Source organism: Massilia sp. CFBP 13721, assembly GCF_014842025.1.
Taxonomy (GTDB): Bacteria; Pseudomonadota; Gammaproteobacteria; order Burkholderiales; family Burkholderiaceae_D; genus Telluria.
Map to the genome: position 1 here is coordinate 1 of NZ_JACYUY010000009.1, position 57,671 is coordinate 57,671.

General features: G+C 67.2%; 37 protein-coding genes and 2 pseudogenes (1 of these 39 running past the window's edge). 20 read left to right on the forward strand and 19 right to left on the reverse strand.

The features are described 5' to 3' along the window. Window positions 1-489: 489 nt before the first annotated feature. On the reverse strand, window positions 490-3,888 hold the full coding sequence (locus IFT60_RS10735) for a DUF4450 domain-containing protein (RefSeq protein WP_229510795.1): 3,399 nt from the start codon (window positions 3,886-3,888) through the stop codon (window positions 490-492). Window positions 3,889-4,074: 186 nt separating this feature from the next. Here IFT60_RS10735 and IFT60_RS10740 point away from each other — a divergent pair, with 186 nt between their 5' ends. After that, window positions 4,075-4,671, forward strand: coding sequence for an RNA polymerase sigma factor (locus IFT60_RS10740; RefSeq protein WP_192051970.1), 597 nt, complete (start codon window positions 4,075-4,077; stop codon window positions 4,669-4,671). Continuing rightward, the gene (locus IFT60_RS10745) at window positions 4,580-5,629 is read left to right on the forward strand and encodes a FecR family protein (protein WP_229510796.1); all 1,050 of its coding nucleotides are present in this window, start codon (window positions 4,580-4,582) and stop codon (window positions 5,627-5,629) included. Before IFT60_RS10740 ends, IFT60_RS10745 begins: the two co-directional genes overlap by 92 nt. A 230-nt stretch (window positions 5,630-5,859) precedes the next feature. Here IFT60_RS10745 and IFT60_RS10750 read toward each other — a convergent pair whose 3' ends face one another. Next, a complete protein-coding gene (locus IFT60_RS10750; protein ID WP_192052085.1) occupies window positions 5,860-6,345 on the reverse strand; it encodes a hypothetical protein in 486 nt (161 codons plus the stop codon). Here IFT60_RS10750 and IFT60_RS10755 point away from each other — a divergent pair. Next, the gene (locus IFT60_RS10755; protein ID WP_374000712.1) at window positions 6,317-9,901 is read left to right on the forward strand and encodes a TonB-dependent receptor; all 3,585 of its coding nucleotides are present in this window, start codon (window positions 6,317-6,319) and stop codon (window positions 9,899-9,901) included. The two genes, IFT60_RS10750 and IFT60_RS10755, sit on opposite strands and share 29 nt — an antisense overlap. 56 nt (window positions 9,902-9,957) lie before the next feature. Then, window positions 9,958-12,060, forward strand: coding sequence for a glycoside hydrolase family 65 protein (locus IFT60_RS10760; RefSeq protein ID WP_229510797.1), 2,103 nt, complete (start codon window positions 9,958-9,960; stop codon window positions 12,058-12,060). 303 nt (window positions 12,061-12,363) lie between these two features. Here the strand turns inward: IFT60_RS10760 and IFT60_RS10765 are convergent, their stop codons facing one another. Further along, on the reverse strand, window positions 12,364-14,661 hold the full coding sequence (locus IFT60_RS10765) for a hypothetical protein (protein WP_197986289.1): 2,298 nt from the start codon (window positions 14,659-14,661) through the stop codon (window positions 12,364-12,366). 254 nt (window positions 14,662-14,915) lie between these two features. On the opposite strand from IFT60_RS10765, the gene pelA reads away from it, so the two are divergent. The 4 genes from pelA to IFT60_RS10785 are packed head-to-tail and all read left to right on the forward strand — an operon-like array spanning window position 14,916 to window position 22,123. Next, window positions 14,916-16,289, forward strand: coding sequence for a pectate lyase (pelA, locus tag IFT60_RS10770; protein ID WP_192051972.1), 1,374 nt, complete (start codon window positions 14,916-14,918; stop codon window positions 16,287-16,289). After that, window positions 16,286-17,716, forward strand: coding sequence for a glycoside hydrolase family 88/105 protein (locus IFT60_RS10775; protein WP_197986290.1), 1,431 nt, complete (start codon window positions 16,286-16,288; stop codon window positions 17,714-17,716). The genes pelA and IFT60_RS10775 overlap by 4 nt, the downstream gene beginning before the upstream one ends. Then, complete coding sequence (locus tag IFT60_RS10780) at window positions 17,713-19,092, forward strand: oligogalacturonate lyase family protein (RefSeq protein ID WP_192051973.1); 1,380 nt, start codon at window positions 17,713-17,715, stop codon at window positions 19,090-19,092. The genes IFT60_RS10775 and IFT60_RS10780 overlap by 4 nt, the downstream gene beginning before the upstream one ends. Before the next feature lie 22 nt (window positions 19,093-19,114). Next, window positions 19,115-22,123: a TonB-dependent receptor gene (locus tag IFT60_RS10785; protein WP_192051974.1), complete on the forward strand. Its 3,009-nt coding sequence runs from the start codon at window positions 19,115-19,117 to the stop codon at window positions 22,121-22,123. Window positions 22,124-22,224: 101 nt separating this feature from the next. Here IFT60_RS10785 and IFT60_RS10790 read toward each other — a convergent pair whose 3' ends face one another. The 4 genes from IFT60_RS10790 to IFT60_RS10805 are packed head-to-tail and all read right to left on the reverse strand — an operon-like array spanning window position 22,225 to window position 27,758. Further along, window positions 22,225-23,643: a hypothetical protein gene (locus IFT60_RS10790; protein WP_192051975.1), complete on the reverse strand. Its 1,419-nt coding sequence runs from the start codon at window positions 23,641-23,643 to the stop codon at window positions 22,225-22,227. After that, window positions 23,640-24,932: a CHAT domain-containing protein gene (locus IFT60_RS10795; protein ID WP_192051976.1), complete on the reverse strand. Its 1,293-nt coding sequence runs from the start codon at window positions 24,930-24,932 to the stop codon at window positions 23,640-23,642. Before IFT60_RS10795 ends, IFT60_RS10790 begins: the two co-directional genes overlap by 4 nt. Window positions 24,933-24,982: 50 nt before the next feature. Continuing rightward, window positions 24,983-26,431 (reverse strand): hypothetical protein, encoded by a 1,449-nt coding sequence (locus tag IFT60_RS10800; protein ID WP_192051977.1) that lies wholly within the window; start codon window positions 26,429-26,431, stop codon window positions 24,983-24,985. Window positions 26,432-26,438: 7 nt separating this feature from the next. Then, window positions 26,439-27,758 (reverse strand): alpha/beta hydrolase, encoded by a 1,320-nt coding sequence (locus tag IFT60_RS10805; RefSeq protein WP_192051978.1) that lies wholly within the window; start codon window positions 27,756-27,758, stop codon window positions 26,439-26,441. Window positions 27,759-28,028: 270 nt separating this feature from the next. Between IFT60_RS10805 and eutB (IFT60_RS27175) the strand changes: the two are divergent. After that, window positions 28,029-28,198 (forward strand): annotated as a pseudogene (eutB, locus tag IFT60_RS27175) (ethanolamine ammonia-lyase subunit EutB); the annotation flags it as partial. An 18-nt stretch (window positions 28,199-28,216) separates the two neighbouring features. Then, window positions 28,217-28,393: pseudogene (eutB, locus tag IFT60_RS27180) on the forward strand (ethanolamine ammonia-lyase subunit EutB); the annotation flags it as partial. A 24-nt stretch (window positions 28,394-28,417) separates the two neighbouring features. Here the strand turns inward: eutB (IFT60_RS27180) and IFT60_RS10815 are convergent. Both IFT60_RS10815 and IFT60_RS10820 read right to left on the reverse strand, forming a co-directional pair. Continuing rightward, window positions 28,418-29,401 carry a Bug family tripartite tricarboxylate transporter substrate binding protein gene (locus tag IFT60_RS10815; protein ID WP_192051979.1) on the reverse strand — a complete coding sequence of 328 codons (984 nt, stop codon included), beginning with the start codon at window positions 29,399-29,401 and terminating at the stop codon, window positions 28,418-28,420. Between the two features lie 38 nt (window positions 29,402-29,439). Then, window positions 29,440-30,498, reverse strand: coding sequence for a porin (locus IFT60_RS10820; RefSeq protein ID WP_192051980.1), 1,059 nt, complete (start codon window positions 30,496-30,498; stop codon window positions 29,440-29,442). 141 nt (window positions 30,499-30,639) lie between these two features. On the opposite strand from IFT60_RS10820, the gene IFT60_RS10825 reads away from it, so the two are divergent. The 3 genes from IFT60_RS10825 to IFT60_RS10835 all read left to right on the forward strand — a co-directional run bounded on the left by IFT60_RS10825 (window position 30,640) and on the right by IFT60_RS10835 (window position 34,661). Next, entirely contained in the window at window positions 30,640-31,335 is a 696-nt protein-coding gene (locus IFT60_RS10825) for a response regulator (protein WP_192051981.1), read from the forward strand. 11 nt (window positions 31,336-31,346) lie between these two features. Continuing rightward, a complete protein-coding gene (locus IFT60_RS10830) occupies window positions 31,347-32,789 on the forward strand; it encodes a sensor histidine kinase (protein WP_192051982.1) in 1,443 nt (480 codons plus the stop codon). A 360-nt stretch (window positions 32,790-33,149) separates the two neighbouring features. Further along, entirely contained in the window at window positions 33,150-34,661 is a 1,512-nt protein-coding gene (locus IFT60_RS10835) for a CitMHS family transporter (RefSeq protein ID WP_229510809.1), read from the forward strand. Between the two features lie 64 nt (window positions 34,662-34,725). Here IFT60_RS10835 and IFT60_RS10840 read toward each other — a convergent pair whose 3' ends face one another. After that, window positions 34,726-36,183: an NAD-dependent succinate-semialdehyde dehydrogenase gene (locus tag IFT60_RS10840; RefSeq protein WP_192051984.1), complete on the reverse strand. Its 1,458-nt coding sequence runs from the start codon at window positions 36,181-36,183 to the stop codon at window positions 34,726-34,728. Between the two features lie 234 nt (window positions 36,184-36,417). Here IFT60_RS10840 and IFT60_RS10845 point away from each other — a divergent pair, with 234 nt between their 5' ends. The 3 genes from IFT60_RS10845 to IFT60_RS10855 all read left to right on the forward strand — a co-directional run bounded on the left by IFT60_RS10845 (window position 36,418) and on the right by IFT60_RS10855 (window position 40,950). Further along, window positions 36,418-37,842, forward strand: a complete 1,425-nt coding sequence (locus tag IFT60_RS10845) for an FAD-dependent oxidoreductase (RefSeq protein ID WP_192051985.1) — start codon at window positions 36,418-36,420, stop codon at window positions 37,840-37,842. Further along, window positions 37,839-39,179, forward strand: coding sequence for an NAD(P)-binding protein (locus IFT60_RS10850; protein WP_192051986.1), 1,341 nt, complete (start codon window positions 37,839-37,841; stop codon window positions 39,177-39,179). The genes IFT60_RS10845 and IFT60_RS10850 overlap by 4 nt, the downstream gene beginning before the upstream one ends. 124 nt (window positions 39,180-39,303) lie before the next feature. Then, complete coding sequence (locus IFT60_RS10855) at window positions 39,304-40,950, forward strand: mechanosensitive ion channel family protein (RefSeq protein ID WP_192051987.1); 1,647 nt, start codon at window positions 39,304-39,306, stop codon at window positions 40,948-40,950. On the opposite strand, the gene IFT60_RS26935 is transcribed toward IFT60_RS10855, so the two are convergent. The 6 genes from IFT60_RS26935 to IFT60_RS10885 form a co-directional block, all read right to left on the reverse strand. Then, on the reverse strand, window positions 40,942-42,249 hold the full coding sequence (locus tag IFT60_RS26935; RefSeq protein ID WP_192051988.1) for a VWA domain-containing protein: 1,308 nt from the start codon (window positions 42,247-42,249) through the stop codon (window positions 40,942-40,944). The genes IFT60_RS10855 and IFT60_RS26935 overlap by 9 nt on opposite strands. Window positions 42,250-42,262: 13 nt before the next feature. Beyond that, on the reverse strand, window positions 42,263-42,943 hold the full coding sequence (locus IFT60_RS10865; RefSeq protein WP_192051989.1) for an SOS response-associated peptidase: 681 nt from the start codon (window positions 42,941-42,943) through the stop codon (window positions 42,263-42,265). 8 nt (window positions 42,944-42,951) lie between these two features. After that, window positions 42,952-43,251: an antibiotic biosynthesis monooxygenase family protein gene (locus IFT60_RS10870; protein ID WP_192051990.1), complete on the reverse strand. Its 300-nt coding sequence runs from the start codon at window positions 43,249-43,251 to the stop codon at window positions 42,952-42,954. Window positions 43,252-43,319: 68 nt separating this feature from the next. Further along, complete coding sequence (locus IFT60_RS10875; protein ID WP_197986291.1) at window positions 43,320-43,847, reverse strand: hypothetical protein; 528 nt, start codon at window positions 43,845-43,847, stop codon at window positions 43,320-43,322. After that, window positions 43,768-44,763 carry a universal stress protein gene (locus IFT60_RS10880; RefSeq protein WP_192051991.1) on the reverse strand — a complete coding sequence of 332 codons (996 nt, stop codon included), beginning with the start codon at window positions 44,761-44,763 and terminating at the stop codon, window positions 43,768-43,770. The genes IFT60_RS10875 and IFT60_RS10880 overlap by 80 nt, the downstream gene beginning before the upstream one ends. A gap of 76 nt (window positions 44,764-44,839) precedes the next feature. Then, on the reverse strand, window positions 44,840-45,220 hold the full coding sequence (locus IFT60_RS10885) for an HPF/RaiA family ribosome-associated protein (protein ID WP_192051992.1): 381 nt from the start codon (window positions 45,218-45,220) through the stop codon (window positions 44,840-44,842). A gap of 169 nt (window positions 45,221-45,389) precedes the next feature. Here IFT60_RS10885 and IFT60_RS10890 point away from each other — a divergent pair, with 169 nt between their 5' ends. Further along, window positions 45,390-46,976 carry an ATP-binding protein gene (locus IFT60_RS10890; RefSeq protein WP_192051993.1) on the forward strand — a complete coding sequence of 529 codons (1,587 nt, stop codon included), beginning with the start codon at window positions 45,390-45,392 and terminating at the stop codon, window positions 46,974-46,976. Further along, a complete protein-coding gene (locus IFT60_RS10895; RefSeq protein ID WP_192051994.1) occupies window positions 46,973-47,584 on the forward strand; it encodes a response regulator transcription factor in 612 nt (203 codons plus the stop codon). The genes IFT60_RS10890 and IFT60_RS10895 overlap by 4 nt, the downstream gene beginning before the upstream one ends. Window positions 47,585-47,589: 5 nt before the next feature. Here the strand turns inward: IFT60_RS10895 and rnk are convergent, their stop codons facing one another. Further along, window positions 47,590-47,997, reverse strand: coding sequence for a nucleoside diphosphate kinase regulator (gene rnk, locus IFT60_RS10900; RefSeq protein WP_192051995.1), 408 nt, complete (start codon window positions 47,995-47,997; stop codon window positions 47,590-47,592). Window positions 47,998-48,016: 19 nt separating this feature from the next. Continuing rightward, on the reverse strand, window positions 48,017-48,220 hold the full coding sequence (locus IFT60_RS10905; protein WP_192051996.1) for a hypothetical protein: 204 nt from the start codon (window positions 48,218-48,220) through the stop codon (window positions 48,017-48,019). Between the two features lie 285 nt (window positions 48,221-48,505). Between IFT60_RS10905 and IFT60_RS10910 the strand changes: the two genes are divergently transcribed. Both IFT60_RS10910 and IFT60_RS26940 read left to right on the forward strand, forming a co-directional pair. Further along, complete coding sequence (locus IFT60_RS10910) at window positions 48,506-48,877, forward strand: cupin domain-containing protein (protein WP_192051997.1); 372 nt, start codon at window positions 48,506-48,508, stop codon at window positions 48,875-48,877. Between the two features lie 863 nt (window positions 48,878-49,740). Further along, entirely contained in the window at window positions 49,741-50,409 is a 669-nt protein-coding gene (locus tag IFT60_RS26940; protein ID WP_307729679.1) for a winged helix-turn-helix domain-containing protein, read from the forward strand. Between the two features lie 173 nt (window positions 50,410-50,582). Here IFT60_RS26940 and IFT60_RS10920 read toward each other — a convergent pair whose 3' ends face one another. Then, window positions 50,583-57,671, reverse strand: the 3' portion of a protein-coding gene (locus IFT60_RS10920; protein ID WP_192051999.1) for a non-ribosomal peptide synthetase. 6,240 nt of this gene lie beyond the right edge of the window; 7,089 of the gene's 13,329 nt are visible here — the last part of the coding sequence; its start codon lies off the right edge, out of view; it ends in the stop codon at window positions 50,583-50,585.

The following is a 57,671-nucleotide window of genomic DNA, read 5'->3' on the forward strand; positions in this document are numbered from 1 at the left end:
GCCAGCGTTCAATCTGAGCCAGGATCAAACTCTTCAGTTTAATCTCTGTTTGTCGAAACCAGATTGCTCCGGTTTCGAACCCCTCCCATTGGTCGGGGTTCGCTCACTCAAGATACTGACCGTCATCTCATTGCTGAGACAACGCTTAATACTTTTGTGAACATTTGATAATTTAAGTAATCAGTGACCGAAGTCACTGGCACCTTCATCAAACGCCCACACTTATCGACTGTTAATTTTTAAAGAACTTTATTCGGTACTGCCTACTGTATTCTGCGAATCGTTTTGTTCGTCAGCAGCAGAGGAAGAAGAGTATGAAGCAATTTCTGATTCTCGTCAACTTCTTTTTTGCTACACCGCAGTACTTTGCAGTGCCTTGCTTTAACTTCAACTACTTGATTTCGTTGTCGTTTTTGCGAGGAGGCGAATTATAGCGAAGGCCGGCCGAGGTCTGCAAGTGCTTTCTTGCGGTGCCCCATCGTGCCCGGCTCAGTCGAGCGTTACCCCCATCAGGCCGATCACGACGTCGTTCGCCAGAGTGCGCAACTCCAGTTGCTTCAACGGCTTGTTGCGGTCGAGCGGCATCTCGAGCACCGTCGCCGCGCCGCCGTCGATCCTTCCCTGCGGTGCCTGCGGCAGCGCCGCCGGCTCAAGCACCCGCACCCGCGCCGTCTTCAAATCGACCCGTACCGGCAACGCTGCGCAATAAGGGAACTGGTAATCGTCGATGAAGTAATCCTGCTCGATCGGCCACCAGTTGTCGGGATTGCGCAAGGCCAGGCGCGCGCGCGTGCCGTCGGCGTAGCTGACGACGACCTCGCCGTTGTCGATGCGGCTCTGCATGGCATTGCTCGAACCGGCCATCAGCAGGTAGAGGCGCCCGGCCTTGCCCTGCAGCGGCACGGTGGCCTGTGTTGGATAATTGTCCCACCGGGAGGTAAACAGGACGTTCGGCACGCCAGCCGCCGCCGGCGTGGCGAAGCTCAGGCCGTTCGGTAGGCGCAGCGTGCCGCCCTGCGCACGCAGGCCCCTATCGTCGATCGCGGCCATGGAGTTTACATGTCCGGCCCAGGCGCCGATTCCCTGCGCGGGCAGCGCCAGCGACACGAACGGCGAACGCGGCGACAGGTACTTGTTGGGCTTGAACAGCTCGGTCACGCGGTCGTTGAACAGCGGCGCCAGGTCGACATGGCGCGGCCACACCGGCGCAGCCCGGGTCCACGATGCCGCCTGCGGTTGGCATGCCGTCTGCGCCGCCTGTGGCGCCGCCGCAGGCTGCCACCAGGCGAAATCGCCCTGGCGGCGCTGCCCGAAACCATCGCGCAGCACCGTGTTGCCGACAGTCGGCGCCCGCGTGTCGATGGGCTGGCCACGCCATTCGATGGCGAGCTCGACTTGGCGCGCGAACGGCAGCACGACACGCAGGCGCGGCGCGAATACTTCGTCCGCGCTCATGCTCCAGCGCACCGGCTTGCCGTTCGCCAGCACCGACTTCACCCGGTCGCTTGGCGCCGGCAATTCGAGCACCAGGCGCGTGAAGGTGGCGGCCGGCTGTTCGACGGTCCAGCGCTCCATCATGCCGGCGCGTCTGAACGCTACCGTCACGCCCGGATGACGCAGGCTGGCGTGCTCCCATTCGCGCGGAAGGCCGGGGCGTACCAGCAGCGTCCTGTCGAGGGCGTCCGGACGCACGCCGAACAGGCCTTCCACCAGGGTGCGCGCCATCACGCCCGTGCCGTCGGCGAAATCGCGCTGGGCTTCGCGCCGGTATACGTCGAGGTAATTCATGCTGCCGATGTTCCCCGGCGAGATGCCCATATAGAGGCTGGCCAGCAGCGCGCCCTTGGCCAGCTCGAAGGCGCTGTCGCTGCGTCCGGCCTGCCAACTCGCCAGCGCGGTGTGCAGCACCTCGCCCATCACCACATTATTGATGGACCACGAATACGGCATCCAGTCGGTGCTCGGCAGCACGCGATAGGGCCGGTCGGCCGGCACGCCCGGCCCTTCGACCGGGATCGCCCTGCGGTTGCGCTCCACGTCCAGCGCCATGCGCGCGCCCTCGAGGCGGTTCGGCACCTGCGAATCGAGCGTGTGATAGTACGTCCACAAGCCATAGCTGGGGTGCAGCAGCCCATTCCCGAGCAGGTCGCGGTACTCGGCGAAGGCGCCGCGCTCCGGCATCCACAGATGGGACCGCATGGCGCGCCCGATGCGTTCCGCTTCGAGCTGGTACGGCTTCGGGTCCTTGCCGAGCAGCGCCGCGATGCGCGCCGCCATATGGTTGTGCCAGGCATTGTAGGCCGAGGCATGGGCCGCACCGCCGCCGTTGTAATACAGGTCGTCGCTGGCCCAGATTGCGGCATAGCCTTCGTACAGCGGCAGTTTGGCGGGACCGGGTTGCTGTCCAAATTCGCGCCGGAACAGGCGCCGCTCCCACGCCAGGTGGCGTTCCAGCACCGGCCACACCGCCCGGGCATAGTCGATATCGCCGGTCCACAGCAGGTGGCGCAGCATCGCGTCGATGAAGCCGACGTTCATGTCGTAATGCGAGCGGCTCATGTCGCCATTGCTGTGCAGGCCGCCCTCGTTGCGCGCCAGGTTGCTCGCGGCGTCGGCCGGCGGCAATCGCGCCGGCACGGGTTCGGTATTCTGGCGCGCCGTCCATTCGTCGAGGTTGCGGCGCGCGCGCCCGTGCCAGCCCAGGGCATCGAGTGCATAGGGCCCGCGCCAGCCCAGCAGCTTGGTGCGCCAGGCGATGGCGCCGTGCATGATCGCGCCCTGCTCTTCGTCCCACACGGCGTCGGCGGCGACGTTGAGCGCGCCCATGGCCGCATTGATGTAGGGGTCGGGCGTGTCGATGCGCACCCGGCCGCGCACTGCTGCGAAGTGGTCGAGGGCGTCGGCGAAGCGCGGCGCCAGTTCACCCGGCGCGAAAGCAGGCGCGCCGGCCAGCGCCGTCGCGGCATCGCTGGTACTGCCCGCCTCGCGGTAGACGGCCAGTTCGCCCGCCTTTTTGCTCCTGGTGACCTGGAAGGCCAGGTCGATCGCTTGTGCGCCCAGCGGCACGCGCCCAAGCGCCACCTGGCCGTCGCTGCCTCCGTCGGCATCCGCCGCGGCGGCCAGCAATTCCGGCAGGTCGTCCCAGCGGGCGGCGGGGGCGCTGATGACCTGCGGCCGGAAGGAAGCAGTAGCCGTGATGTCGGCGCGCTCGTTGGTGACGATGAAACCGTGCTCGCGCAGGCCGACCCTGCTGCCGCGCGCGTGCGCAGGGGCGAACTGGAAGTACTGGCTGATCGGCACGTCCTCGGTGCCGATGTCGCCGCCGCGCCGGCCGCGCGCGCCGTTGCCGGGCCCGAAAGCGAATACCAGTTCGCTCGACGCGGGCAGCGACTCGCCGCGCACCCGCAGCGCCAGGCCCTCGACCGCCGCGTAGGCCACGGCGGACAGCATGATGCGCCCGCCGGCGCCGAGCAGCGGATCGGCGATTTCGTAATGCAGCTCGCCCGGCCGATAGCGCGTGACGATGCTGCGCGCCCCGTGCAGCCAGAGGGTCCCGGCCGGGGTCCTGATGCCGAGGCGGACGTTGCCGCCGCGTCCGGGGAGGTAGAGCGAGAATTCGGGACGGTCGCCGCCATCGACGCGAAAACCCGTATTCCCTCCGTAGAGCGGCCGGTTGAAGAACTCGGCGCCATTTTCGATCACGAAATCCGCGCCGTCAGGCCGGTAGCGCAAGGGACGCGCCACCTGGCCGGCAAGATTCGGGCGGGCGACCGCGACGCCGGGCTTGTAGGCGGCAGCTTCGGCCACGGCCTGGGCATCGACCTCGCCGCCGGCGAGCATCCCGAGTATCAGCAGCGAAACGGCGAGGGGCGCAGGCTTGTTCGTCATCGGTTCATCCTCCGGTCGTGGTATCGGCAAGTAATATAGAGAAGGCGTTGTTATTTGCCCGATCCGGCGGATAAATACTCATCATGTTGAGCGAGTGAATAATCGACGCAAAATAAAAGCAAAACAAGCCGAGGAAAAAGTTATCGTGCTCGTCTTAACTGATAGCAGTGACATAAAGAGCGCGCTATGGATACTCGGGTCGTCGATTGGCTGACAATAAACTTTCTGCCCCACGAGGCGGAATTGCGGCGCATGCTGCGCCGCGTCTGCACCGGCCCGGCGGAAATCGACGACGTGGTGCAGGAAACCTGTTGCCGGATCCTGTCGATGGCAAGCCTCGACTCAATCCGCGATCCGAAGCCGTTCGTATTTCGCGCCGCGAAAAACATCGTCCTCGACCGCATCAAGCGCGATGCGGTCGTCAGGATCGACACCATCGCCAATCTCGACGAACTCGATATTGCGGACACGGCGCCCACGCCGGAGCGCGTCGTATTTGCGCGCTCGGAACTGAGCTGGGTGATCGGGCTGGTCGCCAAGCTGCCGGACCGCTGCAAATCGGTATTCCGCGCGCGCAGGATACAAGGCATGTCGCAGCAGGAAACCGCCGACGCCCTTGGCCTGACCGATGGCGTGGTCGAACACGAAATGATGAAGGGTATGCGGCTGATGTCGGAAATGATTGCCAGGAATGGAATGGAACCCGGAAACGCCGAGACAGCGGCGGATAACGGGGCCGTTCCCAAAAAACGCACAGCTAAAAAAAGCAATGTCAACGATTGATAACGAAGCCTTCGAATGGGTAGCGCGCAACCATGCGCGCGGCCTGAGCGACCTCGAGACTGCGCAATTTGACGCGTGGTACGCCGCCGATACGCGCCATCGTGGCGCCTATGCCCGCGCCATGGCGATTTACAACGCGATCAACCTGGCGACGGTGCCGCAAGCGGTCGCGGCCGAAGTCCCGCCGGCAGCGCAAGGGCGTCCCCGCTCCACGCGTTCATGGATCATGGCTGGGGCAATGGCGGCCTGTCTTGCGCTGGCGTTCGGGACGTTCAATCTTGTCGCCGTACGCGCAGACAAGGTGCTGACCACGGCGAAAGGCGAGTTCCGCAAGGTGCCGCTGCAGGACAAATCGATCGCGACCATCAACGGCAGCAGCCGGATCGAGGTCGACTTCTCGGACAAACAACGCAGAATCAACCTGCGCAAGGGCGAAGCCTGGTTCGAAGTGGCCAAGGACAAATCCAAACCCTTTGTCGTCGAAGCCGGCGATGCGCGCGTCAGGGCGGTCGGCACCGCTTTCTCGGTGCGCCGCTTCGCGAACGGCACCGAGGTGCTGGTCACCGAAGGCACGGTCGAGGTCTGGAGCCGGCAGCACAAGGCGCAGCGGCGCCGGCTGGTTGCCGGAGAACGCGCCTTCCTGGCGCAGGCGGCAAGCGCCATTGCGCCGATTACCATCACCCGCCAGCCTGCCGAAGTGGATCGGAAACTCGCATGGCGCGAAGGTAATGTGGTCCTGAAAAACCAGACCCTGGACGATGCGGTGGCGGACTTCAACCGTTACAGCCCACGCGCGATCGTCATCGTGGACGCCGCCCTGCGCGAAAAGCGCCTGTTCGGCCAATACAAACTCGATGCCCCGGAATTGTTTGCGCGCGACGTCAGCACGGTGCTCGATGTCCCGATCGTGATTACCGCGGACACGATATACATCGGCCAGGCAAAAGACGGTATTTGAATTACGGTATCCGATGCGCCATGCCTGAACATTCAGTGCTTATTCAATCGGTCAATCCGGACGTATCCAGGCGCGTCCGGATTTTTTTATTCATGGCGCATATTCCAATCCTGCCGCCGGATTCGGGCGATATTGCCAAGGAGAGCGCGTCAATACAATCATATTCTTGAGCGTTTAATTGTTTTATCCGCAAGGCTTGAGGAAGAGGCTTTCGTCGGCAGTCTTTGATATTAACGGGGCAGCATAGCCTCGATCAGATTAGAGGAGATGTGCATGTTTTCCATGCACCCAAGCGCTTTTGCGGCGGGGATGATCCTGGCCGTGAGCGCAGTAGCGCATGCGGGCACGCCGAGTGTCCAGGAATCGCCACGGCCATTCAGTATACGCGCCGGTGCGGCGACCGATTCCATTCCGGAATTCGCGCGCCAGGCCGGCATCAATATATTGACGTCGGCCGATATCCTGGAAGGCGTGCGCACCAATGCATTGACGGGAACATTCGTCATCTCCGAGGCAGTCGAGCGGCTGCTGCAGTGCACTAATCTGGTCGGCAGGGTGAGCAGCAGCGGCACCGTGGTGATGTTAAGGCGTACGCCGGGTTCCTCCGGAAACGACACCAACGACTCGATGATATCGGAAGAGACAATGACGAAGAATAAACTCCCCAGCCAGCGCAAAGCGACATGCGTGGCCGTATCGGCCGCCGTGCTGATCATGGGCGCCCAGGCGCCCGCCGCCCAGGCACAGACACAGACACAGGCACAGGCACAGCCACAGACACAGGCTGGCGCGCAGGGCCCGGCAGCGCCGGATGGCACGGTCAGCGAGGAGGGACAGCCGATCCACCAGGTGAAGGTGGTCGCCACGCGCGCATCGCAGCAATCGAGCATCGATCGCAAGAAGAACGCCGCCACCGCGATCGATTCGATCGTCGCCGAAGACGTCGGCTCGCTCCCGGACCGTAATATCGGCGAAGCGATCTCGCGCATCGCCGGCATTTCGCTCGACCGCGGCGAATTCGGCGAAGGCGTCAGCGTCGCCGTGCGCGGCAATGGCCCCGACCTGACCCGGGTCGAGCTCGATGGCCAGGCCGTGCAGTCTCCCGGCGGCAGCGACTTTGGGGAGACCCCCGGCGAAGGGCGCGCGGTCGAGTTCCGCCAATTGTCGGCCGACCTGATCAAGAGCGTCGACGTGGTGAAGGGTTCAACCGCCGACATGACCGAAGGCGCGCTCGGCGGCGGCATTATCATCAAGACCCGCACCGGCCTTGACTTCAAGAAGCCATTCGCCTCGCTGCGCGTGGCCGCCACCCAGGGCAATCTGAACAAGAAGTGGGAGCCGGACGCCAACCTCATTCTCTCGAATAAATTCATGGACGGCCGGCTCGGCGTCCTGGTCAACGCCTCGTCCACCACGTTGCACAACGAAGGCCACGTGGCCCACGTGTCGGGCGCCAGGCAGGGCTATTACCGCATTTACGACTTCGACAACTCGCCCGAGAAGACGTTCACCTTCCAGCCGGGCACGGTCAATATGGACGACCCATCGGTCCACTTGCCCCTGACCCAATCGGCACTGACCGGCGGCGGCTTTTTCAATTCGGCCACGCCGCTCGACCTGATCACCCGCTCGGCGCAGGCCCAGAGCAAGGAAGCCTGCAACACGACCTTTCCCGCCCTCACCACCGCCGAGCTCAATCGGCTCACCAGCGGGGCCCGCACCGGCGCCCAGAACGCACGCAGCGCCGAGCGCAACACCTGCCTGAACCAGTGGAATGACTACACCCCGTCGGGGCCGCGTTACGCGATCAAGCGCGAAATCGACCGCCGCAAGAACCTGGACTTGCGCGCCGACTTCAAGGTCAACAACGAACTGACCGTGTATGCCAAGGGCAGTTACAACAAGCGCCACAACGACCTCAATCAGCTGGCTTTCTCGATGGGGAATTTCTCGATCCCGAACGGCGTGGTCAACGTCGAGCCGGGCTCGGTGGTCGTCGACGCCAACCACCACGTGACGCAGTACACCTTCAATAACACCGCCACCAACGGCGTGGCCAAGACCGACCAGATGCATGGTATCGGCGAGACCAGCTCGCGCTACCTGCAGTTGGGCGGCAGCTTCAAGCGTGGCGGCCTGAGCGCCGAATTCTTCGTCGGGGATGCCCGGTCGGACTTCAAGCGCGGTGTCAAGAACCTGTCCTTCAACGACTATTACGGTTCCGGGACATTGAACCTGCTGCCGAACGGCCTGTGGGGCTACACCTTCCCGGGCTATGACCCGACCGACAATTCCAGCCTCGAGCGCTTCGCCATGCTGTATCCGCGCGGCGCCAGCGCCGCCCAGACCCCGAACCAGTACCTGACGGCGACCGTTCCGGCCTACACCGCTGCGCAGCAAAACGCCGTCACCTCGTCGCCGAATGTGACCTGGGCGCCGCAGATTCGCGAGTCGGGTGAGCGCACCGCCAAGGTGGACCTGGTCTGGAGAACCGACGTGGTCCCGTTCTTCAAGAGCTTCAAGGGCGGCCTCAACCTGCGCGACACGACCTCCAGCAACTGGTCGCTGAACGGCAGCGGCTACGTCCTGCGCGACCCGATCGGCACTTACGGAAAACCTGGCTATGTGGCACCGCTTGTCCTGCCCTCGCCCACGCTGCGCAGCACGCTGTTCGGCTGCGCCGACACGCCCGGTTCGCTCGCGCCTGGCGGCAATGCCTGCCAGTACGGCTGGATCCCGAAACCGGATATCCGCCAATCGTTCGACGGCTCGGCCGTGATGACGATGGCTCAGTTCGCCGACATGCTCAAGCAAACCATGACCATGCAAGCGACGCCAACGCGCTTCTTCAACGGCGCCAGCGACCGCCCCGAGGGCCTGATCGAAAACTGGACCCAGATCGACCTCGAGAAGATCTTCACGATGCTGAATATCCCGAACGCGAATTTCGACTGCGTCAAGCGTTGCACGGCCAACGACGGCAAGGTGTACGACCAGCCATCCCAGCTTCTGAAAGAGCGCACCGAGTCGTTCTACCTGATGGGTAACTTCGGCCTCGATCACATCCCCTTCACCACGACCCAGCTGCCGTTCGGCCTGGAACTGGAAGGCAATCTGGGCGTGCGCTACGTGCGCACCAAGATCCAGGGCTCCGGCCGCATGCAATTCACCTCGATCCACAAGACCGCCGCCTACAATCCGATCACCCGTGACGATGCGGCCGGCATCGTCACGACCAGGGTGCAGCAGTACACCGAAACCAAAGCCACCACGTCCGACGTGCTGCCCAGCCTGAATCTCGCGACCTGGCTGGTGCCGGACAAGCTGGTCGTGCGCTACAGCGCTGCCAAGACCGTTGCGCGGCCACCGGTGTCACGCCTCCTGGCCTCCGGCGCCTGCGTGTATGACGAACGCCTGGAGGATGAGAACGACGAAGACGCCACCCGCTGCACCAGCGTGGTCGGCAATCCGGCGCTCCAGGCGCAGCGCAACCTCAACCAGAACCTGTCGGTCGAGTGGTATCCAAACAGGGACACCAGTATTTCCATCGCCGGCTTCCGCCAGCAGGGGAAGATCGGCGGCGCGACCACGCAAGCCGTGCCCCGCTCCGCCCTGTTTGCGGGGACCAACCTGACCGACCCCGCCACCGGAGCGTCGCTCGCTGACCTGCTGTTCGACTACTCGACCTGGATCAATGGCGCCGTTACGGGCCGCAAGGGTGTCGAGTACAGCACCAGGACCGCGTTCACCTTCCTGCCATGGCGGTTGCGCTACACCGGCTTCGACGCCAACTACAGCAAGATGCATTCGGCCACCACGACGAAGAACATCGTCGACCTGCTGACCGGTACGCCGCTGCCGCCGCAAAACGAGCCGAAGTACACCTACAACGCGGCCGTGTGGTACGACGACGGCAAGCTGTCGGCGCGCGTCGCCTTGCAGGCAGTGGCCATGACCTTCGATTGCATTGCGAACTGTGGCCAGACGTCGAGCATGAACAACTACCCGAACGTCGGTGGCGGGCGAATCGGCGTCCCCTACAATCCGGGCTCGCCGGTCTTCAAGGATGCGACCCGCTACATCGACGCCAAGATCGCGTACAAGTTCAACCCGAACGTCGAGGTATTCGTCGAAGGCCGTAACCTGGGCAATGCAACGACCACCCTCAGCCAGGGGCCGTACACGCCATTCGCCGATGGCACGCCTGTTCTGCTGAACATGGGTTACTCGGGACGTCGCATGATGGTCGGGGTAAACTTCCGCACCATGTAAGGGCGTTGAGCGTAAACGATGCAACGACAATACCACCGATGAAGCACGCATATTTTATGCTCACCCTCCTGCTGGCGGCGGCATCGACAGCCGCGCCGGCGCCAATCGACCGTGCGGCCGTCGTCGCGCGCCACAACCCGCATCTGACTGCGATCGATCCGATGTCGCCGCTCAGCGTCGGCAACGGGCGCTTTGCCTTCACCGCCGACGTGACGGGCCTGCAGACCCTGCCCGACCTGTACCACGGGCAGGGTACGCCGCTTGAAACCCAGGCGCGCTGGTCGTGGCACCAGGATGCGAATCCGAAGGGCTACGCGCTGGCGGACACGCACCGCGACTACACCGCCCACGGACGCACGGTCGGCTACCCGACGAATGCCAGGACGCCGGCCGGGCAGTGGCTGCGCGAGAATCCGCACCTGCAGCCGCTGCCGCAGATCGGCTTCGCGCTGGTGGGCAAGGAGGCACGTCCCCTGAGCGCCGCCGACGTGTCCGACGTCGACCAGCGCCTCGATATGTGGAACGGCCGGCTCGAGAGCCGCCTGCGCCTGCTGGGCCAGCCGCTGAGCGTCACCAGCGCCGCCAGCCCGGACAGCGACACGCTGGCGCTGCGCATCCGCTCGCCGCTGCTGGCCACGCGCAAGCTGGCGGTCCGCATCGCCCTGCCGCTCGGCTACAAGATGGCGGGCCACCATGCGCCGCCGCTGGACTGGTCCAGCCCGGACGCGCACCGCAGCACGGTGCTGGCACAGGGCGCGCGCAAGCTGGTCGTCGAACACGTGCGCGACGGTGCGCGCTATGCCATGACCGTCGCCGCCGGCGCATCGATGACCATCACCCGGCCCGGCGCCCACGTGTTCGAGATCGCCCCGGCTGCCGGCCAGTCGCTCGACCTGACCATCACCTTCGTCCAGGACGGCGCGCCGGCGCCCCAGGACAGCACGCAGGCGTTCGCCGCCAGCGCCGCCCACTGGCGCGGGTACTGGCGCAGCGGCGCCGCCGTCGATTTCAGCGGCAGCACCGACCCGCGCGCGCACGAACTCGAGCGGCGCGTGGTGCTGTCGCAATACCTGGCGGCGCTGCAGCTGGGCGACACGCTGCCTGCGTCGGAAAGCGGACTGACGCACGCGAGCTGGTACGGCAAGCACCACACCGAAATGGTGTGGTGGCACACGGCCCACTTCGCGCTCTGGGGCCGTCCCGCCTACACCGCGCGCACGCTCGGCTGGTACCAGCGCACGCTGCCGGCCGCGCGGCGCGTGGCCGCGGAGCGCGGCTTGCACGGCGCTCGCTGGATGAAGATGACCGGTCCGGAGGGGCGCGAAAGCCCCGGCGGCAATCCGCTGATCATCTGGAACCAGCCACACCCGATCCACCTGGCCGAACTGCTGTACCGCGCTGACCCGTCGCCCGCCACGCTGGCCACCTACCGCGAACTCGTGTTCGAGACCGCGCAGGGCATGGCCTCGATGCTGCACTGGGACGACAAGGGCAAGCGCTACGTCCTCGGGCCGCCGCTGTGGATCGCGCAGGAGATCTACGACCAGGCCACCAGCATGAACCCGACCTACGAGCTCAGTTACTGGGCGCGCGGCCTCGAAATCGCGCAGCAGTGGCGCGAGCGCCTCGGCCTGGGGCGCGACCCCGGCTGGGAGCAGCGCCGCACCAGCCTGTCGGCCCTGCCCCAGAAGGATGGCAAGTACGTGGCGCTGGAATCGCACCCGGACACCTGGGACAATGCCGACAGCCGCCACGACCACCCGTCCTTCCTGATGGCCTTCGGCCAGCTGCCCGGGGACGGCGTCGACCGCGCCGTCATGCGGCGCACGCTCGACGCCGTGCTCGCGAAATGGGACTGGGCCACCAAGATCTGGGGCTGGGACTATCCGATGATCGCCATGACGGCGGCGCGGCTGGAGGCGCCCGGGCTGGCGGTAAATGTGCTGCTGAAATCCGACGGGCCGAACAACGGCTACACGCGCGCCGGCCACAATCCGAACAAGAAGTTGCCGGTCTACCTGCCGGGTAACGGCGCCCTGCTGGCCGCGGTCGCGATGATGGCCGGCGGCTGGGATGGGGCGCCCGCGCGCAATGCGCCGGGTTTTCCGGCCGACGGCAGCTGGGTGGTGCGCGCGGAAGGATTCCAGAAGCTGCCGTGAGAATGCGCAGACCCGTAGAGTTTGTGAAAAAATCGTCAGGGCAAGGCGCATCGTCGAAGACAGTACGAGGGTACGGCGAGACGATGCAACGCCGCCATGGCGTTTTTTTCACACACTCGTAGGGTGGACGGCTCGACCTCGAGCCCTGAGACCACGGATCGCTTGCGCCGTCCACGCGTTCAACCAGCGGGCGATTCGTCGCGAGGTTTCAGAAGGCGGTTGAACGCGTGGACGGCATTGAGGCAACGGGCAGGCATGTGCCCGGGTACAGCCGTCCACCCTACAAGTATGTGCCTCGTTCTTTCAAAGCGACGGCAAGATCCCTTCGCTCCTGACCTTCCACCCCTTTTTCGGAAAGCCCGGATTGGCGCCCGCCTGTCCATCCCAGCCGCCCGCCATCAAGGCGACCGCCAGCAGCAGCCCGCCATTCGACGGAAAATAGGTCTCGGCGGCGCGCTGGTAGCCCGGGCCGTCGGTCCCGGCGTCCGCCCCTGCGCCGGCCCCGGTGGCGGTCGGCACGAAGGCGGCGGCGTGGGCGTCGAGGTGCACGCGCGGCGTCATGCCGCTGGTGCCGAACTTGTTGTTGCGGGCGTCGAAGAACAGCCAGCCGATCGCTTCGTCGGGCGCGTCCAGGCGCGTGGCGGTCATCGCCATCATCGGGTAATCCCAGCCCCAGGTCTGGCGCAGGTCCCAGTCGCGCCGCATGCGGTCGAACGTGCGGCGCATGGTCGCCTTGTCGACGCCGCGGCCCGGCAGCCAGCCAAGCGGCATCAGGAAGGACATGTGGTCGCGGTTCCGGCAGGTTTCGTCGACCGCGTTCGACTTGCAGGCGCCGGCCGCCTTGTCCCAGAAGCCGGGTTCGGAGCGCACCGGCAGGTACAGGCCGTCCTTCTGCGGCAGCTCCGGCCACTTGGCCAGCACCGCGTCCCAGTCGGCGCGGCGGCCCTTGCCGGCGCGTTCGCGCCAGGCCTGGGCCGTCTCGATCCCCCAGCGGAAATAGGCCAGTTCGAAGGCCGGGTCGAAAGTGCTCAGCGGCGCGAAGTTTTCCTGCACCGGGATGATCGGTGCGCCGAGGCGCATCTTGCCGCTGGCCTCGTCCAGGTGCGCGAACGAGGCCAGCAAGTCCGCGCTCGCCTCGACCAGCCCGGCATAGGCGTTCAATACCCGCTTGCCGTCCTTGTCCTTGCCTGCCCGGTACAGCAGCTCGCTCATGTAGATCGGATGCGGCTGCTGCCACATGATGAAGGGCGAGACCTTGGACGGGCTGTCGGCGCCATCCGGGCCGATCATCTTCGGCCACCAGGCGCCAGTCAGGCCCTGCTCCGCCGCGCGTGCCTGCGCCTGCGGCAGGAAGCCTACATACCAGCCCAGGCTGCGCTCGAGCAGCTGCGGCCGGCCCCACAGCGCGAAGTGCGCCGCGTGCCAGGGGTGCATCTCCAGGTGCGACTTGCCGTTCCAGCTATTCGAGAACAGGCCCTCTTCCTGCGGCGCGAAGCTGCCGGCGGCATTCACCGCCATCAGGTATTGCGACAGGATGACGCGGCGCTCGAGTTCATGGGCGCGCGCATCGAGCGAGCCGGAAAAGTCGACCATGCCGCCGTTCGTCCAGTAATCGACCCAGTGCCGGCGTGTGGCCCGCGCCGCCAGCGCCGGACTCGGGAACGGCTGGCCTGCTCCCGGCGAGAATTGCGCCATGACGCTGAGGGTCTTGTTTTTCGTCGTGGCGCGCCAGGCATGCGCGCCCGTCTGTTCGATCGTTGCGCCGGGCGCCGCAATCGCCGCGTGATAAATCGTGCTGTCGATACGGCGCTGCAGGCGCACTTCACCGGCCTCCCGCGACAGCGCGGTCGTCGTGTGCGCCGCGGGGTTGTTCCAGTCGGACGGATCGGGATTCAGGTTTTTCGACACGCCCGGAAAGCGCACGGCCACGCCGAGGCGTCCCTGCGCCACCAGGTTTGAACGCACCTCGGCCATGATCGTATCCTGGCCCGGCAGCACGCGGGTGACGACCGTGACCGCTTCGCCGTCGTAGACGAAGCGGCTGGTAAGCGTGCCGGTCCACAGGTCGAGCGTCTGGCGCGCGGCGCCGATGTCGGCGAAGCGCGCAGGCGTACCGTCCCGCGCGCGCAGGTCGAGCGCCACCCGGCCGAGCGAAAAGCGGTGCGGGTTTTCGCGGATCCAGGCCACCGCCGGGTTGTGCGCCGCCTCGGCCCAGTCCTTCATGTAGCCGTAGCGGCGCTTTTGCCCGCGCACCTCGATCTCGACCTGGGTGGCGCGCACCGTATGGCCGTTCGGATTCGGGAAGCTGTGCCAGGCCCACTGCGCCTCGACCAGCAGCGGCGCGATGTTCGTATAGGGCTCGGTGAAGGTCTGCAGGCCGGTGATATCCGCCGTGAAGCCGATGTTGCCGTTGCCGAGCATGAGCGGCGCCGACGGATCGACGCGGGTCAGGACTGGATTGTGGCGCGTCACCAGCGCCTTGCGGTCGATGCGCGGGGAAGAAGGGGACGCTGGCTGGGCAGCGCCCGGCAACACCGCAGCCGCGCCGGCGGCAGCGGCACCGAGCATCAAGCGGCGGCGGGAAAAGAGCATCGTACCCATGTCGGCAAGCCTTCCTTGGCGTAGAAATCGGGGGACATCGCGGGGGACATCGCGGGGGAAATCATCGGGATTTCGGCTGGCAATTCAACCATACGGACCAGTGCGAAGTGAAGGTTTGTCTGCCGGCGGATCCGATTTAATCATCTGTTTGCGCGTTTGCGAATTTCACCGCTTTTGATTGAGGAAATCGCGCCGTCGTCAGTCTTAATGGGAAGGGGACAGGCTTGTCCCGACAATAACGACACGGAGACAGCATGAAACTATCCAAAGGGGCCGCCCTGGTCGGCGCCATGTTCGTCGCGCTCGCCGCACCGCTGGCGCCGGCCTGCGCCACGGTCATCGGCACCAATACCCCGGCGCTCGACGTGAACGCGGCGCGCCTGGCCGAGCTGCCCGCGGCCCAGCGCACGGCCTGGGCGCAGTACATCGCACGCTCGTACAAGCAGCACCAGTTCGACCGCGCCAGCCTGGCCGCCGAACTCAAGCCAGGCGAGACGGCGCCGGCCGCCCCCAAGGCCGGCAGCAGCAAGATGCCGCTCGAAAAAGACGCCGCCTGGTACGGCTCGCCAGAAGCACGCGCCATCGCCGACAACATCGTCAGCTACCAGACGCCGTCGGGCGGCTGGAGCAAGAACCAGGACCGCACCGCGCCGCCGCGCCTGCCGGGCCAGCGCTTCAACAACGATGCCGAGACCATGGAGGTCAACACCACCAATTTCGATGCGCCGCGCGACCGCTTCTGGACCTATGTCGGCACCCTCGACAATGGCGCGACCACGACCGAGATGCGCTTCCTCGGCCGCGTGCAGGCGCAGGTGCCCGGCAAGGATGGCGACGCTTACCGCGCCAGCATCGCCAAGGGCGTCAACTACCTGTTGATGGCGCAGTACCCGAATGGCGGCTGGCCGCAGATCTACCCGCTGCAAGGCGGCTACCACGACGGCATCACTTTCAACGACAACGCAGTGGCCGAAGCGGCGATGATCCTCGAGGACATCGCCGAAGGCCACGCCGACTTCGCCTTCCTGCCGAAAGCCGTGCGCGAACAGGCCGGCGCCGCGAGCGAGCGCGCGGTCAGGCCGATCCTGGACGCCCAGGTCGTCGTCGACGGCAAGAAGACGGTCTGGCCGCAGCAGGCCGACGCCATCACGCTCAAGCCGATCTCGGCGCGAAATTATGAGATGCGTTCGCTGGCCAGCGCCGAAAGCGCCGAGGTGCTGATGTTCCTGATGCGCCAGCCGAAGCAGACGCCGGAACTGCGCGCCGCCGTCGACGCCGGCATCGCCTGGCTCAAGGCGCACGCCATCTACGACAAGGCATTCACCAAGGTGAACGAGGAAGAAGGCCGCAAGCTGGTCGACAAGCCGGGCGCCGGCCCGATCTGGTCGCGCAACTACGATATCGTGACCGGTCAACCGATCTTCGGCGACCGCGACAAGTCGATCCACGACGACGTCAACTACATCTCCAAGGGCCGCCGCAACGGCTATTCCTGGTATAACGCGGCGCCACAAAAAGCGCTCGACGCCCATGCGCAGTGGATACAAAAGACTGGCACCACGGCCGCCGGCGCCCAGGCCGCTCCGCACGGCATCGCCGCAGTCAAGCCGCCGGAAAAACGGCAATGAGCGTGCGCCAGACCCGCCTTTCATTCGCGCTGGCCGGCGTGCTGGCGGCATTCTCGGCATCCGCTGCCCCGGAGAATGCCGGCCAGCCCGCGCCGGTGGCCGGCATCGAGGCTGGCTGGCTCACCCCGCCGCCGCGGCCGCAGCTGGAAAGCGCCTTCGCACCCGACCGGCTGCCCGCGCGCGCCGCGGTGCTGCCGGTGCTGGAATACGTCGCCGCCGCCCAGATCGCCGACATGAGCCGCCACCCGATCCAGCTGTCGACCGGATCGAACCTGGCCGAGATCTCGTCCAACTGGGTGGCCGCCACCTTTTACGTGGGCGCGGCGCGCCTGGCGCGCATCTCGGCCAGGCCCGACACGCTGCGCTTCCTCACCGCCACCGCCGAGCACTACAACTATGCCATGCGCGGCGCGCGCGCCGAGCGCCTGCTCCTGAATGCCGACGAACTGGCCATCGGCGACCTGTACCAGGAACTGTATGCGCGGCGCGGCCAGCAAGGTGTGCTCATGCCGCTGCGGCAGCGCCTCGACTTCATGCTGCCGCACCTGAACCGCCCGCAGGAAACGCCGGCCCTGATCTGGTGGTGGTGCGACGCCCTGTTCATGGCGCCGCCGGTGCTGGCGCGCCAGTCGCAACTGACGGGCGACCCGGCCTACCTGCGCGCAATGGACCGCGAATGGCGCCGCACCGCCGCGCGCCTGTGGGTCGAGCGCGACCGCCTGTTCCTGCGCGACGAGCGCTTCAAGGAGCGCGACCACCTGGGCGCCGGCGGCAAGCCGGTGTATTGGGCGCGCGGCAACGGCTGGGTGATGGGCGGGCTGGCGCGCACGCTGGAAAGCATGCCGGCCGGTTTCGAGGGCCGCGCCTTCTATACAAACATCTTCACGAAGATGGCCAGCCGCGTGATCGAACTGCAGCAGCCCGATGGCCTCTGGCGCAGCGACCTGAACGACCCGCAGAGTTTTCCGGAACCCGAGACCTCGGGCTCGGGCTTCTTTGTCTACGCGCTGGCCTGGGGCATCAACCACGGCTTGCTGGACCGCGCGACTTATCTCCCCGCCGCGACGAAAGGCTGGGCGGCGCTGAACCGCCATGTGCTGCCGAATGGCCTGGTCGGCGCGGCGCAGAAGACCGGCGACCGCCCGGTGCCGACGCGGCTTGAGGACGTCGGCCCCTACGCCACCGGCGCCTACCTGCTGGCCGGCCTCGAAGTGATGGACCTGCATGGCCCGGTGCAGGCACTGCCGCAACCGCTGCCTGCACGCGACGACGAAGCCACCATCCTGGCCACCACGCCGCAGCCGATCGCACCGAAGACCGTCGTCGGCGACGCCGAGAAAGCCCGCCGCGAGCAGGAAATGCGCGCGACCCGGGCGCTGGCCTATGACCCGGCCACGTTGAATACGCCTGCAAGGAAAAGCGAATGACGCAAACCAGCCGCCGCACCGTATTGAAACGTGTATTGGGCGCGTCCGCCCTGCTCCCGCTGGCGATGTCGTCCGCGCGGTCACAGGCGCAGCCCCCGGCTGCACCGGCCACCCATACGGGACCGGCGCCGAAAGACTGGATCGACCCCAAGACCGGCCGCCGCATCGTCCGCATCTCGGAAGAAGCCGGCTCCGGCGTGCTCTACTTCTACCGCCATGCCTGCACATCCGAAGGCGACGTCATGGTGATCAAGTCGCCCTCCGGCATTGCCGCCGTGCGCCTGAGGGACTGGAAAACGACCGTGCTGGTGCCGGGCCGGCAGAACGACCTGCTGTTCATGCTGCGCACGACGCGCGAGGCGGTGTATTCGGTGACCGAACCCGGCCCCGGCGAAGCACCGGACCGCCCGAAGACCATCTATGCCGTCCATGTCGACACCAAAAAGGTGCGCACGCTGGCGCGCATCGCGGCGGGCGGCATCACCGCCTCGAATGCCGACGACACCCTGCTGCTGGGCCAGGTCGCGTATGGCGCCAAGCCGCTGCAGCCGAAGGATGCGGCCAGCATCGCCACTTTCGGAACCACCGAATACGCGGCCCTCGGCCCGGACGGCAAGCCGCTCAACTTCGCCAAGGCCAAGGGCGTGCGCATGCTCGAACGCTGGGCCGCGCGCGTGCCGGCCGAGCTGTTTACCATCGCGTTGAAAACCGGCGCGCGCAAGGTGCTGTACAAGACCGAGGAATGGATCGGCCACGCGCAGTTTTCCCCAACCGACCCGAACCTGATCCGCTTCTGCATGGAAGGACCGTGGCACCGGGTCGACCGCATCAAGTTGATCCGCGCCGACGGCAGCGGCCTGCAAAGCGTCCATACCCGCACCATGAACTTCGAGATCTGGGGCCACGAATTCTTCAGCCACGACGGCAAATGGCTATGGTACGACCTGCAAACCCCGCGCGGCCAGGTGTTCTGGGTCGCGGGCCTGGAGCTGGCCACCGGCAAGCGCGTGTGGAAGCGCCTGGAAGCGAATGAATGGGGCGTCCATTTCAACATCGGGCCTGACAACACCACCTTCGCCAGCGACGGCGGCGACGCCGACATGGTGGCGCACGCGCCCGACGGCAAGTGGATCTCGCTGCTGCAAGGCGAAACCATCGTCGACGCCGACCTCGCGTCCTACGACGACAAGCTGGTCACCATCGAAAAATTCAAGTCGACCCGCCTGGTCGACATGGCGGCGCACGACTACCGCCTCGAGCCGAACCTGCGCTTCACGCCGGACGGCAAGTGGCTGGTGTTCGCCTCGAACATGCACGGCGCGAACCACGTGTATGCGGTCGAGGCGCACGCGCCGGCCGGCAAAGCCACACCGTAATCCATAAAAACAAGGAGACAGAATGCACACAACGAGACACGCCAGGGCAGTCCTTCCGGCGGCCAGGCTACGGCACATCGCACTGGGCGCGATGGCGCTGGTCGCGGCGACCCAGGCCCATGCCCAGACTCAGGCCCAGGCCCAGCCGCAAGCGGAAAGCACCGAGGCCGCCGCCGACAACGTGGTGGTCGTCAAGGGCTTCCGCGAGAGCCTGAACAACGCGCTCAACATCAAGAAGAACTCGGACGGCATCATCGACATCATCAAGGCGGAGGACGTGTCCAAGTTCCCGGATGCGAACCTGGCCGAATCGATGCAGCGCGTGCCGGGCGTGTCGGTGGCCCAGGGCGATGGCGGCGAAGGCAAGCAGATCACCGTGCGCGGGCTGAACGCCGGCTTTACCCGCGTGCGCATCAACGGCATCGAGGGCACCACCGCCACCGGCGCGTCGGACATCAACGGCAGCACCAACCGCGGCCGCGCCTTCGACTTCAGCGTCTTCTCGGCCGAATTGTTCAACAGCCTGGCCGTGCGCAAGACCTCCGAGGCGGGCGTGGAAGAAGGTTCGCTCGGCGCCACCGTCGACCTGCGCACCGCCCGTCCCTTCGACTTCAAGGGCCGCACCGCCAGCATCGGCGCCCAGGGACTGTACAACACGATCTCGAAGAAAACCGAGCCGCGCCTGACCGCCCTGTATTCGAACCGCTGGGATACGCCGATCGGCAAGGTCGGCGCGCTGGTGTCGCTGGCCTATGCCAAGCGCAACGCCATCGAAGAAGGCTACGAAGCGGTGGACATCGTCGCCGCCTCGGTCAACGGCGGCTTTTGCTCGCCGCTCGGCGCCGCCACCCAATACCCGCTGAACAACGCCGTCAAGGGCATCGATGCCCGCAACTGCGGCTTCGGCGTGCCGCGCTCGGGCGACCTGGCCGCGTATAGCGCCGTGATGGGCCGCCGCGACGATTTCGGCGGCACGGTCGCCAGCCCGGCCGCGGGTTCCGGCTCCTTCCATCCGCGCATTCCGCGCTACCGCCGCTCGCAGACCGAATACGAGCGTGCCGGCATCACCAGCACCCTGCAATGGCGCCCCGACCGCGCCACCGAATTGAACCTGGACGTGATGGGCGGGCGCTACAGCAACAAGCGCTACGACAACTACATCCAGGCGATCTCGTTCGGGCGCGACATGGTCGAAAATGGCAAGGGACAAACCTCGATCGTCGATGCGCGCTTCGACGACAATGGCCGCTGGACCTACGGTAAATTCAACGGCGTCGATATCCGCAGCGAGGCCCTGGTCGACGTCTACACGACCCTGTTCCGGCAGGGCGTGCTGTCGGCGCGGCGCGACATCACCGAGCGCCTGGCCGTCGACCTGATGCTGGGCGTGTCCGATTCGCGCCTCAACAACCCGCAGCGCACCACGGTCCAGATCGACGCACCGAACGTCAACGGCTTCTCGTGGGAGGATTCGAGCAGCGGCGTGCCCAGGCTGGACTTCGGCATGGACGTGTCGAACCCGAACAACTTCTCATTCGGCCCGCAGGGTGCGGACGGCACCGTGCACGGCAACTTCGTCGGCCGTTACCTGCGCACCGCCAACCGCCTGAAGACCAGCTCGGCCAACGTCAGCTACCAGCTGACCGACAACCTGACCCTGCGCAGCGGCCTGTCGGCGCGCAGGAACCGCTGGTTCAACTACGAAGTGCCGTCGGGCGGCATCCCGACGGAGGGCTTGCCGCCCGGCGTCAGCCTGGCCAGCCTGACGCGCCAGCTGTCCGGCTTCGGCAGCGGCCTGGGAGGCAATGCGCCATCGTCCTGGGCGGCGGTCGACATGGACAAATTCCTCGCCGTGTACAACGTCGAATGCCACTGCGCCGACATCCCGCTGTCGGAATACGTGCTGGCGAACCAGGTCAAGCGCCAGGTCGACGAAAAGATCGATGCCCTCTACCTGTCGGGCGACTTCAAGTTCGATGCATGGGGCCTGCCGCTGCGCGGCAACCTGGGCGTGCGCGGCGCCGAGACCAGGACGGTCGCCATGCAGCTGATCCGCGACCCCGCCGGCCAGCTGGTGCCGCGCGTGGTCGAGCATTCCTATCGCGACTGGCTGCCGGCCTTTAACGTGACGGCGACGCTGCCGAAAGACTTGCTGGTGCGCTTCTCGGCGGGCAAGACCCTGTCGCGCGCGGAATATGTCGACCTGTCGCCGTCGGCGTCGATCAACCTGACCGGGCAGTCGGTCTCGATCGGCAACCCGACGCTGGACCCGATCCGCGCGAATACCGTCGACCTGCAGGCCGAATGGTATTACGCGAAGAACGCGATGATCTCGGCCGGCTTCTTCCACAAGGACATCAAGACCTTCATCCAGCGCACCAACGAGCTGATGACCTATGCCGAGACCGGCCTGTCGAACGCCTACCTGACTTCGACCGGCTGCTCGATCACCGGCGGCACCCCGGTATGCCAGATCCAGCCGGACACCCAGGTCAACGTCAGCCAGATGGTCAATACCAAAGGCGGCCCGCTCGACGGCTTCGAGTTCAACTGGCAGACGCCGTTCAGCTTCCTGCCCGGCGCATGGAGCAATTTCGGCGCGCTGGCCAACTACACCCACGTGAAGTCGAAGATCACCTACATCACCCGGGTCGACAATCCGCGCACGCCGGCCAACGAGCAGCTGACCGAGCAAGCGAACTTCATCGGCCTGTCGCCGGACGCCTACAACCTGACTATCTATTACGAGGACAAGAAGTTCAGCGCGCGCGTCTCGGCCACGCACCGCTCGAGCTTCATCCGCGACGTGCTGCGCAACGCCAACGGCAGCGACCACTCGTTCGCGGTGCCGTCCACCCGGGTCGGCCTGTCGATGTCGTACAACGTCTCGCCGCAGCTGCGCCTGTCCTTCGAAGCGCAGAACCTGACCGACGAGCCGCTACGCTACGGCAAGGACACCGAGCGCGACGATACGCTGCTCTACGGTAAATCGGGCCGGTCCTATGTGCTGGGGGCGAACTACAAGTTCTGAGGATGCAGTGTCTCCATGGCCGCGTACGCGATGCGCGGCTTCCTTTCGTGCGCTTTCGGGCGCACTTTTTTTTGCACGACCGGCTGCCGGCCGGGCAGTCGCTAGAGCCGAGGCAAGGTCACGGTGGGGTCGCCCAGCACGACCAAGGTTTGGAGGTCCATTGCCACCAGCTTGCGGAACAGGGCGCGCCCGGCGGCCCCCGGCATCGCTTCGTTCGCCTGCAGTTGCGCCTCCTGGTGGCTACCGTAGAAGGCGCCGGATTGTTTGTAGATCTCGCGGAAGGCCCAGCCGACCGGGGTCGCCACCCCTTGCCGGTACAGGTTGTCGTACAGGGCGCTCACCAAGGCATCGGTCAGGACCTGGTGGGTCTGGGGCTGGCGCAGGGTCCAGTCGAACGTCGGCTCGACATGGCCGATGAACGCGCGCAGCGGCGCCTTGTGCCCGAGCAGCGCGCGCGGCATCGGCGCAATGCGCGCACCGGCCGCCTGCGCGACGCCGTTCAGGATGCGCCCGACGTCGCTGCCGCTGTCGATGACGTCGGCGTAGCGCGAGCTATGGTCGGAACCGGCGGCGCAGCAGGCGTGCGCGTACCATATCGCGCCGTCCGGGCGCCATTCCTTCATGGCCGCGAGCGGCACGGCTTTCTGGTTGTGGTCGACCAGCAGCCCGAGCTGCGCCACCAGCGTGTCCGGCGCATCCAGCGGGCCGGTCATGCCATGGCTGGTCGTGACCACCAGGCCGGGCCGCTTGTCGTTCAGCGCGGTCATGAGGTTCTGGGCCGTCGCGTCCGCGTTTTTCAGCTGCGTGTACCCGGCGAGATCGGTGTCGCTCGCGAACTCGAGGGCCAGCGGGTTGGCGACCGCGCGCGTCATCAGCCAGGTGATGTCGCCGGCGCCGTGGTCGACGCTCCAGATCAGCGGGGCGCCGACGTCGCTTTGCGCGCCGGCCCAGTCGTTCATCAGGGCGTGTACGTAATTTTCCAGTCCCTCGTCCATGCGGAGGTCGAGCCGGCCCACGCACAGCGACAGGTTCATCGCATACTGCACCGCCCACGGGACCTGGGCCGGCGACGCGTACAGGAGCAGGTAACGCGGAATCTGGCCGCGCCCGGTGCCATACACGGGCGCGGTGGTCAGGATGTCCTGAAAGGTCCCGTCCTCGTAATAGCGGCGCAGGTAGAGCTGTCCGAGTTTGGGCGACCAGCGCAGCACGGGCGCATTGCCCCGCGCGGCCAGCAGCGCGCGCAGCGGCTCGGGCGCGTCTTCCCCGCGCGCCTTCGCTGCTGCCGGTACCGCATCGTCGTCGGGCAGTACCAGCCCCCAGCCGACCCGCGGGTGGCGCCAGTTTTCGGGCGCGGGCGGCTCGTCCGGGCCGAGGAGATAGCCGAAATTGTACAAGTCACCGGGCTTGACATCCAGGCGCAGAGCGAAGGGCAAGGGGTTGCGCAGCGTTCCGAAGTTCCCGCAACCCGGGCTCCACCCGTTGATTTGCAGTTCCGCCGCAAAATCGATGGTCGTCATGCGAAATTCCCCCATAGGTCGGGCCACAGGCTGCGGTCCACTTTCGGTTCGCTCGATTCGAGCAGGTTCCGCAATTGGTCGCGCAGCGGCTCCGGGGTGTCGCTGGGCAGGCTGCGCAGCAGTCCCGAGACCGTCTCGATGCGCTCCTGGACCGCCGCCGGCGGCACGCGCACGATGCTCAAGCCCGTCGAACGCTGGTACATGACGGGAAGGCACCAGCGGCGGTAATTCTGGTCCGCCCCGTTCTGGGCCTCGACGTGCATGCAATGCCGCGCATCCGCGAGCGCCGGGCCGAGGTCGACCGCCGTGGCACGGGTCGCGGACGCCGCCTGCGCGGCATCGGCAACGATGCGCAGCGCGCGTCCGTAGAAGTGCCTGCTGAACAGCGTCGCGTCGCTTGAGTGAATCGGTTCGGCCATGCCGATGGTAACCGGGGCGCCGGTACGGGCCAGGCTCGCGGCCATCGAACCGAGACGCTGGATCGGATGGGCACCGTCGCAACTGTTCAGGACGGTCAGCCAGGTGCTCGGCGCCAGGTTCTGGAGCATCGCCAGGCGGGTGATCGAGAGCGCGACCGAACCCTCCGCTTCATCGCCGACGTGGTCGGCGATCGTCGCGAACTGGAGCAGCCCCACGGTGTCTTTTATCAGTCCATGGCAGAAGCAATGCAGGATTTGCGGCGCCTGGTCGCGCAGCATCTGCTCCAGCGCCGCAGTGGTGGCCGGCATGGGCGCCACCTGCACACCGGGCAAATGGCCCGCGTCGATGTCGCCCTGGATCTCGTCGAGCAGGGCCATCTCGCCGACATAGGCGTGCAGCTCGAACCCGGGAAGCCGTGCCCGCGCCGCAGCGAAGGCGACGGCAATCGCCCTGAACTCGCCCCTGGCCTGTACCCGCGCGGCGCTCAGCAAGGTGACCATGCGCACCCGCCCGTCGAAGCTGCGTGGCTGGGGCTGGCCGGCCAGTCCGCTCGGGATGATGCGCCGGACGCTGCAGAATCCCGTCAGTGCGAGGAACTGGGGCGCGGTGTAAAGCGTCTCCCATCGGAAGCGCTCGGCCTCGGCGGTAGCGATATCGAACTGAAAATTTGCACTCGCAATGCCGACAGCGCCGAAGAACTGCCCCAGCTGCTGTTTCACCGCGCCATGGCGGTTCAGCGCCTGGACGAGTGCGCCGCCGTAGTCTTCCACTTCCTGCCGGCTGCCCATGCCGGGCAATTCCCCCAGCTCGAGCCGCTCGTAGTCGAGCATGCCGTCGATGGCGGTGTTGGCCTCGCGTAAGCGGAACATCAGGTTTCCCTGGCAGCCTGCAATTTCAATGGTCGCAAACATGGTCTCCCCTACTTTTCAGGGCGATAGGCGGCAACAATGGCGCTTGCCTGATCCAGCAGCCTGGCCCTGGCCTCGTCGAAGCCGCTTGCGTTGACCTGCTCCCGAACGCGCGCGGACACCTGCGACAGCAGCACGTCGCCCGATTGGCGGCGGAGCTCGTCGAACACCTCCTTCTCGACGAAGCGCTGGGTCGCGGCAACCCAGCTCGACGACGTGTCCGGCACCGCGCCGCCGGCAGCAGAAAGCACTTTCGTGATCGTGCCCCTGAAGCGTTCCCCGGCCTGCGCCTGGGTTACCAGGCGTGCCGCCTGCGTGCCCGCCCGCAGCGCCGCAGCGCGCAGCGCGCTACGCTTGTTCAGCAAGAAATCCGGGTGGCAGTACAGGAAGCCATGCTCCAGGCGTGGCGCGGCGGTCGTTTCCGCGGTGTACAGCAGGCGTGTCGCCTCCCGTAGCGCCGCCGGATTTTCCCGGCCGAGGTCGGAGAACAGCACGGCGCCATGCCATCGGTGCGCCAGGTCGTCCGCGACGTAGGCCATCGGCATGGCATACTCGAGCCGGGCCGGCACGAGGCTGGCCGACCATGCTCCCGCACGGTTGAGCAGTACCGCAAGGTCGTCCGCGCACAGGTCGACATCGCGCCGCATGTGCGGGCGCTCGCACGGGGAAGCCGAAAGACGGACACAGGCACCGGACTCATCGAACGCGGCACGCCCCAGGATGTGGATCGCATCGGCGCCGCGCCGCTCCATGGCCCCCAGTATCCAGTCGATCCAGGGCGCTATCGGCGACTCGCCGCGCCCCGCCGGCGTGGCCGGCGCCTGCGGCGGCGCGTGCAGCAGAATACGCGGATCGCGCCCGGCGTCCGCGGCAAGCGCCTGCTGCCATGGCGCGCTGGCAAACACGTGGACGCGGGTGCCGCTGCGGGTCGAGCCGGCCAGGATACTCGTGGCGAGCCGCTTCAGCCGGTTCGCAACGTCGATCCGGCCAGCATTTTCCGGCGGGTCCACGAGCACGATGTTCTCGAGCACGCCGGTGCGCTCGGCCGCGCGGTACGGAAAATCGGGCAGCCTCAGCACCGGCCTGCCCATCGCCTCGAACAGGCAAGCTTCCCAAGGCAACAGGCCCAGGTAGCCGCAGGGCCGCACCAGCCGCAGCCAGAGCGGCCCCATTGGCGCGGCAGGACCGATCTTCCGCAGGCCGGCGGCGAGCTCCTCCAGCAAGTTTGCCGGGACGCGGTAGTCCCCGCGCGCGCCGAAGTCCGCGAAAGGCCGTTGCAGTTCGACCGCGGCCGGCGCCGGCAGGTTCGCGTCCAGCCCTTCCACCGCGAGGGAGAGCTTGACCAGGTTGTCGCCGCGCCGGTAAGCGAGGGAGGCCGTCAGGACCAGCCTGCCCTGGCCTGCCCGCTTCTTCAGGGCGACACGCACGCGGTTCAGCACAGCGGAGCGGGCGTTGCGCATGACCGCCTCAGGCCATGTGCAGTTGCAGGTACAGCAACCAGGCCGTCACCGGCTTGACGACGTCGCCATGTCCCATGATCTGCCCCTCGCTGCCGTCGAAGGCGACGGGACTTCCGCCAGTCGGCAACTGCACCGTCATGCCGGGCTGCGGCAAGGGTCCACGCAGGTCCTCGCCCGCCCCGCGAGGGCCATAGCCGCCGAGGGCGGCATAGCGGCTCGGCGGCACGCCGGCCGGGGCGATGATGACGTCACCGAGGTCTTTCTTGCGGCGCAGGGCCAGGTGAAACATCTTGTGGAGGGCGGTGTCGTTGGCGCTGTAGGTCATCACCAGCGACTTCGCAACCCGTCCCGGAATCATGTGGTAGCCACCCGGTTCCTTGGTCTCCGGCAGTGTGGACGCGAACGCCAGGTGGGACACGGCCGGCTGCAGCAGCAGCATACTCCTGGCCTTGGCCACCGTATCCGCGCGCGCCAGTGCCGACAACATGACTTTGCAGCCGTACGAGTGGCCGACCAGGTGGACCGCGCTGCTGCGCTGGAGGATCTGTGCCAGCATCGGCGCCACGCCGCGCGCGCCGACCTTGCCTGCGCGGTCCTTCATCTGATACACGGAAGCGACGCGCAGCGCCCAGCGCGGATCGAGGAAGCTGAGGACACCGGCCATGCCCGGCGTCCCGCCCGCCGGACCGTCGATGCTGCCTCCCTCCGGCAGGATGTCGTCGTCGCCGCCGGTCGGCGCATCCGTGCGCTGCACGGCGTCGAAGGCCGCGAACAGGTCGCCCGGGCCGGGGGCCGCGCCGTCTTCCACGGCGTCGTCCATCGGCTCTGCCTGGCGCATCAGCGAGCCGCTGAGCAGCACCGCCAGTTCCTGCGCGCCGGCCTCGTCCAGCCGCGGCGTTTGCATCAGTTCGTAGAAGCGCGCCCGCCCGGCCGGATCCAGGCTGCTCGCCAGGCCGCTGGCGTAGCTCTGCTCGGCATCGGTGCCTGCCAGTCCGGGCGTCGAGGCGATGCTCATGCCCTCGTCGAACGACAGCCAGATGCTTGGCCAGATTACCCCGACGAACAAGGGCTTCACGCTGCTGTGTTGTGCCGCAAGATGCTTTTCCAGTTCCTTCAACAAGCCGCTGTAGCGCTCCGTGGCCTGGTCGAAGTCGTTGTTCCAGCCGTGCGAGAAAACGATGACAGGTTTGTCCGGCACGGCTTCCAGGCGCTCGAGCAATGCCTCCCGGGTCTTGGGCGAGACACAGTCGCCATGCTTGTCGAATTTGATCAGCCAAGTTTCGGTGTCGACTCCGAGATCAACTGCGCCCTGCGACGATGCTGGCATTTGCGTCTCCTTAATATGATCACAACTGGATGGGCCAAATTGCTGATGCAGATTAATAACGAAAAGCTAATTTTGATCCTACGCCCGCAGAAAGCGCTTGTCACTCAAAATTGAAGACCTCGCTTCCGGCCTGTGCGAACATACAACGGACCCGGAACCGCCCGACTGCGGGTCTTGTCGGCGCCGACACTGTGGCACGATCACCCCCGGTGCACGGGCAAGGCGCAACGCTCGGAGGTACACTTTTTCGAGAGGCAGACGGAGCACTCCATGAGCCGGATCACCCACCGCGCCGGCGCCCGAACTCATGCCTTGGTCGTCCGCAAGCGCCGCGTTGTCACGCGTTTCCGGTACACGATCGGCCTGTCCGCCACGCTCTCGACCCGCCTGCAGCCGAACCACCCCACGGACGACCCGTCGGGCATTGCGGCCAACCTGTTCGACGGCCTGATGACCAGGGCCTGGGCCAGCAAACCTGCGAGGTGCGCGCCTACGGGGTGGCCCGCGCCTTCCAACCGTTGCTGGTCAATTCCGTGGTCGGCCTCATGGGACCGGAATACCTGTACGACGGCAAGCAGATCGCCCGCGCCGGCCTCGAAGACCACTTCTGCGCCAAGCTGCTCGACCTGCCGATGGCGGAGTGAGGCGTCCTGTGTAGTCTAGTGCTCGCGCACCAGCTTGAACTGCCTGGCCTGGCGGCCGTAGCCGGCCACCGCATCTTTCACATAGCGGTTGAGCGCATCGCCGGTCAGCGAAAACGGGTACAGCCCGGCCTGGGCGCGCATTTCCGCGAAGCCGGGGCGCGACTCCATGCGCGCAAAGGCGGCGACCCAGCGCCGGTAATCGGCCGCCGGCACGCCCGGCCCCATCCAGAGCCCGCGAATCACAGGCCAGACGACGTCGTAGCCCTGCTCGCGCGCGGTCGGGACAGCGGCCAGTTCGCCCGGCAGGCGCCGTTCGGACAGCACCGCCAGCACCCGCACCTTGCCGCGCCCGGCGTGCAGCAGGGCTTCGGAGGTGTCGCCCGAGACTGCCTGCACGTGGCCGGCCGCCATCGCGATGAACTGCTCGCCGCCGCCTTCGAGCGCCACGAAGCGCAGCTTGCGCGGGTCGATGCCGGCCAGGCGCGCCAGCAGCGCCATCTTGATCCAGTCCTGGCTGCCGACGGTGCCGGACATACCGATCAGGACGCGGCGCGGATCGTCGCGCAACGCCTTGACCAGGTCGCCCAGCGTGCGGTAGGGGGAGTCGGCCGGCACGGCGATCATGCCGTAGTCGGCGCCAAAGGCCGCAACCCAGCGCACGTCGTCGACCTCGGCCTTGCCGAACTTGCCGAGCGCCAGGTTCAGCACCGAACCGCCGGAAAACGCCACCAGGGTGTTCGGCTCGCTGCGGCGCTGCGACACCAGCGTATGCCATGCCACCGCGCCGACGCCGCCCGGCAGGTAGCTCAGCTTCAGCTCGGGCGCGCCGGGGCTGTCGTGCAGCGCCTTTTGCGCCAGCTTGCAAGTCAGGTCCATGGCGCCGCCCGGCTTGGACGGAATCAGGCATTCGGCCGTGCGCGGCTGGTCCGCGCCGGCTCGCGCTGGCAGCACAAGCGGCAGCGCTGCCACGGCAAGCAGGATGAGGGGAAGTCGTTTCATGGCGCCCATCATAGCGCCACGACGGCCCATTTGCAGCGTCAGAAGCGGCGCTGAATGCCCGCCGTGACGCCGCTTTGCGTGGTGCCGGTGCCCGCATCGTCGCGCGACAGGCCGACGAGCTGGCCGTCGTCCGCGCGCGCATGCGCCGCCGACAGGTAGAGGTCGGTGCGCTTGGACAGGGCCAGCATGGCGCGTACGACCAGCATGGTCGGGTCGGCATCCTGGCCGGCCGGGCGCTCCTTTGTATTGATATGGTAGGCCGCGCCGGTAAGGGTCACGGGGCCGATCGTGCGGGTGATCCCGCCCCAGTACGTGTCGCCGCGCAGGTCGGCGGTCGCTGCCTGGCCGGACGCCAGCTTGTAGCCGCGCATGCCGGCGCTGTAGCGCCAGGGGCCGTGCTTGTAGTCGGCGCCGAGGTGGAAAGCCGTGGTCCTGGCGCGCACGCCGCCGGCCGCGGGCGGGCTGCCGTTGACCTGTTCCCATGCCGCCATCAGGCCCAGGCCGCCGCCGAACCAGGAGCCGCCCAGCGCCAGCTTGCGCCCGTCCGCCGTGCCGCCGCCCTGCTCGCCCAGGCCGACCGTCGCGCCGTAGGTGAAACCGCCGCTCGTGCCCTTGTACTTGACGAGGTTGTCGAAGGACGTCGTCATGCCGTATTTCGACGGTCCGGTGGCGCCGCCGCTGGTGGCCCAGGAATAATGCGGGGCGAAACCCAGCGGGTCGAACTTGATTACCAGGTCATAGGTCGTGGTGAAGGAGCGGCCGATGACCAGGCGTCCGAAATCGCCTTCCAGGCCCACCCAGGCCTGGCGCTTGAACAGGGCGCCGTCGGCGGCGCCGCTATCTATCAGGATGCCGCCTTCCAGGTTGAACACCGCCTTCAGGCCGCCGCCCAGGTCTTCGCTGCCGCGCACGCCCCAGCGCGAGGTGTTCTTGCCGCCCGAGACCACGCGCACCAGGCCGCCGCCATCGGCGCCCGCATGGTTGACGGCTTCGACGCCGGCGTCGACCAGGCCATATAGTTGGACGCTGTCCTGGGCGCGCGCGCTCGTGTGGGAAAGCGCTGCCAGGGCGGCGAGCGCGAGAATCGATTGCTTCATGCTGTCTCCGTGCGTTGTCATTGTTATCGAACTGCTCTGTTTGCGGCGACTATATGCATGGGCAGCTTTCAATTCGCTTTCAGCCATGCCCGGAATCGACCAACCTTCACGCAAGGTGGCCTTTGCGCTTACACTGGCGCGATGAGAATCCTGTTAGTCGAAGACCACGTCGAACTGTCGCACTGGGTGTCGAAAGCCCTGCGCGACGCCCACCTCACCGTCGAATGCGCGGCCACCGGCGCCGACGCCGACGCCCTGCTGCACACCCAGGACTACGCCCTGGTGATCCTCGACCTGACCCTGCCCAAGATGGATGGGCTGGACGTGCTGCGGCGCCTGCGCGCCCGTGGCGGCGCGCGCGGCGGCACGCCGGTGCTGATCCTGACGGCGCGCGGCGGCCTGGAAGAGCGGGTGCAGGGACTGAACCTGGGCGCCGACGACTACCTGGCCAAGCCGTTCGAGCTGGCCGAGCTCGAGGCGCGGGTGAAAGCGCTGCTGCGCCGGCGCGGCGGCGCCAGCGAGACGCTGGTGCACCGCTGCGGCCAGCTCAGCTTCGATACCGTGTCGCGCATGTTTACCTATTGCGGCGAGCCGCTGGCGCTGACGCCGCGCGAGCACGCGGTACTCGAAGCGCTGATCGCCCGTCCGGGCCGCGCAATGTCGAAAGAAAAGCTGTTCGACGAAGTGTTCGCCCTGAACGACGACGTCAACCTCGACGCCATCGAACTGTATATCCACCGCGTGCGCAAGAAGCTCGAACGCCGTCCCGACGGCGGCGCCGCGATCGTGACCCTGCGCGGGATCGGTTACCTGATGCAGGAACGCCCGGCGTCCTGAGCGCCGCCGCCATGGCCCTTCCCGCTTCCCCGCCTTCAAAAGCGCCCGGCAGCCTGCGCGGCCAGCTGCTGCGCTGGCTGATCCTGCCGCTGGTCGCGCTGGTCGCGCTGAACGCCGTGTCGCTCTACCGCGATGCGCTCGAGGCCGCCGACGTGGCCTACGACCGCTCGCTGCTGGCTTCCACCCGCGCGCTGGCCGAACGGGTTTCGGTCCGCGACGGCAAGGTGGTGGCCAACGTGCCCTATGTCGCGCTCGACAGCTTCGAGACCGACACCCTCGGCCGCATCTATTACAAGGTCACCGGGCTGGAAGGCGAGACCGTCTCCGGTTACGAGGACTTGCCGCCGGTGCCGCAGAACGTGCCGCGCAGCGACCTGTATCCGGCCCTGGTGCGCTTCTACCACGCCGACTACAACGGCGAGCCGGTGCGCATCGCCGCCCTGCTGCAGCCGGTGTACGACGATTCGATGCGCGGCATCGCCCTGATCCAGGTCGGCGAAACGCTGGACGCGCGCAATGCGCTGTCGCGGCGCATCCTGGTGGGCACCCTGTTGCGCCAGGCGCTGCTGGTGCTGGCGGTGGCAAGCCTGGTGTGGTTCGCCGTGCGGCTGGTGCTGCGCCCGCTGATGCGACTGAAGAACGAGGTCGAGACGCGCGCGTTGTCGGACCTGTCGAACATCGACGAGGCGCTGGTGCACAAGGAGGTGCGCCCGCTGGTGGCGGCGATGAACGGCACCATGGCGCGCATGCAGGACCTGATCGCCAGCCAGCGCCGTTTCATCGCCGACGCCTCGCACCAGCTGCGCACGCCGCTGGCCGTGCTCAAGACCCAGGCCGAACTGGCCCTGCGCGAAAACGACGCCGCCGCGATGCGCGCCATCGTCGGCTCGATCGCCGGCACCACCGATTCCGCCATCCACCTGGCCAACCGCCTGCTGACGCTGGCGCGTATCGAACACGGCAGCGGCAGCGCCGACATGGGGCCGGTGTCGCTGGCGGCGGTGGCCAGCCAGGTCGGCCTGGAAATGGCCCTGCCGGCCGTCACGCGCGGCATCGACCTGGCGCTGGAAGCGGCCGAAGGCGAGGACGCGACCGTCAACGGCCAGGAACTGCTGCTGCACGAACTGGTAGCGAACCTGGTCGACAATGCGATCCGCTACACGCCGCCGGGCGGCAGCGTGCTGCTGTGTATAGCCCGCCATGGCGGCGGCGTCCTGCTGGAAGTGCAGGACAGCGGCCCCGGCATCGACGAAGCGGAATACGACAAGGTCTTCATGCCCTTCTATCGCGCCCAGGCCACGCTGGACGCTAATCCCGGCGGCACCGGCCTCGGGCTGGCGATCGTGCGCGACATCGCCACCATGCACGGGGCCACCCTGGCGCTCGCTCCCGGCGCAGCCGGCCTCGGCCTGAAGGTCAGCGTGCTGTTTCCCGCATGCGAAGCCATGCACTGAATTTGATTGATAGCTGTCTGAAAGCTGATTGAAAGCCAAGGGTGCCTATCCTTGGCACAAAAGAGCAATCCATCACGATGACAACAATCGGAGACAGCATGAACACCTACCTTCCACGCCAGCCGTCCCGGCAGCGCACTGCCCCGCAAGTACCCGCCATCCCTGGCACCACGTGACGGCGCACGCCTGATCGACCCGTAAGCCGGACCGGCGCACACCGCGCCGGCCCGGCGGCGTGTCCCGGTGCCATGCCCTGTCCTGCACCACGCAGGCCCGGCTTCGCCAACCCCGACGCGCCTCCCGCAAAGAGCAACGGCGGACCTGCCTCCAAACGGGCGCCGCACTGCAAGGAGAATGATGATGTTGACCGCCCTGGCCTATTCGATGGTCGTAGTGTTCATGTTCCTGATCATGACGAAGCGCCTGCCGGCGCTGGTTGCCCTGATCGTCGTGCCGATCGCCTTCGGGCTGATCGGCGGTTTCGGCGCCGAACTCGGGCCGATGATGCTGGCCGGGATCAAGAGCCTGGCGCCGACCGGCGTCATGCTGATGTTCGCCATTTTGTACTTCGGCGTCATGATCGACGCCGGCCTGTTCGACCCGATCGTGCGCACCATCCTGAAGCTGGTCGGCGGCGACCCGATGAAGATCGTGGTCGGCACGGCGGCGCTGGCGATGTTCGTCTCGCTCGACGGCGACGGCGCCACTACCTACATGATCACGGTGGCGGCGATGCTGCCGCTGTACAAGCGCCTCGGCATGAGCCGGCTGACGCTGGCCTGCGTGATCATGCTCGCCGGGGGCGTCTTCAACATCCTGCCCTGGGGCGGCCCGACGGCGCGTGCGGCCAGCGCCCTGGGCGTGGAAGTGAGCGACATCTTCGTGCCGATGATCCTGCCGATGGCGGTGACCGCGGGCTGGGTGCTGTTCGTTGCCTATGTGCTGGGCATGAAAGAGCGCAAGCGCGTCGGCTTCCTCAGCGAGATCCCACAGGTGAAGGTGAAAAAGGCGGCGCAGGTCAGCGTGCTGCAGCCGGCCTACGCCGCGGTTCCGGTCGCCGGAGAGATGAACGGCACCACCGGCCAGTGGACTGCGCATGCAGGTGCCGCCGCATCGGATAGCAATGTGCACTTCATCGCTGGCACTGCCGATACCAGTATGACTGCCAGCGCCGGCGGTGGCTCCGGCGGTAGCTCCGGTAACAGCGCCGGGCCAGGCTTCGACGGTGGCGACGCTTCCATCAAGCGGCCAAAACTGATCTGGGTGAACTTCGCCCTCACCGCCGCCCTGATGGGATTATTGATCATGGGCGCCCTGCCGCTGCCGGTGCTGTTCATGATCTTCTTCGCCATCGCGATCATGATCAACTACCCCGGGCTGGAAGAGCAGAAGGAGCGCATCGCCTCGCATGCGACCAACGTCTTGCCGGTGGTGTCGCTGATCTTCGCGGCGGGTATTTTCGTCGGCATCCTGCAGGGCACCAAGATGGTCGACGCCATCGCGACCAGCGTGATCGCCGCCGTGCCGGCCTGGATGGGGCCTTACCTGGCCATCGTCACCGGTGTGCTGAGCATTCCGTTCACCTTCTTCATCTCGAACGACGCCTTTTATTTTGGCGTCGTGCCGATCCTGGCCAAGGCCGCCGCCGTCTACGGCATCAGCGCCGCCGAGATCGGCCGCGCCTCGATCATCGGCCAGCCGGTGCACCTGCTCAGCCCCCTGGTGGCGTCGACCTACCTGCTGGTCGGGATGTCGGGCGTCGAATTCGGCGACCACCAGCGCTACACGCTGATCTGGTCGATCAGCGCGGCGCTGGTGATGCTGGTGGCGGCGGTCGTTTTCGGCGTGATTCCGTTCATGGGCAACGCATAACGCTGGATGCATAAAAAAAGCCCCTGGATTCCAGGGGCTTTCGTCATTTCCGGCTGCGTAGAACTCAGATGCCGACCATCGACACCGCCTTGGTGTTCAGGTAGCCTTCCATCGCCTCCGGACCGCCTTCGGTGCCGTAGCCCGAATCCTTGATGCCGCCGAACGGCAGCTCGGCGCTCGGCGTCGCCGGCTGGTTAATCCACAGCATGCCCACTTCCATGCGGTTCATCAGCATCTGCGCGTTCTTGATCGAGCGCGTGAACGCGTAGCCGGCCAGGCCGTACGGCAGGCGGTTGGCTTCCTGGATCGCGTCTTCCAGGCTGTCGAAGCCGCGGATGCCGGCGACCGGGCCGAACGGCTCGTCGTTGAAGATGCTCGCTTCCAGCGGCACGTCGGCCAGGATGGTCGGCGCGAAGAAGTTGCCGGTCTCGCCAATGCGCTTGCCGCCGGTGGCGACGATGGCGCCCCGTGCCTGCGCATCCTCGACCACCTTCGCCATGGCGCTGATACGGCGTGCGTTGGCCAGCGGCCCCAGGGTCGTGCCTTCTTCCAGGCCGTCGCCCAGCTTCAGGCGTTCGGCATGCTCGACAAAGGCGCGCGTGAATTCCTGCTTGATCGCGTTATGCACCAGGAAGCGGGTCGGCGAGATGCACACCTGGCCGGCATTGCGGAACTTGGCGGCACCGGCGGCCTTGACCGCCAGTGCCACGTCCGCGTCTTCGGCGACGATGACCGGCGCATGGCCGCCCAGTTCCATCGTCACGCGCTTCATGTGGGCGCCGGCCAGGGCGGCCAGCTGCTTGCCTACCGGGGTCGAGCCGGTGAAGGTGACCTTGCGGATGACCGGGTGCGGAATCAGGTAGCTGGAAATTTCGGCCGGATCGCCGAACACCAGGCCGACCACGCCGGGTGGCACGCCGGCGTCGACGAAGCACTGCAGCAGCGCCGCCGGCGAGGCCGGGGTCTCTTCCGGCGCCTTGCACAGGAACGAGCAGCCGGTTGCCAGCGCCGCGCCCAGCTTGCGCACGATCTGGTTGATCGGGAAGTTCCAAGGCGTGAAGGCGGCGACCGGGCCGACCGGTTCCTTCAGCACCAGCTGCTGCGCGGCCGGGTTGCGCGACGGGACGATGCGGCCATAGACGCGCATGCCTTCGGCGGCGAACCAGTCGATGATCTCGGCGCCGGCCATGGCTTCGCCCTTGGCTTCGACCAGGGGCTTGCCCTGTTCCTGGGTCAGCAGGCGGGCGATGTCGCCGGCGCGTTCGCGCAGCAGCTGCGCGGCGCGGCGCATGGTGGCGGCGCGTTCGGCCGCGGGCACGGCGCGCCATGCTTCGAAGCCCGCCTGGGCGGCGGCCAGCGCGCGGTCGAGGTCGGCGATCGAGGCGTGGGCGACGGTACCGATCGGCTGGCCGGTGGCCGGGTTCACGACCGGGATCGTCTTGCCGCCGGTGGCGTCGATCCATTCGTTGGCGATCAGGAGGCGGGTGTCTGGGTAGCTGGTGGGGGAACTGGAAGCGGTCATGGCGGCTGGTTTCCTGTGTTGGGTAAAGCGAGATAGTAACCTGTACACGCGCGGCGTGCAGGGAGTGGCCACGGCGACCCGGGCGCGCCGGCGTGCATGCTTGGCCCGTTCCTGTGACGAAAATGCGTCACATTTACAAGCGCCAACAATATGAGCTTGTTGATAAGGCGACAGGCGGTTACCTTGTTGCACCCGCACGAGGCCGTCGCCCGTCAATGCATACCAATCGACACCATGGATAAAAGCGCACGCATCGCCATCATCGGCGCCGGCGTTTCCGGCATTTTCACCGCCATCGAATTGAAAAAGCGTGGCTATGCGAACGTGGTCCTGTACGAACAGGCCGGGCACGTCGCCAGCCTGACGGCCTCGTTCGCCCACGATGGCCACCAGTTCGACCTGTCGACCAAGGTGATTCCCGCGGTGGGCCTGGCGCATGCGGGCGTTTATCCGCCGCTGAAGGCGCTGATCGAGGAAGCTGGACTGACGCTGCGCAGTTTTCCCGAACCTGTGTTCCACGACTTCACGCGCAGGCGTGCGATGAAGGTCCCGCACTTCATGCGTGCGTTCGGCAAGCTGCGCATCCTGCGCGAATTCGCACGCGCCTGCGAGCTGCTGCTGGCAATCCGCCGCAGTCCATTCACCGATGGGGCCTGGCAGACCGACTTGCTGCGCCCGGGCGAAACGGTCGCCGAGTGGGCGGCGCGCCACGATGTGCAATCCTTCGGCGTCTTCACCAAATACCTGGTCGACCTGTTCAACCAGGGGCCGGCGCACACGCTGCCGGCCGGCGTGGTGCTGATGTCGCGCATGCACTTCGCCGCGCCCTTCCTGCACGCCCTGCTCACGCGGCCCGGCCTGCGCCAGTTCCTGAAGTGGACGCGGCGCGGCAACGCGGAGCTGGCCGCCTTCCTCGACCTGGCGCCGGCGGCATCGAGCTATGTCACGATCGAAGAAGGGTACGGGGCGCTGTTTCCGCGGCTGGTGGCGCACTACGGCTTGCGGGTGGAATACGGCAGCCTGGTCTCCGACCTGCGCAAGACGGTGCAGGGACTCACGCTCACGGTCAACGGCGCCAGTACCCACTGTGACGCCCTGATCTTTTGCTGTCCGCCGCCCGCCATCGCCGCGCTCAGCTACCTGCCGGACCCGCGCCGCGTCTTCGGCGCGCTCCGGCTCGAACGCACGATCCGCACCTGGGCGTTCGAGGTCGAGCAGTGGGACGAACGCCGTTTCGGCAAGCAGGCGATCGTGATCGACGGCGAAAATCGCCTGTGCTTCGCCACCTCCGCCATGCTGGTCAACGGCGAACTCAATTACGTGGCCAAGGAATTCGCCGACTCGGATCTCATCTGCAGCGCCGTCTACCTCGACCCGGCCACAAGCGAAGCGCAGCGCATCGAGGCCTTGCGCAGCTCGCTGCGGCGCTTCCACCTGCAACTCAGGCGCGTGGTGAGCTGGCGTGATTTCGCCTGGCCGTACAACTTCACGACCGGCCAGCACAGCGCCGGCGACGTCGCGCAGGTCCAGCAGTACCAGGGCCGCGACGGCATCTATTATTCGGGCGAGCACTGTTTCGGCGTGGGTGTTCCCACCATTCTCGAATATGCCGGCAAGTTTGTCGCCTCCCATTTCCCTACTAACGCGCTGCCCCGATGAAGAACCGACCCGACCAACGCATCGCCATCCTGGGTGCCGGACCGGGCGGCCTGGCCGCCGCCGAAGCCTTGCGCGAAAAAGGCTACCGCCACATCGTCGTCTACGAACGCGCGGGACGCGTCGGCGGCCAGGTACTGACAGGCAGCTACACGACACCGGACGGACGCAGCATCGTCTACGACCTCGGCAGCGTCCAGCCGACCAGTTCGCGCAAGCTCGACGCCCTGTTCGCCCGTTATGGCCTGCATTTCGGGCGCGGCATCCTGCAGGACCAGCCGAAGGCCATCTACGCCTACAGCTACATCCACGCCAGCGAGTTTGCCAACTTCCTCAAGTACTACTTCGGCGCGCCGCTGATCAAGCTGCCCGCCATCGCCGCCGACGTGGCGAAACTGAGCTGGTACCTGTGGCGCTACCGCCGTCTCGCCAGGCCGGGCTTTCACGGTTTTCGCCATTGGGACGAAACCACGGTCAACGTACGGGAATGGGTCGATGCGCGCGGATTCCGCTTCATCGGCGAGCGGCTGCTGGCGATGCTGGTCAGCGCGCTCACGCTCAACAACAAGACCAGGGAAAAGGAGGTACCCGTCTACCTGCTGTTCAAGGCCCTGTATGCGACGCTGGTATTCCCGATGCGGTATATCGACGGCACCTACCGGCCCGTCCGTGAAGGCATGCAGGAATTATGGAAGCGGGTCGCGGCCAACTTCGAGGTCGTCCTGAATGCGGACATCACCGGCATACGCCGGACGGCCGAGTCGGTCGAGATCGTGACCCCTGCCGGTTCGCGCCACTTCGACGCCCTTATCCTGTCATGCGGCTTCGACAAGATTGCCGCGCGCATCGACGCGACCGAGGAAGAGCGCGTGCTGTTCACCGGCGTCGGCTACCGCCCTGGTTATCGCGGCGCCTTTATCGCCAGCGGCGGCCCGGTCGATGGCGTGCATTGGTATCCGGACAGCTTCACCAGCGGCGACGCCCCGCCGCACATGGCCTTTGCGGTACCGGAAGCGCAGGTCGCGCAAGGACACACGCTGTATAGCTGCATGTTCGCCGCCTGTCCGACCGGGGCCGGGGCGGTCGCCACCCTGCAAGCGTCGGCCGAGCGCATGTTCCGCGAACAGTACGGGGCGCGGATCACCGAATGGTTGCGCATGCAGTACTGGCCCGACTTCGGCGCCACTTTCGATCCGGCGCTGGTACGCGGTGGCGTGTTCGACCGGATCGACGCGCTGCAGGGCAAGTCGCGTACCTATCACACGGGCCAGCTGCTCAGCCTGACCGGCAACGCCCTCGGCGTCGAATTCAGCTACGACCTGGTCGAGCGCTTTTTTTGAGGACTTCCGCACCGGCCTGATCCGCTACGGCAAGGGTGCGGGCCGGCAGGCGCGTCAATGCTAGACTCTTCTGTCCGACGCTTTTCGCGGCTGTTCATCCTCAGTCAAAGGACATGTTTTGAGTATGCGTTTCATTTTCCACAGATTGTTCCTCCTGCTGCTGCTCCTGCCCGCGCTTGCCGTGCCGGCAAGTGCGCTCCAGCTCGGCGAACCGGAGGCCGCCCCCGCCGCGCCCGCAGCCTTGCCCGACCCGCTCGGCCGCGAAACCCCGCGCTCGATGGTTTCGAACCTGATCAAGGCGCTGGCCGAGCACGATTATGACCGCGCCGCCCAGTTCTTCGACCTGCCCGGCGACACCAACCGCCAGCGCGTCAACGCTGCCATCCAGGCGCGCGCCTTCCAGACGCTGCTGGACAACGGCGGCTCGCTCGAACCCTACGTCGCCCTGTCGAACGAGGCCGTCGGCAAGATCGACGACGACTTGCCGCTCGACCAGGAAGAAGTCGGCCACATCGCCGTCGGCGACAAGAAGATGCCGGTCATCCTAAGCCGCAGCGAGGAAGCCGGCCAGCAGGTGTGGCGCATCTCGCAGGACACGGCGCGCCAGATCGCCGCCGCGGAAAAGCAGCGCGCCGCGGCGCCGACCCAGGAACCGGACAAATACATCGTCGCCGGCGCGCCCCTGAAGGACTGGGCGCTGCTGGTCGGTCTGGCGGTCGTCATCTTCGGCGGCTTGTGGATGGTGGCGGCCTTGGTGGTTGCGGCGATCCGGCGCATGGTCGCGGATCCGACTGCGAACGGCTTGTACCGCTTCCTGGAGGCGGCGCTGCCGCCGCTGAGCCTCCTGGTCGCCGTGATCGTGTTCCTGAACTGGGTCGAGCGGCTGCCGGTCGCCATCGTCGCGCGCCAGACCCTGCTGCGCTATACCGGCATCGTGTTCGTGATCGCCTTTGTCTGGTTCGGCCTGCGCCTGGTCGACGCGATCGCGGAACTGGCGATCGTGCGCATGCAGCGCCACCAGCGGCGCCAGGTGGTGTCGGTGATTACCCTGCTGCGGCGCACGGCGAAGGTCTTGCTGCTGGTGTTTTCCGGGATCGGCATTCTCGACACTTTCGGCATCGACGTCACCACCGGTATCGCCGCGCTCGGGATCGGTGGTATCGCGCTGGCGCTGGGCGCCCAGAAGACGGTCGAAAACCTGGTCGGCAGCGTCACCGTGATCGCCGACCGCCCGGCCCAGGTGGGCGACTTCATCAAGGTGGGCGACGTGATCGGCACGGTCGAGGACATCGGCATCCGCTCGACCCGCATCCGCACCGGCGAGCGCACCGTGGTCACCATTCCCAACGGCGACTTGTCGGCGCGCCAGATCGAGAACTTCGCGCCGCGCGAGCGCTTCCTATTCAATCCGGTCATCGCGGTGGACTATGGCGTCTCGTCGACCAAGCTGCGGGAAGCGATCGCCATCGTGCAGGGCGTGCTGGCAGGACACGAGAAGATCGCCGAGGGCGCGCGCGCCAACCTGGCCAAGATCACCGAGCGCGCGTTCAACATCGATGTGTTCTCGTACATCGACGTGCGTGAATTCGATGCCAGCGTGCTGATTCGCGAAGAACTGCTGCTGACGATCTACGAACGGCTGGAGGCGGCCGACATCAAGCTGGCCTTCCAGACCCAGACGATCGTGTTTTCGCCTGACCAGTTGGAAGCGCTCGCCTCCCGTCCGCCTGCGCAGGCCGGCCAGGATGTTCCTCAGCGCCGCTCAGCTTAACAATCCGGCGCCTTTCGCCAGCCTGAGCCAGCCCGGATACTCGGTCATCAGGAGGTCGTACAAGGCGTCGTCCGAATGTTCGTCGGGACTGGCGACCGCGAAGAAGTCGGCGTTGTCGACCAGGCGGCCATCGAGTTCGTCGAGTTTTTCGAGGAAGGGAAAATCGGAGTCGGCGAAGTTGGCCAGCCGCTTGCTCTTCGACTTCTTGCCCTTGCCGATCCCCATGAACTGCCAGAAGATCGGTTCGCGGCTCGACCAGCGCAGCTGGCGCTCGGTCAGCGGCTTGTCCGAGGTGGTGCCGTCGGTGACGAACATCACGTACACCGGCAGCGCCGCCTTGCAGGGCGTCTTGCGCTCGCCGCCGCCGGCATCGGGGAAGTAATGGCGGCGCACCGCCTCCATCGCCGCGCCGTAGCGGGTATCGCCCTCGAGCGGATGGCGCTCGATCATCTGGCCGACGTAGCGCGACCAGTTACTCAGGCCCATCGGCTCGCCCTTGTGGACGCTGCGCCCGAACAGGAAGACATCGATTGCGCCGTCGTCGTCGAAGCGGCAGCCCAGCGCCAGGATCCGTTCGGCGAAGGCCTGCACCAGTCCCTTGCGGTACAAACTGCTCATCGAGCCGGAGATGTCGAGCACCAGGCAGACCCGGGCGCGGTGCTGCGCGAGGCCAACCTTGGCCAGCGACACGCCGGCCGACTTGACCAGGCTGACCAGTTGCGGCGCTGCCTGCTCGACGCGCTTCTCCAGGCTGACCGCGGGCGCCTTCGCCTGCACCGGCGCCGGGGTCACGGCCTGCGCCACATCCGCCCCGAAATGCCCGACCAGCGCCGCCAGCCCGCCATTGAAACCCTGGCCGACGGCCATGAAACGCCAGCCGCCATCCTTGCGGTACAGCTCGCCCAGCATCACGGCCTGCTCGGCCGCGAAGTCCTGTCCGGCGAAATCGAAGCGCGCAAATTCACCCGAGCCGTTCGCCAGGCGCAGCGTCCCCGCCTGCAGTTGCGACATGACGCCGCCGCCATCGATGCTGGCGGTGATCACCACCCGTTCGACCGTCGCCGGCAGCCGCCCCAACTGGAACACGAAGCCGTCCTCCTCGACAGCGACGCCGCCGCAGGGCGTGCACGGCTGGTTGAAGAAGGTCATGTAAGGCTCGCCGGCCAGCTTGCCGGTCGCATCGAGCCCGAAACAGGCAAAGTCGAGCGCCAGTCCGCGCGCGGACAAGCCGGCCTGCACCACGCCATCGGCGGCAAAGGCGCCCAGCGGCAGGCGCTCCCCGCGTGTCATTTGCTTCATCGTGTCTCCTCGGTCAGAACAGCTCCAGGTTGGGCGATGGTTCCACCGGCTTGTGCACACCCGGCGCCGGCCAGTCGCGCATGCCGGATGCCGGATAGTGGCGCAGGAAACCGCGCGCGGTGTCGATGCTGCGGCAGCCGAGCCAGGCGCCGACATCCTCGTGCGGCAGGATCACGAGCGAGCGCTTTTCGTCGCCGGGCCGGTGCATGCGCCGCATCAGCGGATGCTCGTCGGCGTTGATGGTGATCTGGGTGAACGAGGTGGCGACGCGCCCGTCCTCTTCCTGCCAGTCGCGCCACAGTCCGGCGACGTAGAAGAGAGATTCGTCGCGCATGCCGATCGCATGGCGCACGGCGCGGCCGCTCTCGTAGCAGGGTTCGTAGAACCAGGCCATCGGCACCGCGCACAATTGCAGGCGGTGCCAGGCCGTGGCGAACGAGCGCCGTTCGTGCAGCGATTCGGCGCGCGCGTTCATGGTGTCGAAGGCCTTGATCCCGGGTCCGATCTGGTGCCGCGGGACCATGCCGTAGCTCGCCAGGCGCGCGGCCGGGCGGCGCCCGGGGCGGGCGCGCAGGATCGGGGCCAGATAATCCTTCCAGGTTTCTTCCGGCCAGTGCCAGTCACGCGGCAGGTCGGTGAACGCCTCGAGCGTGGCCAATTGCCCGGGCGTGGGAGGCTGGTAATTGACGCACATGGCCTGGCTCAGAAACCTTCGAACACCGTTTCCAGGTGGCTGACGTTCGGTGCGCCATCGAAGCAGTGGCCGACCAGGCGGCGCCACTCCTGGAAATCGGCGCTGCCCCGGAAATGGACGTTATGGTCCTCGACGGTGTCCCAGCGTACCAGGAGGCGGTAGGCTTGCGGGTTCTCGACGCCGCGCTGCAGCTGCATGCCGGCGCAGCCGCGGGCGCGCTGGAACAGCGGCGTCGCCTGGCGTACGCCGGCTTCGAATTCGGCTTCCATGCCGGGTTTGATCAACAGTTCCGCACTCTCGAGTACCATCGCCGTCCTTTGTTTGCGTGCGCACCGTGCGCATCGGATGACGATTATGCCACGGCTCGGCGGCGTGCTTACTCCGCCGCGTCCAGGAAGAAAATGGCCCAGGCTTTGGCAGGCGTGTCGACCGTCGGCTTGTCGATCTGGAGCTGGGCGCAGTCTTCCGCCACCAGGCTGCGCCAGTTGCGCATGCCGGCGTTGGCGAACAGGGGATTGGCCTTGGCGCCCAGGCTGAGGTCCAGCGCCAGGCGCGCGTTGCGCGCTTCGCCCTTGACGTAGCTGACGCCGCGCAGTTCGATGCCGAAGGCGGCCAGCCACGGTTCCCACAGGCCCGATTCGGTTCCCGCGACGATCCGCGCCAACATGTCGTCCAGGGACACGCCTTTTTTCACGACGCCGCGCAGCAGTTCCAGCGATGGCGCGAAGCGCGCGTCGGTGCTCGCCTTGCCGGCGCCGCGGTCGGCGATCGCTTTCAGCTCTTTCGAGAAGGTGGCGTCGCGCTCGGTATAGTCGCGCACGCGGTCATAGAACCCGACGTCGAGGAAGGGGTTCTCCGGGCGCCCGGCCGGGTTGTCCGAGCGGGATGGTTTTTTGTTGGTCATGGCATGCGACACTTCGAGGTAAGGGCGGCAGTGTAACACCCTCCTCCGCCGGCGCCACCAGCAGCAGGTCGCAGGACGTGGCCGCGAGCGCTTCGTGGGTGGCCGAGATGCCGGGCAGCCCGCCTGGAATGCCCCATGGCCGCCCGCTCACCACGATCAGGTCGGGCGCCGCGCCAACGGCATGGACGGACAATGCCACGCGCTCCGGGTGCGGCGTCATCAGGAGCGAAAAGCGCGTACCCGGCAATTCCAGCCGCTCGACGAAGCGCCCGAACGCGGCGCGGGCGGCCGTGCGTGCCTTCTGTCGGTGCCGCTCGATGACGTGGCTGGCCACGCCGGCGCGGCGCATGGTGCCTTCGATCCCGGTGTCGAGCGCGTGCAGCAGTGTGAAGTGCGCACCGGGTGCGCAACGCAGCGCGACCTGCACGGCGCCGAGCGCGGCCTCGGAAAAGTCGGTTACCACCAGCACCCGCGCATAGGGCCGCAGCGCCGGGTTACGCACCACCAGCACCGGGCGCCGGCTGCGGCGGGCCACCGTGGCGAAGGTCCAGGCATTGCGCAGGCGACCCAGCCAGGATGGCGCATGCCAGCCCAGCACCACCAGGCAGGGCCGGGTCGCATCGACCCGCGCCATGGCTTGCCGCGCCAGGCTGCCCGCGCCCAGCAGCGGCTTGCAGCGCACGCCGAAGGCGCTGCGCAGGCGCGTGGCCTGGTGCATCAGGTGGCGCCTGGCCCGCTGCCATAGCGTCCGGCCGGCGCTGGACAGCTGCCACAGCCGGCCCATCGCGCCTGGTGCGACGACGGACAGGACCTCGAACGATTCCGATGCGTGCGCCGCGGCCAGCATGGCGGCGCGGCGCTGCGGGTCGGCGGACCGGTCGGAAAAAGCGGTCGCCACCAGGATGCCGTATAACACAAGCGTACTCCTTCATGATTGATGGATGATTTTCGGCGCGGCCCAAGCGGCGCCGCCTGCCGTGCGTCCCGCTGCATCAGCCGTCTGCCTCGGCCAGGGCCGGCACCGGCGCGCGTCTTGTCCTGGCCGGGCTGCGATGGCCCCAACGTTCCAGGTAGCGCCGCTGCGCCACCATCTGGCGCACCTTGTAGGCGGCGCGCTTGACGGCGCGGTCGATCGCGGTGTACAGGTCGCCATGGACGTCGCGCACCACCAGCGTCGGCCGTCCGGGCACGGCGACCAGGATGTGGCACAGCATGTCCTGTCCGCCGCGCGGGCCATTGAGGTCTCCTAGGCGCACCACGACGTCACCGATCCGGTCGCGCGCAAACGCGAACCCGGCGCGCAGGCGCCGTTCGGCATAGCCGCGCAGGGCCGGGGTCAAGGGAAACGGTTTAGCAAGCAGATGGACTTCCATGGCATTCTCCTGTCTCGTTCGTTGGACGGGACCACATCCGTGGCCAGGCTCAAGTCTCGCCCATCCGGCGGCGCTTGGCCATTCGCCACTCCCCGTAAGGGTTTCGCTTAGTGCGCTCATGGGCTAACTACGGCGATAATGCGGGCATCCACCTTTGACGAAAGAAGCCATGGCCGGCCTGCCCGCCCTCCGCTCGATCTGGTACGGTTGCGCCTTCGTGGCGGCGTACGTCGCCTGCGACATGCTGAGCGGGCCGGAAGCCCGTTACCAGGCTATCGCCCCGGTCTGGCATCCGGCCGCCGGCCTGGCGCTGTATGCGCTGGTCCGCCATGGCAGGCAGGTGCTGGCGCCCTTGCTGGTCGCTGCACTGCTGGCCGCGAGCATCACGCCGGCATTGCCGGCGCAGCCGGGGCTGTCGCTACTGGCGGGGCTGCTGCCGTTGCCGGTGTACCTGGCGCTGGCCGCATTCACGCGCAGCCGCCTGCCGGGCAGCGCCTTGTTTGCCAGCCACCGCGGCATGCTGCTCTGGGCCGGCATGGTGGCGCTGGGCAGCCTGACCAGCGCCCTGCTGTATGCGGCCACCGTGCGCGGCACGGGCACGCAACTGCACTGGATCGACGTGCTGACGCGTTACGCCATCGCCGAGACCGCGGGCATGCTGGCCCTGGTGCCGGCCGCCTGCTGCCTGTTCGACCCCGACCTGCGCGCCGATTTCCTGGCGCGGGTGCGTACCCGCGAAACGCTCGCCTACACGGCCGTCATCGCGCTGGTGCTGGCGATCGCGCTGCAAAGCCCGGCCCCGGCCTCGCTGGCCTACTACCTGCTGATGCTGCCGCTGGCCTGGGCCGCCTCGCGCCAGGGCATGGCCGGCGCGGTCACCGCCGCGGTCGTGCTCGAAGCCGGTGTGACGGTCGCGGCGCTGTGGCCGGTGGCCCACCTCGAGCAGATGCCGAACCTGCAGATGCTGGTGCTGACCCTGATCCTGTCGGGCTTCCTGATCGGCATCGCGGTCGACCTGGCCCGCCGCGCCAGCGACGAGCTGCGCCACTCGCTGCGCCTGGCCGCGGCCGGCGAAATGGCGGCCGCCGTGGCGCACGAGCTGAACCAGCCCCTGACCGCGCTCTCGGCCTATGGCAGCGCCTGCCAGCGGCTGGTGCTGCGCGACGGCGGCGACCCGCTGCTGCACAAGACCATCGATGCGATGGCGGCAGAATCGCAGCGCGCCGCCAACGTGCTCAGGCGCCTGCGCGAATTCTTCCGCAGCGGCGCGATCGCGCTCGAAGCGCTGTCGCTGGCTCAGCTGGTAGAGGACAGCGTCGGCGCGTTTGCCGAACAGGCGCGCGCCGCCGGAGTCGCCCTGGAAGTGCAGCCGCTTCCGGATGCGCCGCTGCTGGGCGACCGCATCCAGCTCGACATCGTGCTGCGCAACCTGCTGGCGAATGCCTTGCAGGCGCTCGAGCAAACGCCTGCCGAGGCGCCGCGCCGCATCACGGTCGATGCGGGCACGGGGGGTGACCTGGTCTGGATCCGCGTCGCCGACAACGGTCCTGGCATCGCCGACAAGGTGCGCGAGCGGCTGTTCGAACCTTTCGTCTCGCTCAAGTCGAGCGGCCTCGGACTCGGGCTGGCGATCAGCCGCTCGATCGTCGAAGCCCACGGCGGTGCCCTGGTGGCGGAACCGGGGCACCAGGCCGCATTCAAACTGACATTGCCGGCGCGCGCGGACAAGGAACCGATTGGGAAAGGAACGCCATGACCACTGAAAACACCGTCTACATCGTCGACGACGACGCCGCCGTACGCGATGCGCTGGGCCTGCTATTGAGCCTGCATGGCTACCGCACGGCCTTCTTTGCCGACGCCGAAGCCTTCCTGCGCGCGTGGTCGCCGGCCATGTGTGGCTGCATGCTGCTCGACATCCGCATGCCGGGCATGGATGGCCTGACCCTGCAAAAGACGCTGCGCGAACGCGGCTGCCGCCTGCCGGTGCTGGTCATCACCGGGCATGGCGACGTCGACTCGGCACGCGAAGCGTTTCGGGCCGACGCGGTCGATTTCCTGGAAAAGCCGCTGCGCGAAGCGCAACTGGTGGCGGCGATCGAGGAAGCCTTCCTGCGCCAGGCCAGCGACAGCCGCGCCGGCCCGGCCCATGCCGACTATGCGCGGCGCCACGCCAGCCTGACCCCGCGCGAAGGCGAAGTCATGCAACTGGTGGTGGCCGGCCGCCATAACCGCGAGATCGCGCGCGACCTCGGCATCAGCGTGCGCACTGTCGAGGTGCACAAGGCGCGCATGATGGAAAAGCTGCAAGCGCCGACAGTCGCCGACCTGGTGCGCCAGCACCTGCAGTACGGCGCGGGATAGGCGCTTTAGCGCAGGTAATCGCCCTCGCGCTCGGGCTGCGCCACCACTTCGAGGACGTCCAGGCGCAGCTTGCCGCCGCGCGGGGTCGGCCATTCGATCGTGTCCCCCGCCGCCAGGCCCAGCAGCGCGCTGCCGACCGGCGCCAGCACCGAGATGCGGTCCGCGCAACCGGCATCTTGCGGGTACACCAGGGTCAGGCAGAATTCCTTGCGCGGCAGCGCCATTGCAAAGCGCACCGTCGAATTCATCGTGACGACGTCGGGCGGCATCTCGTGCGGCGGCCGGATGTCGGCGCGGTCGAGTTCATCGACCAGCGCCTCCTTGCCGGGCAGCGTGCGCGCGGGCATGGCATCGAGCAGCGCCTCGATTCGTTCGAGGTCGCGCGAGGACACGATCGGGTTTGGTTGGCGCATAAGAAACTCCATCACGGGATTAGAGCGTGGCTTCGTACAGCGTCGCCATGGTGGCGATTGCAGCGGCCACGCCGCCCGACAGCACGGCGCGTGCCAGGCCCCGGCGCCGGCGCAGGCCGCGTGCGACGATGGTCTTGGCGATGCGGCGCTTGCTGCGGCGTTCCATGCGTGACTTTGCATGCAGCGCCGCGTCGCGTTCGAGTGTTGTGCTTTCGCGTTTCATCGGACTTTCCCTTCTTGCAGTAAAGCGGCTTGTTCATCGTGCATTATGACGATGTGCCCGGCCGCTGCCATCCGTGTCGCGCGTAAGGGAAACCCTGAGCGCCGCCGCCAAACGCTGCCTTGTCTCGCTCCTCCCGCCGCCCAGGCCGCGCTTGCAATTACTTAACGCTCAACCAATAATCGATGACGCATGCATCGGCTCATGAATCGGCTCATGTAGCGGCGCATGCAGGACCAACGATCGTCCGGCGCCGGCCTTCCGGCTTCATCTCATGAAAGGTGTTTCATGTCCTCTGTCTGCTCCCCCAAAATCGTCGCCGAATCGCTAGCGGAACTGTGGTCGCCCCGTGTCGTTGCCGAGCTCGACGATTCCTTCGTCAAGGTGGCGAAACTGAAAGGCACGCTGGCGTGGCACAGCCATGACGAACAGGACGAGCTGTTCTACATCCTCAAGGGCAGGCTGCGCATCGAAATGAAGGCGGGGAATGTCGAACTGGCCGAAGGCGACACTTTCGTGGTCCCCAAAGGGGTGCAACACAATCCGGTGGCCGACGAAGAGTGCCTGGTCATGCTGATCGAAAAGAAGTCGACCTTGCATACGGGTACTGTACAGACCGCGCGCACCCGCTCCCTCGAAGAACAGCTGCGCCCGCTCTAACAGGGCTTGCCGCCGCTGCCGTCGCTTTCCCTCCTGCCGGGCGCCGCAGGGGCGACGCATGCCGCCCGCGGTAATCGTACGCACTTAGCCGTATGGCTATCCGTACAAGATGCATTATTTGGCAATGATAATATAAATGCATTCAGCTCTGCCATTGCCCAGCGATTAATATTTACAAAATATACTTGTTAATAAACTTGCCAATCGCGGCCTTTCATTCAATCATAGATATGATACCGCAGAGCACTATTTGAATATACCGGGATAATCAGCGGCAGGTTTCCAATAGTTTCCGTTTCCGACACCGGAACCGCCTTATTAACTGACGATTAAGATTAACAAGTTATAATCTCTTGATAAAACGTCAGTGACGGGATTTAATTCAATTGTTAAGACTTATTGCAGTAGAGAATCAAGTAAATACATCGAATTAATTGCGCTTTTATTCCTAATAGTTTCTATTAGTGGTACCGGTGAGCGGGAGCAGCAGCCGCCCATCCCTTCATAGCCCCGCGCGATCGCGACAATCGCTCGCTTTGCGTATGGATGAGTTGTTTTATCGCACTCTCCAATACTCACACTTAGTAAGCCGACGCGCCGTCGCAATAGGCGCCGCCGGACCCGTCATTTCATCCTATTCACACTCTATATGACAGGTATGCGCCTTGGTTTATTTCGCTGCGCGGATGGCTGGCGAATACACGCCAGTTAATAAAACCAATGGCGTGCGAATTCCATTTTGTTTGTTCCAGCCGAAATATCTTCGTAACATATCGTTGCTACGCTGAGTTCTCCCCGCATTGAGAAAAATCAAAGCCATGAAAAATATCTTGTTAGTCGATGCCTCCGAAGAAGTCCGTTCCATGGCCCCAGCGCTGGAAATAGCGGGCTACAGTGCGGCGCACATTTCCTTGAACCGGGTGCTGGAAACGGTTCAATCGAAGCGGCCCGCGATCATGATGTTCAGTGTATTCGGAGCGCAAAACACCGCGGGCATCCGCACGCTCTTGAAATCGGAACAAATGCCTGGCGGCATCGCCGCAATCGGGTTGACCGCCAGCCCGCAGCTGCCCAGTTTCGACTTTTCCATGGGCCTGGACGACTTCATCGTCTATCCGGCGCCGTTCGACGAAGTGAACGCCCGCATGCGGCGCGCCATCTTCCAGAAGACCGGCTTCCAGAGCGATAACAAACTAGTTGCCGGCAACCTGCGGATCAATCTCGGCGTGCACAAGGCCTACATCGACGATGAACCGGTCGACCTGACGTTCAAGGAATACGAGATCCTGCGCTTCCTGGCCGCGCATCCGGACAAGGTGTTTACCCGCGAAGCCCTGCTCAACCGTATCTGGGGCTACGAGTTCGACGGCGGGGCACGCACGGTCGACGTCCACATCCGGCGCCTGCGCGCCAAGATCGAACACCGCGGGCAAACCTTCATCCAGACCGTCCACAACGTCGGTTACCGCTTCCACATCCTCAAGCAACCCGCCAAGGCGCCGGCCCTGTCCCGCGAGCTGGAGCACTGCTGATTCCCCGGCGGGGCGCCCGTACGGCGCCGCGCCCGCCTGCGCATTGAAAACCGGACCTGCTCCACCGGGCGCCCACGCGCCCAGCTGGAGCAGGTCCGCTTCCATTCGCGCCAGTAAAACCCGCACGGCAACACGCGGGTCCGCGGCGGTTGCGCCGCCGCGGACCCCGCGCATCAGCCTTCGGGCCCTGCCTCCAGTGCCCGCGACATGGCCGCGGCCAGCACCTGCACCTGGGGTTCCTGGATCACGCCCTGGTGCGTGCCTCCCACCGGCACCGTGCGCAAGCCCGGGCCCAGCAAGCCGGTCCAGTCGCGCTCGCCGGTCGGCGCCAGGTCGGCCGCCGTGAAATGCCAGGCAGGCACCGCCAGCGGCGCCGGCCGGTACGCGGCGGCCATGGCCATGACGGCGTTCATGTTGGCGGCCCAGCGCTTCACTTCGTCCAGGCCCAGCTCGCGCGGGAACAGCGCCATGTCCTGGCACAGCGCCAGTGCCTGCTCGGCGTCGCCCGATGCGGCCAGCCTTTCCAGCACCGCGCCGTCGATTGCCGGATGCTGGATGCGCACGTACAGCATCAGCGTCTGCAGCGTGCCGACGGCGCCGCCCCAGTCGTCACGGTCCGGACGGTAGCTGTCGACCAGGCCGAGGAAGCCGATCTCCTCGCCGGCGGCCGCCAGCTGGGCCGCAATTTCGTAGGCCAGCACGCCGCCGAAGGAATGGCCGGCGATGCGGTAGGGTCCGTGCGCCTGGACGGCGCGGATCGACCGGACGTGGTGCGCCGCCAGTTGCGCGACCGTCCGGTAGCGGGCGCCGTCGTCCATCGACAAGCCATGGACGGCAATGCCCGCGGCGATCCTGCGCGCGAGCGGGAACAGCGGGAAGATATCGCCCGTGATCTCGTGTACCAGGAACAGCGGCGCGGCGCCGTCCCCTTCGCGCATGGCCAGCACGCCATCGGCGCCGCTGCCGGCCCCGATGGCCGGTCCGGCGTCCGCGTCCAGCGAGCGCGCCATCGCTTCCACCGTCGGGAAGCGGAAGAACGCGTCGAGCCCGACCTCGATGCCGGCCTGGCGCAGGCGATTGGCCGCGACCACGGCCAGCAGCGAATGGCCGCCCAGTTCGAAGAAGTTGTCCTGCCGCCCCACCTGGCCGCGCTGCAGCAGCTCGGCCCAGACCGTGGCGATGGTGTGCTCGCTCGCACCCTGCGGCCGCTGGTAGGCGTGCGCCGGCCAGGCCTGCGCCGCATGGGCATGCGCTTCGGTCGCGGCCAGCGCCTTGCGATCGACCTTGCCGCTGACCGTCAGGGGCAGCGTGTCCAGGCGGACGAATGCGGCCGGCACCATGTAGGGCGGCAGCAGCGCGCCCAGCCAGGCGCGCAGTTGCGCGACGTCGGTGCCGGCGTGTGCGCCGGCGCGCGCGTCTTCGACCAGGTAGGCCACCAGGCGCTTGTCGCCGGGGCTGTCCTCGCGCGCGACGACCACCGCCTCGCGCAGCGCCGGATGGCGGTTCAGGTGCGCTTCGATTTCGCCCAGTTCGATGCGAAAGCCGCGGATCTTGACCTGTTCGTCGTTGCGCCCCAGGTACTCGACGCTGCCGTCGGCGCGGAATCGTCCCAGGTCGCCGCTCCGGTACAGGCGCGCGCCGGGCGTGGCGCCAAACGGGTCGGGCACGAAACGCGCCGCGCTCAGGCCCGGGCGGCCGAGGTAGCCGCGGCTCACGCCCGTCCCGCCGATGAAGATCTCGCCGGCCACCCCGACCGGCACCGCGGCGCCATGCGCGTCCAGGATGTGGATCCGGGAATTGCACAGCGGACGCCCGATCAGGGCGGCGTCCAGGCCGGCGTCTTCCAGCACGCACATGGCCGCCGTCACCGTGGTTTCGGTCGGTCCGTAGGCGTTGACCAGGCGCGGCAGCGTGCCGCCGTGCGCGAACCAGCGCGCCACGAATGCGGGATTGACCTTCTCGCCGCCGATGATCACCTGGCGCACCGCCGGCGCGGAAGTCGGCGCGGAAGTCGGCGCGGCAGCCGGGCCGGCGTCGATCACCAGCTGCTGCCAGAACGCGGTCGGCAGGTTCAGCACCGTGACCTCGGCATCCTGGCAATGGCGCCAGAAGCGCATGCCGCCATCGAGCCAGGCGTCGGTTCGCAGCACCAGCGCCGCGCCCGAACACAGCGCGCCGAAGCATTCCTCGACCCATACGTCGAAGCTGGGCGCGGCGAACTGCAGCACGCGGTCGCCGGCAGTCAGCGCATAGGCGCGCCGCGCCGCGCCCACCAGCGCCACCGCCTGGCGGTGTTCGACCATCACGCCTTTCGGCTTGCCGGTCGAGCCCGAGGTATAGATCACGTAGGCCAGCCCCTGCGGCGCCGGGGCCGCCGGCGCGGGGCCGCACCAGGCCGCGCCCGCGGCAACGGCCTGCGCCAGGGTCAGCGCGGCCGGGCCGCCCGCGGGCAGGGCGTCGGCCAGGCCCGCTTCGCTCAGCACCAGCGCCGGACGGGCGTCGTCCAGCATCCAGGCCAGGCGCTCCGGCGGACTGTTGGGATCGAGCGGCAGGTAGGCCGCACCCGCCTTGAGCACGCCCAGCACCGCGGCCACCAGTTCGATGCCGGGCGCGAGATACAGCGCCACCAGCTGGCCGGGCCCGATGCCGCGCGCGCGCAGGCCGGCCGCCAGCCGCCGCGCCTGCGCATCGAGCGCCGCGTAGCCGAGCTGCCTGCCTTCCTGCACCAATGCGACCGCGTCCGGCGCCTGCGCCGCCACCGCTTCGAACCAGCCGTGCAGGCTGGCGTGCGTCGCCGGCGCGGCATCGAAGCCGCCGTTGAAGCCTTGGGTCACGCAGGCGCGCTGGGCTTCGTCGAGCAGGCTGATCGCGTCCAGCGCCGGCGCCTCGTCGCCCACCATGGTGTCGAGCACCTGGATGAAATGGGCGACCCAGCGTTCGATCGTCGCGCGCTCGAACAGGTCGCTGGCATAGCCCATGGCGCCGGCGATCTGCTCGCCGGCTTCCTGCAGCGACAGCGACAGGTCGAACTGTTCGGTGTCGCCCGCCATCCCCTCGGCGCTCAGTTCCAGGCCGGGCAAGCCACCGGCGCCCTGCGGTGTGTTGTCGAGCGTGAGCATGACCTGGAATACCGGGCTGCTGCCCAGGCTGCGCTCGGGCCGCAGCGCTTCCACCAGCTTCTCGAACGGCAGGTCCTGGTGGGCATAAGCCGAGAGGGTCGTCTCCTTGACCTGGCGCAGCAGTGCCGCCACGCTCATGCCTTCGTCCAGCCGCGCCGGCAGCGCCAGCGTGTTGACGAAGAAGCCGATCAGGCCCTCCAGTTCGGCGCGGTTGCGGTTCGCCACGGGGGTGCCGATCGCGAACTGGCGCTGTCCGCCGAGACGGTACAGCAGGATCGCCAGGCCCGCGAACAGGGTCATGAACAGGGTCGCGTCGTGGCGCCGTGCGAACGCGCGCAAGCGCGCGCTCAGCTCGGCCGTCAGGGCAAACCCGACGCTGCCGCCGCGATAGCTTTGCACCGGCGGACGGGCGTGGTCGGCCGGCAGTTCGAGCAGCGCCGGGATGCCGTCCAGCTGCGCCTTCCAGAAGTCGACCTGGCGCTGCAGCACCTCGCCCTGCAGCCATGCGCGCTGCCACAGCGCGTAGTCGGCATACTGGACCGGCAGCGGCGCCAGCGGGCTGGCCTGCCCTGCGCGCAGGGCCTGGTAGAGTGCGCCGAATTCGCGCAGCAGCAAGCCGATCGACCAGCCGTCGGAGACGATGTGGTGGATCACGAGCATGAACACATGCTCGTCCTCGTCCACGCGCAGCAGCCTGGCGCGCAGCAGCGGACCGGCCGCCAGGTCGAACGGCGCCTGCGCTTCCTGCGCGCAGTAGCGCCGCAGCGCCGCCTCGCGCTCGTCCGGCGCCAGCGCGCGCAGGTCGTCGCTGCGCAGCGCGCAAGGCGCCGCCGGCACGACCACCTGCACCGGCGCGCCGCCGGACTCGGTGAACACGGTACGCAGGCTTTCGTGGCGCGCGACCAGGGCGTCGAGCGCTCCCTGGAAGGCGCGATGATCGATGGCGCCGCGGATGCGCAGCGGCAGCGACATGTGATAGGCGGCGCTGGCGCCGTCGAGCTGGCACAGGAACCACAGCCGCTGCTGTGCGAACGACAGCGGCAAGGCGGCGGCATCGGGTGCGCGCGCGGGAATCGCTTCCTGCACGGCGCCCCCGGCGCGCGTCAGCTGGCGCGCCAGCGCGTGGATGGTCGGATGTTCGAACAGCGTGCGCAGGGCCAGCTCGCGCCCCAGGCCGCGGCGCACGCGGGTGATCAGTTGCAGCGCCAGCAGCGAGTGGCCGCCCAGTGCGAAGAAATCATCGTGCCTGCCGACAGGCCCGGTGCGCAGCAGTTCCTGCCACCAGCCGGCCAGCATGATTTCCATTTCGCCCTGCGGCGCCTGGCCGGCACCAGGACCGGCGCCGGCGTCGAAGCCGGGCGCCGGCAGCGCCTTGCGGTCCAGCTTGCCGTTCGGCGTGAGCGGGAAAGCATCTAGCAGGACGAACGCGGCCGGCACCATGTACTCGGGCAGCGCCGCCTGCAGGTGGGCGCGCAGCTGGGCGGCATCAGGAGCGGCCGTGCCCGGCGCATCGGCCGCGGTCACATAGGCCACCAGGCGCGCGGCGCCGCCCTCGTCGGTGCGCGCCATGACGCTGGCGGCGCCGACCGCCGGGTGCTTCGCCAGCTGGGCTTCGATGTCGCCGAGCTCGATGCGGAAGCCGCGTATCTTCACTTGCTGATCGTTGCGGCCCAGGCAGGCGATGCTGCCATCCTCGCGCCAGCATCCGAGGTCGCCGGTGGCGTACATGCGCGCGCCCGGCACCGCGCTCAGCGCATCGGGCACGAAGCGCTGCGCGGTCAAGGCCGGCTGCCCGAAGTAGCCGCGCCCCACCGGGGTGCCGCCGATGTAGATTTCGCCGGCCACGCCGACCGGCACCGGCCGCATGCGCCCGTCGAGCACGTACAGCCTGGTGTTCGAGAGCGGCCGCCCGATCGGCACCGACGGCTCGCCGCCGCGGCAGGTCCAGTGGCTGACCTCGATCGCCGTTTCGGTCGGGCCGTACATATTGTTCAGCGTCGCCCGCGGCAACGCCGCCATGCAGCGCGCCGCCACCTCGGCCGGCAGCATCTCGCCGCTGCACACGATCGTGCGCAGGCTGGCGCAGCCGCCTTCCACGCCGTGGTCGAGGAAGACCTGCAGCATCGAGGGCACGAAGTGCAGCGCGTCGATCGACGCCGCTTCGATCAGGGCGCGCAGGTAGGCCGGGTCCTTGTGGCCCTCGGGACGGGCCAGCACCAGGGTCGCGCCGCAGGTGAGCGCCCAGAACAGCTCCCAGACCGAGACGTCGAAACTGTACGGGGTCTTCTGCAGCAGCCTGTCGTGCGGCGCCAGCGGCAGCTTGTGCTGCATCCAGCGCAGCCGGTTGACGATGGCGCGCTGCTCGTTCATGGCGCCTTTCGGCTTGCCCGTCGAACCGGAGGTGTAGATGACGTACATCAGGCTCGCCGGCGCCTGGACAGCCGGCGCCGCCGTCGTGGCCGCGGCTTGCGCCGCGATCGCGTCCCAACCCGCGTCGAGCACCAGCGCTTCCACGCCCAGCCCGGCCAGCGCCGGCGCGAAGCGCTCCTGGGTGAGGACGATGCGCGCGCCCGAATCGGCCAGCATCTGCGCCAGCCGCGCGCGCGGATTGGTCGGGTCGAGCGGCACGTAGGCGGCGCCTGCCTTCAGGATGCCCAGCAGGCCGATCGTCATCTCGAGGCTGCGTTCGACGCACACCGCGACCAGCTGGTCGGTCCCGACGCCGCGTGCGCGCAGGCAGGCCGCCAGCTGGTTCGCACGGTGGTCCAGCTCCGCATAGCTCAGCTGGGCGCCTTCGAATGCCAGCGCCACGACGTCGGGGGTGGCGCGCGCCTGCGCTTCGAACATGGCGTGCACCGACGGCGCCGGCGGCGCGCTGTCGGCGCCGTGGCCAAAGGCCGCGATGCGCGCCAGCTCGTCGCCCAGCAGGCGTGCGCGCTCGAGCGGGGCGGCCGGATCGGCCGTCATCGCGGCGAGGATATTGCGCACGAACTGGCCGATGCGCTGTTGGAAGGCGGCATCGAACACGGTCGGGTCGAGCGCCACGCGCAGCACGTGGCGGTTCGACGCATCGTTCTTCTGCACGTCGACGCTGAACTTGTAGTTGGTCTGGTCCAGGCCCAGGCTGCCGCTGCCGATCACGCCCGAGTCGGCCCCGGCGTTGCTGATGACGTGGAAGTTGGTGAAGTTGAACAGCGATGCCGAGCAATCCAGGCGCAGGTCGGCCTGGATCTGCGCCAGCGGATAGTGGCGGTGCGCCTGGTGCTGGGCCAGCAGCGTGTTCACCTCGACGATCAGCGCGTTCCAGCTGGCCGCGCCGGTATCCACCTGCAGCGGCAGCGAATTGAGGAACAGGCCGACGGTCTTGTCGGCGCCGGCGATTTCGGGACGGCCGTGCGTGACCACCGAGCCGAGGATGCGGTCATGCCCGTCCAGCAGCGCCGTCAGCGCCAGGTAGACGGTGCACCAGGCGCTCTTTTCCTGCACGCCCAGGCGCTCGGCCACGGCGATGACGGCCGCGCTGGTCGCGGCGTCGATCTCGCAGAAGAAGTGGCGGCACTGGCGCTGCGGACTGGCCCCCCACCAGGGCTGGCGCGCGCCTTCGAGCGCGCGCGCCCAGTACTGGCGGTGCGTGTCGTCGGCCAGCGCGGCCAGCTCCAGCGCCATGTAGGCGCTGTACGGCGGCGGCGCCGCCTCGGCTTGCGGCGCCTGGCCCTGCAGCAGCGCTCGATAGGCGGCGAACAGCTCGGCCACCAGGGCGGCATCGCTCCAGCCATCCCACAGCGCGTGGTGAAAACTGAGGCCGAACTGCAGGTGCCGTTCGTCCAGCACCAGCACCCCGATGCGCCACGGATCTTCGATGCGCAGGCCCCTGACTTTTTCCGCCAGCACCCACGCTTCGATCGCGGCCTCGGCCGACAGCGCGGGCTCGCCGCGCAGGTCATGCACCTGGAGCGCCGGCGTGCGCCCGGCGCTGACGAATTGCAGCGGGCGCCCGCCGTGCAGGAAAAATTCGGTGCGCAGCACCGGATGGCGCGCGATCACGTGCCGCAGCGCCTGCTCGAAGCAGGCCGGCTGCCACGCCGCCTCGACGGCGAAGGTGATCACGCAGTGGTAGACGGGCGAATCGGGATGCTGCATCGA

Coding starts and splice junctions, on each gene's coding strand:
- IFT60_RS10760 (WP_229510797.1), top strand. CDS start 9,958: ATGCTCACCCTCCTGCTGGCGGCGGCATCGACAGCCGCGCCGGCGCCA.
- IFT60_RS10855 (WP_192051987.1), top strand. CDS start 39,304: ATGCGTTTCATTTTCCACAGATTGTTCCTCCTGCTGCTGCTCCTGCCC.
- IFT60_RS10870 (WP_192051990.1), bottom strand. CDS start 43,251: ATGGTACTCGAGAGTGCGGAACTGTTGATCAAACCCGGCATGGAAGCC.
- IFT60_RS10750 (WP_192052085.1), bottom strand. CDS start 6,345: ATGATCAGCACGGCGGCCGATACGGCCACGCATGTCGCTTTGCGCTGG.
- IFT60_RS10830 (WP_192051982.1), top strand. CDS start 31,347: ATGGCCCTTCCCGCTTCCCCGCCTTCAAAAGCGCCCGGCAGCCTGCGC.
- rnk (WP_192051995.1), bottom strand. CDS start 47,997: ATGCGCCAACCAAACCCGATCGTGTCCTCGCGCGACCTCGAACGAATC.
- IFT60_RS10835 (WP_229510809.1), top strand. CDS start 33,150: ATGTTGACCGCCCTGGCCTATTCGATGGTCGTAGTGTTCATGTTCCTG.
- IFT60_RS10825 (WP_192051981.1), top strand. CDS start 30,640: ATGAGAATCCTGTTAGTCGAAGACCACGTCGAACTGTCGCACTGGGTG.
- IFT60_RS10910 (WP_192051997.1), top strand. CDS start 48,506: ATGTCCTCTGTCTGCTCCCCCAAAATCGTCGCCGAATCGCTAGCGGAA.
- IFT60_RS26935 (WP_192051988.1), bottom strand. CDS start 42,249: ATGAAGCAAATGACACGCGGGGAGCGCCTGCCGCTGGGCGCCTTTGCC.
- IFT60_RS10850 (WP_192051986.1), top strand. CDS start 37,839: ATGAAGAACCGACCCGACCAACGCATCGCCATCCTGGGTGCCGGACCG.
- IFT60_RS10905 (WP_192051996.1), bottom strand. CDS start 48,220: ATGAAACGCGAAAGCACAACACTCGAACGCGACGCGGCGCTGCATGCA.
- IFT60_RS10895 (WP_192051994.1), top strand. CDS start 46,973: ATGACCACTGAAAACACCGTCTACATCGTCGACGACGACGCCGCCGTA.
- IFT60_RS10805 (WP_192051978.1), bottom strand. CDS start 27,758: ATGCCAGCATCGTCGCAGGGCGCAGTTGATCTCGGAGTCGACACCGAA.
- IFT60_RS10890 (WP_192051993.1), top strand. CDS start 45,390: ATGGCCGGCCTGCCCGCCCTCCGCTCGATCTGGTACGGTTGCGCCTTC.
- IFT60_RS10765 (WP_197986289.1), bottom strand. CDS start 14,661: ATGGGTACGATGCTCTTTTCCCGCCGCCGCTTGATGCTCGGTGCCGCT.
- IFT60_RS10740 (WP_192051970.1), top strand. CDS start 4,075: ATGGATACTCGGGTCGTCGATTGGCTGACAATAAACTTTCTGCCCCAC.
- IFT60_RS10790 (WP_192051975.1), bottom strand. CDS start 23,643: ATGACGACCATCGATTTTGCGGCGGAACTGCAAATCAACGGGTGGAGC.
- IFT60_RS10795 (WP_192051976.1), bottom strand. CDS start 24,932: ATGTTCCGCTTACGCGAGGCCAACACCGCCATCGACGGCATGCTCGAC.
- IFT60_RS10815 (WP_192051979.1), bottom strand. CDS start 29,401: ATGAAACGACTTCCCCTCATCCTGCTTGCCGTGGCAGCGCTGCCGCTT.
- pelA (WP_192051972.1), top strand. CDS start 14,916: ATGAAACTATCCAAAGGGGCCGCCCTGGTCGGCGCCATGTTCGTCGCG.
- IFT60_RS10785 (WP_192051974.1), top strand. CDS start 19,115: ATGCACACAACGAGACACGCCAGGGCAGTCCTTCCGGCGGCCAGGCTA.
- IFT60_RS10885 (WP_192051992.1), bottom strand. CDS start 45,220: ATGGAAGTCCATCTGCTTGCTAAACCGTTTCCCTTGACCCCGGCCCTG.
- IFT60_RS10865 (WP_192051989.1), bottom strand. CDS start 42,943: ATGTGCGTCAATTACCAGCCTCCCACGCCCGGGCAATTGGCCACGCTC.
- IFT60_RS10840 (WP_192051984.1), bottom strand. CDS start 36,183: ATGACCGCTTCCAGTTCCCCCACCAGCTACCCAGACACCCGCCTCCTG.
- IFT60_RS10820 (WP_192051980.1), bottom strand. CDS start 30,498: ATGAAGCAATCGATTCTCGCGCTCGCCGCCCTGGCAGCGCTTTCCCAC.
- IFT60_RS10745 (WP_229510796.1), top strand. CDS start 4,580: ATGGAATGGAACCCGGAAACGCCGAGACAGCGGCGGATAACGGGGCCG.
- IFT60_RS10875 (WP_197986291.1), bottom strand. CDS start 43,847: ATGACCAACAAAAAACCATCCCGCTCGGACAACCCGGCCGGGCGCCCG.
- IFT60_RS10775 (WP_197986290.1), top strand. CDS start 16,286: ATGAGCGTGCGCCAGACCCGCCTTTCATTCGCGCTGGCCGGCGTGCTG.
- IFT60_RS10845 (WP_192051985.1), top strand. CDS start 36,418: ATGGATAAAAGCGCACGCATCGCCATCATCGGCGCCGGCGTTTCCGGC.
- IFT60_RS10735 (WP_229510795.1), bottom strand. CDS start 3,888: ATGACGAACAAGCCTGCGCCCCTCGCCGTTTCGCTGCTGATACTCGGG.
- IFT60_RS10780 (WP_192051973.1), top strand. CDS start 17,713: ATGACGCAAACCAGCCGCCGCACCGTATTGAAACGTGTATTGGGCGCG.
- IFT60_RS10800 (WP_192051977.1), bottom strand. CDS start 26,431: ATGCGCAACGCCCGCTCCGCTGTGCTGAACCGCGTGCGTGTCGCCCTG.
- IFT60_RS26940 (WP_307729679.1), top strand. CDS start 49,741: ATGGCCCCAGCGCTGGAAATAGCGGGCTACAGTGCGGCGCACATTTCC.